This window comes from Streptomyces rishiriensis (assembly GCF_003112535.1).
GTDB lineage: Bacteria > Actinomycetota > Actinomycetes > Streptomycetales > Streptomycetaceae > Streptomyces > Streptomyces rishiriensis.
This window is the reverse complement of sequence record NZ_BEWA01000024.1, coordinates 1-57671: the sequence shown is the minus strand read 5'-3', so window position 1 is coordinate 57671 and position 57671 is coordinate 1. Positions and strand designations below refer to the sequence as shown.

General features: G+C 72.1%; 48 protein-coding genes, 1 tRNA gene and 2 pseudogenes (1 of these 51 running past the window's edge). 22 read left to right on the top strand and 29 right to left on the bottom strand.

What is annotated here, in order from left to right; all coding sequences use genetic code 11:
- Together Sri02f_RS34380 and Sri02f_RS34375 are read left to right on the top strand one after the other, a co-directional pair.
- Positions 1 to 55: the final stretch of an organic hydroperoxide resistance protein gene (locus Sri02f_RS34380; protein WP_109005312.1), read on the top strand. It extends 350 nt beyond the left edge of the window; the window shows 55 of its 405 coding nt (coding positions 351-405); its start codon lies beyond the left edge, outside the window; the stop codon is at positions 53 to 55.
- 76 nt (positions 56 to 131) lie between these two features.
- A complete protein-coding gene (locus Sri02f_RS34375; protein ID WP_109005251.1) occupies positions 132 to 1346 on the top strand; it encodes a serine hydrolase domain-containing protein in 1215 nt (404 codons plus the stop codon).
- Positions 1347 to 1417: 71 nt separating this feature from the next.
- On the opposite strand, the gene Sri02f_RS34370 is transcribed toward Sri02f_RS34375, so the two are convergent.
- From Sri02f_RS34370 to Sri02f_RS34355, 4 genes are all read right to left on the bottom strand, one after another.
- Positions 1418 to 1699, bottom strand: a complete 282-nt coding sequence (locus Sri02f_RS34370; RefSeq protein ID WP_109005311.1) for a DUF1876 domain-containing protein — start codon at positions 1697 to 1699, stop codon at positions 1418 to 1420.
- Between the two features lie 283 nt (positions 1700 to 1982).
- Positions 1983 to 2672: a lamin tail domain-containing protein gene (locus tag Sri02f_RS43200; RefSeq protein ID WP_167467679.1), complete on the bottom strand. Its 690-nt coding sequence runs from the start codon at positions 2670 to 2672 to the stop codon at positions 1983 to 1985.
- 346 nt (positions 2673 to 3018) lie between these two features.
- Entirely contained in the window at positions 3019 to 5268 is a 2250-nt protein-coding gene (locus Sri02f_RS34360; RefSeq protein WP_109005250.1) for an MMPL family transporter, read from the bottom strand.
- Between the two features lie 124 nt (positions 5269 to 5392).
- Complete coding sequence (locus Sri02f_RS34355) at positions 5393 to 5995, bottom strand: TetR/AcrR family transcriptional regulator (RefSeq protein WP_109005249.1); 603 nt, start codon at positions 5993 to 5995, stop codon at positions 5393 to 5395.
- A 190-nt stretch (positions 5996 to 6185) separates the two neighbouring features.
- Here Sri02f_RS34355 and Sri02f_RS34350 point away from each other — a divergent pair, with 190 nt between their 5' ends.
- Entirely contained in the window at positions 6186 to 9485 is a 3300-nt protein-coding gene (locus Sri02f_RS34350) for a S41 family peptidase (protein ID WP_109005248.1), read from the top strand.
- Between the two features lie 121 nt (positions 9486 to 9606).
- On the opposite strand, the gene Sri02f_RS34345 is transcribed toward Sri02f_RS34350, so the two are convergent.
- The 4 genes from Sri02f_RS34345 to Sri02f_RS34330 all read right to left on the bottom strand — a co-directional run bounded on the left by Sri02f_RS34345 (position 9607) and on the right by Sri02f_RS34330 (position 13313).
- Positions 9607 to 9888 carry a hypothetical protein gene (locus tag Sri02f_RS34345; RefSeq protein WP_109005247.1) on the bottom strand — a complete coding sequence of 94 codons (282 nt, stop codon included), beginning with the start codon at positions 9886 to 9888 and terminating at the stop codon, positions 9607 to 9609.
- A 91-nt stretch (positions 9889 to 9979) separates the two neighbouring features.
- Positions 9980 to 10864, bottom strand: coding sequence for an SDR family oxidoreductase (locus Sri02f_RS34340; protein ID WP_109005246.1), 885 nt, complete (start codon positions 10862 to 10864; stop codon positions 9980 to 9982).
- Positions 10861 to 11766, bottom strand: coding sequence for an alpha/beta fold hydrolase (locus tag Sri02f_RS34335; RefSeq protein ID WP_109005245.1), 906 nt, complete (start codon positions 11764 to 11766; stop codon positions 10861 to 10863). Before Sri02f_RS34335 ends, Sri02f_RS34340 begins: the two co-directional genes overlap by 4 nt.
- Positions 11763 to 13313, bottom strand: a complete 1551-nt coding sequence (locus Sri02f_RS34330; RefSeq protein WP_245970930.1) for a flavin-containing monooxygenase — start codon at positions 13311 to 13313, stop codon at positions 11763 to 11765. Before Sri02f_RS34330 ends, Sri02f_RS34335 begins: the two co-directional genes overlap by 4 nt.
- Positions 13314 to 13459: 146 nt before the next feature.
- Between Sri02f_RS34330 and Sri02f_RS34325 the strand changes: the two genes are divergently transcribed.
- A complete protein-coding gene (locus Sri02f_RS34325) occupies positions 13460 to 14104 on the top strand; it encodes a MerR family transcriptional regulator (RefSeq protein ID WP_109005244.1) in 645 nt (214 codons plus the stop codon).
- Positions 14105 to 14187: 83 nt separating this feature from the next.
- On the opposite strand, the gene Sri02f_RS34320 is transcribed toward Sri02f_RS34325, so the two are convergent.
- Positions 14188 to 14994 carry an exodeoxyribonuclease III gene (locus Sri02f_RS34320; RefSeq protein ID WP_109005243.1) on the bottom strand — a complete coding sequence of 269 codons (807 nt, stop codon included), beginning with the start codon at positions 14992 to 14994 and terminating at the stop codon, positions 14188 to 14190.
- A 131-nt stretch (positions 14995 to 15125) separates the two neighbouring features.
- On the opposite strand from Sri02f_RS34320, the gene Sri02f_RS34315 reads away from it, so the two are divergent.
- A complete protein-coding gene (locus Sri02f_RS34315; RefSeq protein WP_109005309.1) occupies positions 15126 to 15608 on the top strand; it encodes a GNAT family N-acetyltransferase in 483 nt (160 codons plus the stop codon).
- A 28-nt stretch (positions 15609 to 15636) separates the two neighbouring features.
- Here the strand turns inward: Sri02f_RS34315 and Sri02f_RS34310 are convergent, their stop codons facing one another.
- Positions 15637 to 15990, bottom strand: coding sequence for a hypothetical protein (locus Sri02f_RS34310; RefSeq protein ID WP_159106823.1), 354 nt, complete (start codon positions 15988 to 15990; stop codon positions 15637 to 15639).
- A 117-nt stretch (positions 15991 to 16107) separates the two neighbouring features.
- Between Sri02f_RS34310 and Sri02f_RS34305 the strand changes: the two genes are divergently transcribed.
- The gene (locus tag Sri02f_RS34305; RefSeq protein ID WP_109005241.1) at positions 16108 to 16677 is read left to right on the top strand and encodes a DinB family protein; all 570 of its coding nucleotides are present in this window, start codon (positions 16108 to 16110) and stop codon (positions 16675 to 16677) included.
- Between the two features lie 88 nt (positions 16678 to 16765).
- Here Sri02f_RS34305 and Sri02f_RS34300 read toward each other — a convergent pair.
- The 7 genes from Sri02f_RS34300 to galU form a co-directional block, all read right to left on the bottom strand.
- Positions 16766 to 16839, bottom strand: a tRNA-Ala gene (locus Sri02f_RS34300).
- 82 nt (positions 16840 to 16921) lie between these two features.
- Complete coding sequence (sepX, locus tag Sri02f_RS34295) at positions 16922 to 18439, bottom strand: divisome protein SepX/GlpR (RefSeq protein ID WP_109005240.1); 1518 nt, start codon at positions 18437 to 18439, stop codon at positions 16922 to 16924.
- A 198-nt stretch (positions 18440 to 18637) separates the two neighbouring features.
- Positions 18638 to 19342, bottom strand: a complete 705-nt coding sequence (locus Sri02f_RS34290; RefSeq protein WP_174855768.1) for a GNAT family N-acetyltransferase — start codon at positions 19340 to 19342, stop codon at positions 18638 to 18640.
- Positions 19339 to 19848 carry a MogA/MoaB family molybdenum cofactor biosynthesis protein gene (locus Sri02f_RS34285; protein ID WP_109005238.1) on the bottom strand — a complete coding sequence of 170 codons (510 nt, stop codon included), beginning with the start codon at positions 19846 to 19848 and terminating at the stop codon, positions 19339 to 19341. Before Sri02f_RS34285 ends, Sri02f_RS34290 begins: the two co-directional genes overlap by 4 nt.
- A complete protein-coding gene (moaC, locus tag Sri02f_RS34280) occupies positions 19845 to 20357 on the bottom strand; it encodes a cyclic pyranopterin monophosphate synthase MoaC (protein WP_109005237.1) in 513 nt (170 codons plus the stop codon). The genes Sri02f_RS34285 and moaC overlap by 4 nt, the downstream gene beginning before the upstream one ends.
- Before the next feature lie 84 nt (positions 20358 to 20441).
- Positions 20442 to 21767, bottom strand: coding sequence for a molybdotransferase-like divisome protein Glp (gene glp, locus Sri02f_RS34275; protein ID WP_109005236.1), 1326 nt, complete (start codon positions 21765 to 21767; stop codon positions 20442 to 20444).
- A gap of 5 nt (positions 21768 to 21772) precedes the next feature.
- A complete protein-coding gene (galU, locus tag Sri02f_RS34270) occupies positions 21773 to 22675 on the bottom strand; it encodes a UTP--glucose-1-phosphate uridylyltransferase GalU (RefSeq protein WP_109005235.1) in 903 nt (300 codons plus the stop codon).
- 115 nt (positions 22676 to 22790) lie between these two features.
- On the opposite strand from galU, the gene Sri02f_RS34265 reads away from it, so the two are divergent.
- Positions 22791 to 23417 (top strand): 5-formyltetrahydrofolate cyclo-ligase, encoded by a 627-nt coding sequence (locus Sri02f_RS34265; protein WP_109005234.1) that lies wholly within the window; start codon positions 22791 to 22793, stop codon positions 23415 to 23417.
- Between the two features lie 50 nt (positions 23418 to 23467).
- Here Sri02f_RS34265 and Sri02f_RS34260 read toward each other — a convergent pair whose 3' ends face one another.
- Complete coding sequence (locus Sri02f_RS34260; RefSeq protein WP_109005233.1) at positions 23468 to 26254, bottom strand: penicillin acylase family protein; 2787 nt, start codon at positions 26252 to 26254, stop codon at positions 23468 to 23470.
- 280 nt (positions 26255 to 26534) lie between these two features.
- On the opposite strand from Sri02f_RS34260, the gene Sri02f_RS34255 reads away from it, so the two are divergent.
- From Sri02f_RS34255 to mscL, 6 genes are all read left to right on the top strand, one after another.
- Positions 26535 to 28034 (top strand): potassium/proton antiporter, encoded by a 1500-nt coding sequence (locus tag Sri02f_RS34255; RefSeq protein ID WP_109005232.1) that lies wholly within the window; start codon positions 26535 to 26537, stop codon positions 28032 to 28034.
- A 269-nt stretch (positions 28035 to 28303) separates the two neighbouring features.
- The gene (locus Sri02f_RS34245; protein ID WP_109005231.1) at positions 28304 to 29596 is read left to right on the top strand and encodes an MFS transporter; all 1293 of its coding nucleotides are present in this window, start codon (positions 28304 to 28306) and stop codon (positions 29594 to 29596) included.
- A gap of 67 nt (positions 29597 to 29663) precedes the next feature.
- Complete coding sequence (locus Sri02f_RS34240) at positions 29664 to 29993, top strand: FmdB family zinc ribbon protein (protein WP_109005230.1); 330 nt, start codon at positions 29664 to 29666, stop codon at positions 29991 to 29993.
- Between the two features lie 159 nt (positions 29994 to 30152).
- Positions 30153 to 30998: an S-methyl-5'-thioadenosine phosphorylase gene (locus tag Sri02f_RS34235; RefSeq protein ID WP_109005229.1), complete on the top strand. Its 846-nt coding sequence runs from the start codon at positions 30153 to 30155 to the stop codon at positions 30996 to 30998.
- Positions 30999 to 31219: 221 nt separating this feature from the next.
- The gene (locus Sri02f_RS34230; RefSeq protein WP_245970929.1) at positions 31220 to 31864 is read left to right on the top strand and encodes an RcpC/CpaB family pilus assembly protein; all 645 of its coding nucleotides are present in this window, start codon (positions 31220 to 31222) and stop codon (positions 31862 to 31864) included.
- Positions 31865 to 31972: 108 nt separating this feature from the next.
- Positions 31973 to 32437 carry a large conductance mechanosensitive channel protein MscL gene (gene mscL, locus Sri02f_RS34225; protein ID WP_109005227.1) on the top strand — a complete coding sequence of 155 codons (465 nt, stop codon included), beginning with the start codon at positions 31973 to 31975 and terminating at the stop codon, positions 32435 to 32437.
- Between the two features lie 52 nt (positions 32438 to 32489).
- Here mscL and Sri02f_RS34220 read toward each other — a convergent pair whose 3' ends face one another.
- A complete protein-coding gene (locus tag Sri02f_RS34220) occupies positions 32490 to 32672 on the bottom strand; it encodes a hypothetical protein (RefSeq protein ID WP_109005226.1) in 183 nt (60 codons plus the stop codon).
- A 236-nt stretch (positions 32673 to 32908) separates the two neighbouring features.
- Here Sri02f_RS34220 and Sri02f_RS34215 point away from each other — a divergent pair, with 236 nt between their 5' ends.
- The 4 genes from Sri02f_RS34215 (at position 32909) to Sri02f_RS34200 (ending at position 38009) form a co-directional block, all read left to right on the top strand.
- Complete coding sequence (locus Sri02f_RS34215) at positions 32909 to 34351, top strand: low temperature requirement protein A (RefSeq protein WP_109005225.1); 1443 nt, start codon at positions 32909 to 32911, stop codon at positions 34349 to 34351.
- A 53-nt stretch (positions 34352 to 34404) separates the two neighbouring features.
- The gene (locus tag Sri02f_RS34210; protein ID WP_109005224.1) at positions 34405 to 35433 is read left to right on the top strand and encodes a P1 family peptidase; all 1029 of its coding nucleotides are present in this window, start codon (positions 34405 to 34407) and stop codon (positions 35431 to 35433) included.
- A 328-nt stretch (positions 35434 to 35761) separates the two neighbouring features.
- A complete protein-coding gene (locus Sri02f_RS34205; RefSeq protein ID WP_109005223.1) occupies positions 35762 to 36991 on the top strand; it encodes a L,D-transpeptidase in 1230 nt (409 codons plus the stop codon).
- 271 nt (positions 36992 to 37262) lie between these two features.
- On the top strand, positions 37263 to 38009 hold the full coding sequence (locus Sri02f_RS34200; RefSeq protein ID WP_109005222.1) for a DUF6227 family protein: 747 nt from the start codon (positions 37263 to 37265) through the stop codon (positions 38007 to 38009).
- Positions 38010 to 38123: 114 nt separating this feature from the next.
- Here Sri02f_RS34200 and Sri02f_RS34195 read toward each other — a convergent pair whose 3' ends face one another.
- From Sri02f_RS34195 to Sri02f_RS34175, 5 genes are all read right to left on the bottom strand, one after another.
- Positions 38124 to 38417, bottom strand: coding sequence for a hypothetical protein (locus tag Sri02f_RS34195; protein WP_109005221.1), 294 nt, complete (start codon positions 38415 to 38417; stop codon positions 38124 to 38126).
- Between the two features lie 467 nt (positions 38418 to 38884).
- Positions 38885 to 41050: a PTS fructose transporter subunit IIABC gene (locus Sri02f_RS34190; RefSeq protein WP_109005220.1), complete on the bottom strand. Its 2166-nt coding sequence runs from the start codon at positions 41048 to 41050 to the stop codon at positions 38885 to 38887.
- Positions 41051 to 41372: 322 nt separating this feature from the next.
- Complete coding sequence (pfkB, locus tag Sri02f_RS34185) at positions 41373 to 42320, bottom strand: 1-phosphofructokinase (RefSeq protein ID WP_109005308.1); 948 nt, start codon at positions 42318 to 42320, stop codon at positions 41373 to 41375.
- A gap of 26 nt (positions 42321 to 42346) precedes the next feature.
- Complete coding sequence (locus Sri02f_RS34180) at positions 42347 to 43108, bottom strand: DeoR/GlpR family DNA-binding transcription regulator (RefSeq protein ID WP_109005219.1); 762 nt, start codon at positions 43106 to 43108, stop codon at positions 42347 to 42349.
- A gap of 343 nt (positions 43109 to 43451) precedes the next feature.
- Positions 43452 to 44999, bottom strand: a complete 1548-nt coding sequence (locus Sri02f_RS34175; protein ID WP_174855765.1) for an MFS transporter — start codon at positions 44997 to 44999, stop codon at positions 43452 to 43454.
- A gap of 62 nt (positions 45000 to 45061) precedes the next feature.
- Between Sri02f_RS34175 and Sri02f_RS34170 the strand changes: the two genes are divergently transcribed.
- Positions 45062 to 46141 (top strand): helix-turn-helix transcriptional regulator, encoded by a 1080-nt coding sequence (locus Sri02f_RS34170; RefSeq protein ID WP_109005218.1) that lies wholly within the window; start codon positions 45062 to 45064, stop codon positions 46139 to 46141.
- A 169-nt stretch (positions 46142 to 46310) separates the two neighbouring features.
- On the opposite strand, the pseudogene Sri02f_RS34165 reads toward Sri02f_RS34170, so the two are convergent.
- Both Sri02f_RS34165 and Sri02f_RS34160 read right to left on the bottom strand, forming a co-directional pair.
- A pseudogene (locus Sri02f_RS34165) lies at positions 46311 to 47042 on the bottom strand (TetR/AcrR family transcriptional regulator).
- Positions 47043 to 47906: 864 nt separating this feature from the next.
- Positions 47907 to 48905: a sigma-70 family RNA polymerase sigma factor gene (locus Sri02f_RS34160; RefSeq protein ID WP_109005217.1), complete on the bottom strand. Its 999-nt coding sequence runs from the start codon at positions 48903 to 48905 to the stop codon at positions 47907 to 47909.
- A 187-nt stretch (positions 48906 to 49092) separates the two neighbouring features.
- Here Sri02f_RS34160 and Sri02f_RS34155 point away from each other — a divergent pair.
- Positions 49093 to 49631, top strand: a pseudogene (locus Sri02f_RS34155) (GNAT family N-acetyltransferase).
- 62 nt (positions 49632 to 49693) lie between these two features.
- On the opposite strand, the gene Sri02f_RS34150 reads toward Sri02f_RS34155, so the two are convergent.
- Complete coding sequence (locus Sri02f_RS34150; RefSeq protein WP_109005216.1) at positions 49694 to 50485, bottom strand: dioxygenase family protein; 792 nt, start codon at positions 50483 to 50485, stop codon at positions 49694 to 49696.
- Between the two features lie 219 nt (positions 50486 to 50704).
- Between Sri02f_RS34150 and Sri02f_RS34145 the strand changes: the two genes are divergently transcribed.
- Positions 50705 to 51214 (top strand): MarR family winged helix-turn-helix transcriptional regulator, encoded by a 510-nt coding sequence (locus tag Sri02f_RS34145; RefSeq protein WP_109005215.1) that lies wholly within the window; start codon positions 50705 to 50707, stop codon positions 51212 to 51214.
- Between the two features lie 109 nt (positions 51215 to 51323).
- Here Sri02f_RS34145 and Sri02f_RS34140 read toward each other — a convergent pair whose 3' ends face one another.
- Together Sri02f_RS34140 and Sri02f_RS34135 are read right to left on the bottom strand one after the other, a co-directional pair.
- Positions 51324 to 52865, bottom strand: coding sequence for an MFS transporter (locus Sri02f_RS34140; protein ID WP_109005214.1), 1542 nt, complete (start codon positions 52863 to 52865; stop codon positions 51324 to 51326).
- 296 nt (positions 52866 to 53161) lie between these two features.
- Positions 53162 to 53812 carry a TetR/AcrR family transcriptional regulator gene (locus Sri02f_RS34135; RefSeq protein WP_109005213.1) on the bottom strand — a complete coding sequence of 217 codons (651 nt, stop codon included), beginning with the start codon at positions 53810 to 53812 and terminating at the stop codon, positions 53162 to 53164.
- 601 nt (positions 53813 to 54413) lie between these two features.
- On the opposite strand from Sri02f_RS34135, the gene Sri02f_RS34125 reads away from it, so the two are divergent.
- Together Sri02f_RS34125 and Sri02f_RS34120 are read left to right on the top strand one after the other, a co-directional pair.
- On the top strand, positions 54414 to 55727 hold the full coding sequence (locus Sri02f_RS34125) for a M6 family metalloprotease domain-containing protein (protein ID WP_109005211.1): 1314 nt from the start codon (positions 54414 to 54416) through the stop codon (positions 55725 to 55727).
- 252 nt (positions 55728 to 55979) lie between these two features.
- Positions 55980 to 57578, top strand: coding sequence for an IclR family transcriptional regulator domain-containing protein (locus Sri02f_RS34120; protein ID WP_109005210.1), 1599 nt, complete (start codon positions 55980 to 55982; stop codon positions 57576 to 57578).
- Positions 57579 to 57671 lie beyond the last annotated feature (93 nt).

Below are 57671 nucleotides of genomic sequence, written 5' to 3'. Positions count from 1 at the left end.
CCCGTACTCGAACGCCACGCGCGGCAACATCGACGTAACGATCATTCTCGGCTAGCGGGACGAAGGAATCGCAGGCTCTCCCGCGGCGTTCCCCGAGGAGTCGAAGGCGATCTCCGAAAGGACGTGCGGGCGTGGACGTGAACGGTGCGGTGGCCGAGGGCTTCGAGCCGGTCCGGGAGGCGTTCGCCCGCAACTTCGACACGCTCGGCGAGCGGGGCGCGGCGGTCGCCGTCTACCGGGACGGGCGCAAGGTCGTCGACCTGTGGGGCGGCACGAAGGACGTCGATGGCACGGACCCCTGGGAGGGCGGCACCGCCCAGATCGTGCGGTCGGCGACCAAGGGCGTGGTCGCCGCCGGCCTCCTGCTGCTGCACCAGCGCGGCGAACTGGATCTGGACGCGCCGGTCGGGGCGTACTGGCCGGAGTACAAGGCGGCCGGCAAGGAGCGCACCCTCGTACGGCATCTGCTCGCGCACCGTGCGGGCGTGCCGGTGCTGGACCGGCCGCTGACCCCCGCCGAGGCCGCCGACCCCGATCTGGGCGCGGCGGCGGTCGCGGCGCAGACGCCCGTCTGGGAGCCGGGCACGGACCACGGCTATCACGCGCAGACGTACAGCTGGCTGACCGGCGAGCTGGTGCGCCGGATCACCGGGCGGCCCGTCGGGGAGTGGATCGCCGACGAGATCGCCGGGCCGGCCGGGGCCGACCTGTGGCTCGGACTTCCGGCGGCGCAGCGCGCGCGGGTGGGGCGGGTGGGGCAGGTGGAAGCGCCGGCGCGGGCAGGCGCGCTGAAGACCCGGCCCAAGCCCGCCGTCGCCGCCGCCTACGCCGACCCGCACTCCCTCACCCGCCGCGCCTTCGCCGCCATCACCCCGCTGCCCGACGAGAACGACCCCGCCTACCGGGCCGCGGCCCTGCCCGCCTCCAACGGCATCGCCACCGCCGACGGCCTGGCCCGCTTCTACGCCTCGCTGATCGGCGAGGTCGAGGGCGGGACACGGCTGCTGCGGCCGGAGACGGTGGCGCTCGCGCGCGGCGAGCAGTCGTCCGGCCCGGACCGGGTGCTCGTGGTGAACACCCGCTTCGGCCTCGGCCCCATGCTGCACGGCACGGCGTCCCCCCTGCTGTCCCCCGCCTCCTTCGGCCACCCGGGCCGCGGCGGCGCCCTCGGCCTGGCCGACCCCGAGTCGGGGATCGCCTTCGGCTACGTCACCAACGGCTTCCGGACGAGCGTGACGGCGGACCCGCGCGCCCAGGCCCTGCTCCGGGCCCTGCGGACGGCAACGACAACGACAACGGCGACGGCAACGGCAACGGCGACGGCAACGGCAACGGCAACGCACTGACGCACAGCCCCCGCCCCGACCGGCCGAAGCCCCCGCGCCCGCGCCCGCGCGCCCCCACACCCGCACGTCGACTACACGTTGATCGAGTGGGACGTCCGCCCCGAGGCGTCGTCGATCTCCAGATGCGCCTTGGTCAGCAGCTGCATGGCGATCTCGTTGAGCGCGCGGGCGCCCGCGATCTCCTCCCCGACCCGGGGCTGATTGGCGTCCACGTTGTGCCGGGAGGCATGCCCGTGCGCCCTGACCTCGGTCCCGTCCGGCAGACGCACCATCGCGACCGCCCGCGTATGCCGGTCGTCCTCCTCGAACTCCAGCTCGATATGCCAGCCGACCGTGGTGTGCATGACGGTCATGACGATCACCTCCGAAGCTCCTGCTTCCAGGGTGCTCCTCAGGACCGACCCCCGCACCCACGCGCCCTCCCCCACCCGACAGCCACGGCGCGGAGGGCTTCGGTGAACCGAGGGTGCGGGACGGGCGGGGCCATGCGGGCACGCTGGCGGTCGGCGCAGGGGCAGGCGAGCGGATCGGGGCGGGCTGCCGCCCGTGGTGGACGCGAGGGGACGGCGAAGCGCCCGGCCCCTGGGAAGGGGCCGGGCGCTTCGCCGTCAGGCCGGGAAGGCCGGGGTGCGGACGTCAGGCACGACGGTTGCCGTCACGGCCGTGGCCGTCGTGGCCGCGGTCGTCCCGCCCGTGGTCGTCACGGCCGCGGTCGTCCCGCCCGTGGTCGTCACGGCCGCGGTCGTCGCGCCCGTGGCCGTCGCGCCCGTGGCCGTCGTGGTCGCGGTCGCCACGCCAGTGGTCGTCCCGCCCGCGGCCGTCGTGGTCGCGGTCGCCACGCCAGTGGTCGTCACGGCCGTGGCCGTGGCGGTCGTGGCCCCAGGACTCGTCGTCCACGAAACGACCGTGGTCGTTGCGCAGGGTGGCGGTGTCGGAGTAGTTGTCCCACACCTCGCGGTGGCGGTCCTGGAACAGGTCGGTGCGGGTGTCACGGCCCTCACCGGTGTGGATGCGGACGGTGGTGCGGGGGGCCAGCCGGTAGTGGCGGAAGGTGTAGGTCTCGCCGCGCTCGTCCGAGAGGGTCCACCCGTCCAGGTTGACCTCGTGGCGGGTGGTGTTGGTCAGCTCGACCCACTCCCTGTTCAGCGAGCGGGCGGAGCGGTCGTTTCGGCCCGGTGCGTCGTACTGCACGGCGCTGATCTCCACCTTCGCCCGGTCCTGGTGCGGGTGGTCGGCGGCGGAGGCCGGCAGCGCCACCGTCCCGACGACGGCCGCGGCGATCGCGGCGGCGGCGAGACAGCGGGCGGAAACAGAGTTAACGGACACAAGGTCTCCTTGCGTGGTGCGAGTCACGGCCGGATCGGCCGCATGGCCAACACTCGACCACCGGACCCGGCCCCCGCGCCTGATTGGCACCTCACGTTACGAACCGTCCATATTCCGGTGACAGTAGGCTTCCATGTCCATATATGTACTGAAGGCTCCGAACCACTGGCGTTACTGCCCTGCGGGCCTCTTCCGCCGCTGAGCGTCACCCGAAAGTGAGTCACGAACGAGGTGCGGAAAAAAGAAGCCGGTGAGGGCGCCCCGTCCCCACGGAGCCCTCACCGGCGGTCTTTCTCAGGTTGCCTCGCGCGTCAGGCGTCCCTCGCGCATCAGGCGCCCTCGCGCATCAGACGCGCACGAGCTCCCGGTCGTCGTCCGGGTCGGCGTCCTTGGCGCTGACGGCGTCGTCCCGCGTCCTCAGGCCCTCGCCCTCGACGTCCACGTTGGGCAGCGCGCGATCCAGCCACTTCGGCAGCCACCAGGCCTTCTTGCCCAGCAGGGCCAGAACGGCCGGCACGATGGCCATGCGCACGATGAACGCGTCGAAGAAGACGGCGCTCGCGAGGCCGAAGCCGATCGTCTTGATGATCGCCTCACCGGCGGTGATGAAGCCGCCGAAGACGGCCATCATGATGATCGCGGCGGCGGCCACCACCTTGGCGCTGTAGCGGAAACCGGTCACCACGGCCTGGCTCGGGCTCTCGCCGTGGACGTACGCCTCGCGCATCCGGGTCACGAGGAAGACCTCGTAGTCCATCGCGAGGCCGAAGACCACGCCCACCATGAAGATCGGCGTCATCGACATGATCGGCCCGGTCTCCTCGACGCCGATCAGGCCGCCGAGCCAGCCCCACTGGAACACCGCGACGACGGCGCCGAGCGCGGCGAGCACGCTGAGCAGGAAGCCGAGGGCCGCCTTCAGCGGGACCAGGATCGAGCGGAAGACCACGATCAGCAGCAGGAAGGCCAGGCCGACGACCAGCCCCAGGTACGGGATGAGCGCGTCGTTGAGCTTCTGCGAGAAGTCGATGTTCATCGCGGTGGTGCCCGTGACGAGCACCTGCGCGCCCGTGTCGGACCGGACCTCGGCGCCCTGGTCGCGAAGGGCGTGGACCAGGTCCTCGGTCTGTGTCGAGGAGGGCTTGGAGTCCGGGATCACGGTGATCGTCGCGGTGTCGCCGGCCTTGTTGAAGGCGGCCGGGGTCACCGTGACGACGTCCTTGAGGTGCTTGATGCCGTCGGTCACCGAGGCGGCCGCCGCCTGCGGGTCGTCACTGTCGCGCGCGTCGACCACGATCAGCAGAGGCCCGTTGAAGCCGGGGCCGAAGCCCTCCGACAGCAGGTCGTAGGCCCGGCGCTGGGTGGTGGACGTCGGCTGCGAGCCGTCGTCGGGCAGGCCCAGCTCCAGCTGGGTGGCGGGGACGGCGATCGCGCCCAGCCCGAGCACGCCGAGCAGCAGCACGGCGGCCGGCCGGCGTATGACGAAGCTCGCCCAGCGCACGCCCGGACCGGGCTTGGCCTGCCCGGACGCCGCGGACACCGCGGACGCCCCGGCCTCGGACCCGCGCGGCCTGCGCTTCTCGCCCGTGGCCCGGACCTTCCGGCCGGCGAAGCCGAGCAGCGCGGGGACCATGGTCAGCGCGATGAGGACGGCGACCACGACCGTGCCGGCCGCAGCGAGGCCCATCTTGGTCAGCATCGGCACGTTGACGACCGCGAGGCCCGCCAGGGCGATCACGACCGTGAGGCCCGCGAAGACCACCGCCGAGCCGGCGGTGCCGGTGGCGCGTCCGACCGCCTCCTCGCGGTCGCGGCCCTCGGCCAGTTCGCTGCGGTAGCGGGAGACGATGAACAGGGCGTAGTCGATGCCGACCGCGAGCCCGATCATCAGGGCGAGGGTGGAGGTGGTGTCGCCCAGGTCGAGCGCCTTGGCGACGGTGGTGATGGTGGAGACGCCGATGCCGACGCCGATGATCGCCGTCAGCAGCGGCAGTCCGGCCGCGACGAGCGAGCCCAGGGTGACGACGAGGACGACCGCGGCGAGGGCGAGACCGACGACCTCGCCGGCCGCGCCCGGCTCGGCCCCGGCCTGCAGCGCGTCACCGCCGACGTCGACGGTGAGCCCGGCGGCCCGTGCGTCGTCCGCGGCCTTCTTCAGGGTGTCCCTGGTCGCGTCCTTCAGCTCCATGCCGCGCGCGTCGTAGCGGACCGAGGCGTAGGCGACCGTCCCGTCCTTGCTCACTGCGTGCGTCGTGAACGGGTCGGCGACGGAGACGACCTCGGAGCCGCCGCTCAGGGACTTGACGGCCCTGTCGACGATCGCCCGGTTGGCGGCGTCGGTCATCTTCTGGCCCTCGGGGGCCTTGAAGACCATGCGCCCGGTCGCGCCGTCGGCGCTGGCTCCCGGGAAACGCTGTTCCAGCAGGTCGAAGGCCTTCTGGGCCTCGACGCCGGGAATGGAGAAGGAGGTCGCGCCCGGTGCGGGCGCGGTCGCGGCGCCGACTCCGGCGAGGGTCAGCAGCGCGACCCACATCAGGGCGACGAAGGCGCGTCGCCTGAAGGCGAACCGGCCGAGTTTGTAGAGGAACGTGGCCACGGAGGCGTACTCCCGGTCAGGTCGTGTGTGTGCAGGGCAGGGTTGACCACCCCGGCGGGAGGGCAGGGGTGATCGGCCCGACGACGTGAGCGGTGACGTCAGGGTGGGCGGACCGCGGGGACGGTCAGGTGGTGGGCGCGCCGAGGGCGGGGAGGACCACGGCGTCGATGTACGACAGGAGGAACGCCTGTGTCGGCGGCTGCTCGTCGAGCATGGTGCGGGCGGCGAACGCGCCGATCATCATGTGCGGCACGAAGTGCATCGCCGGGTTGTCCGCGCGGACCTCGCCCCGGTCGACCGCGCGTTGCAGCACGCGGCGGAACTCCGCCATCTCCGGCTCGACGAGATGTTCCTTGAAGGCCTTCAGCAGGTCCGGGTTGCCGTGGACCGCCATGGCCAGCCCTCGCATCAGCGCGGAGTTCTGCTCCATTTCGCAGTCGTCCGAACGCAGGGTGAGGGCGTGCAGGTCGCTCCGGAGGGACCCGGTGTCGACGTCGTCGGCGGAGCCGCCCGGCTTGCCGTGGCGGACCGCCTTGGCGACCAGTTCGGCCTTGCCGCCCCACTGGCGGTAGAGCGTGGCCTTGCTGGACCGGGTGCGAGCGGCGACGGCGTCCATGGTGAGGGCGTCGTAGCCGACTTCGCGGAGCAGTTCGAGCACGGCTTCGTACAACTCCGCCTCGCGTTCGGGGGTGATGCGGCTGCGACGCGCCGTTGCGATCTCAGTCATCCCGCTCCCCTTCCCACTCCGAACAGACTCCGAACAACCGAACAGTCGCGGTTCCGTCTGCGTACACCCCGAATGTAGCGCACTTCACTGCGAAACGAAACCGTTTCGTACGTGTCCTGTCTCACGCGCGTCCGGTTCCGCACACATGTCACAAGTTGCTCGGGTCCATCCCCCGGAAAAGCATGGGGAGGTGAGCTATCTGCGCCTGCCCCATCTCCATGGTGACCTGTTGTGCTTCGTGGCCGAGGACGACCTCTGGCTGGCCCCGCTGGCCGGCCCGGGCCGCGCCTGGCGACTCACCGTCGACCGCACGAAAGCAGGACACCCCCGCTTCTCCCCCGACGGCCGCCTGATCGCGTACACGAGCTGGCGCAGCGTCGTCCCGGAGATCCATCTCGCACCGGTGGAGGGCGGACCGGGACGGCGGCTGACCTACTGGGGCAGCTCCGACACCCGGGTCTGCGGCTGGACGCCCCCGGACGCCGACGGCCACGCCGACCTCCTCGCCGTGGCCTCCCACGGCGAACCCTTCTCCTACTTCACCTGGGCCTACAAGGTCTCCCCCGACGGCTCACCCGGCCGCAAACTCCCCTGGGGCCCGGTCTCCGACCTCCAGGTCGCCGACCTCGACGGCGAACGCCGGACCCTCCTGCTCACCGGCACCCCACCGCACGAGCCGGCCGCCTGGAAGCGCTACCGCGGCGGCGCCACCGGCCGGCTGTGGCTGCACGGGCGACGGCTCCTGGAAGGCATCGAGGGCCATCTCGCCAGCCCGCTCTTCGTCGGCGGCCGGATCGCGTTCCTCTCCGACCACGAGGGCGTCGGCAACCTCTACTCCTGCGCCCACGACGGCTCCGACCTGCGCCGGCACACCGACCACGACGCCTTCTACGCCCGGCACGCCTCCAGCGACGGCACCCGGGTGGTGTACCAGTGCGGCGGGGACCTGTGGATCGTCGACGATCTCGCCGCCGGCTCCGAACCGCGCCGGATCGACGTGCGCATCGGCGGGCCCCGCACGGGACGCCGGCCCTACCAGATCCCGGCCGCCCAGCACGTGGACGGCATCTCCGTCGACGAGACCGGCCGGGCCAGCGCCGTCGTCGTGCGCGGCAGCCTGTACTGGCTGACCCACCGCGACGGACCCGCCCGGACGATCACCGACACCCCCGGGGTACGGGTGCGGCTGCCGGAGATGCTCGGCCAGGGCGGGCAGGTCGCCTATGTGACGGACGCGGACGGCGAGGACGCCGTCGAGGTCGCCCACCTGCCCCGCGCCACGGGCCGGCGCGAGCCCAGGCGGCTGGCCTCCGGCCGCCTCGGCCGGGTGCTGGAGACGGCGGCCGACCCGCAGGGCGAACGGCTCGCCGTCGCCTCGCACGACGGCCGGCTGCTGCTCGTCGACCTCACCGAGGACGCGGGGGGCACAGAGGACGCGGGGGACGCGGGGGGCGCGGGCGGCGCGGGCGGCGACGAGGTCACCGAGCTGATCGCGTCGGCCAACGGGCCCGTCCGCGACCTGGCCTTCTCCCCGGACGGCGGCTGGCTGACCTGGTCGCACCCCGGGATCGGACGCTCCCTGCGTCAGATCAAGATGGCCCGGATGAAGGACCGGTCGGTCATCGACGTGACCGACGGCCGCTTCGAGGACGAGAACCCGGTGTTCACCCGCGACGGCCGCTACCTCGCCTTCCTCTCCTGGCGCGGCTTCGACCCGGTCTACGACGTGCACACCGGCGATCTGTCCTTCCCGCTGGGCTGCCGCCCCTATCTCGTGCCCCTGTCCTCCGCGACGCCCTCGCCCTTCGCGCTGACCCCGGAGGGCCGGCCGGCCGCCGGCGGCCTGGACCCCGTGGAGGACGACGGCAACGGCGCCGACGGGACCGTCACCGTGGAGACCGAGGGGCTGGCCAGCCGGGTCACGCCGTTCCCCGTCACCGCCTCCAAGTACTCGGCCCTGTGCCCGGTGGCGGGCGGCGGACTGGTGTGGCTGCGCTGGCCGATCTCGGGCGCCCTCGGCGAGACGTTCGCCAACCCGGACGACACCAGCGGACGGCCGACGCTGGAGCACTTCAACATCAGCAAGGCGAAGAAGTCCGAACTCGTCGGCGACCTCGACTGGTTCGCGCTGAGCGGGGACGGCACCCGGCTGGTCGTGGTCGACGAGGGCGACCTGCGGGCGGTGCCGTCCACCGAATCCGGCGACCCGGACTCCACGGTCTGGATCGACCTGCGGCGCATCCTGCACGAGGTGGACCCGGGCGCCGAGTGGCGGCAGTCGTACGACGAGGCGGGCCGGCTGATCCGCGCCTACTTCTGGGACCCCGGCATGTGCGGGATCGACTGGGACGCGATCCTCGACCAGTACCGGCCGCTCGTCGAACGGGTCGCCTCACCGGACGAGTTCGCCGACCTGCTGCGCGAGGTGCTCGGCGAGCTGGGCACCTCCCACGCGTACGTCACCGCCGCCCGCCGCAACGAGGGACCGCCCCACTACCAGCGCCTGCAGGGCCTCCTCGGCGCCAACCTCGTCCGCAGAGAAGGCGGCTGGACGATCCGGCGGATCCTGCCCGGCGACTCCTCCGACTCCAAGGCGCGTTCCCCGCTCGCCGGCACCGGGATCCGGGAGGGCGCGGTCCTCACCCACGTGGACGGCCGGGAGGTCGACGCGCTGACCGGCCCCTACCCCTTGCTGGCCGGCGCGGGCGGCACCACGGTGGAGCTCACCGTCGCCCCCGCGGAGGGCGAGACCGGCCGGCCGCGCCGGGTGGCCGTCGTCCCGCTCGTCGACGAACGCCCCCTGCGCTACCAGGACTGGGTGGCCAAACGGCGTGCGGTGGTACGGGAGTTGAGCGACGGCCGGTGCGGCTACCTGCACATCCCGGACATGGGCGGCTCCGGTTGGGCCCAGTTCAACCGCGACCTGCGCGGCGAGGTGGCCCGGCCCGCGCTGATCGTGGACGTGCGCGGCAACGCCGGCGGCCACATCAGCGAACTGGTGGTGGAGAAGCTGACCCGGAAGATCCTCGGCTGGGACCTCACCCGCAACGCCCAGCCGGTGTCGTACGCCTCGAACGCCCCGCGCGGACCGGTGGTGGCGCTGGCGGACGAGGCGACCTCCTCGGACGGCGACATGATCACGGCCGCCTTCAAACTGCTCGGGCTGGGCCCGGTGGTCGGCCAGCGCACCTGGGGCGGCGTCGTCGGCATGACCGGCCGGCACCAGCTCGGCGACGGCACCGTCATCACCGTCCCGATGAACGCGGCCTGGTTCGACGCGTACGGCTGGTCGGTGGAGAACAAGGGCGTCACCCCCGACCTGGAGATCCTGCGCACCCCCCTCGACTGGGCCGAGGGCCGCCACGCCCAACTCGACGACGCCGTACGACTGGCCCTCGACCTGCTCGCCACGAACCCCCCGGCGACCCCGCCCGACTACGCCGACGTCCCCGACCGGTCCCGCCCGAAACTGCCCCCGCGCACGACCTGAGACGCACGACCAGGGACGCACGGCCCGAGACGCGCGCGACCTGAGTCACCGGACGCGACGAAGGGCGCCCCGGGCCCGGGGCGCCCCCTGCTCATCGTTCACCGACCGCCGAAGCGGGGTGTCAGAAGCTCTCTTCGTCGAAGCCGACGCGCTCGCGCTCGCGGTCCCGCTCCTGCGGGTTGCGGCGCTCCGACGCCTCGTGCTCGGGACGCATGCGCTCCGACGTCCCGTGCTCGGGGCGCATGCGCTCCGACGTCTCACGCTCCGGGCGCATGCGCTCAGCGTCCTCGCCCGGACGCTGCTTGCCGCGCTGCTGGACCTGCTCCTTGGCCTGCTGGGCCTTCTGCTTGCCCTGCTGCTGCCACTTCTCGGACTGGTCCTGGAACTTGTCCTTCATACCCATGTGGGTTCACTCCTGTGGGAGATGAGGGGGTTGGAGCCCCGTGGTGGGGCCTCGACCAGATTCACACGGGCGGTCACGGCACGCATGTCGATCAACTACGCTGCGTAGCCCTGGCCTGTTCGTCGGCAGTGCCGCCCGCTCCCACCAGCCCCGTCCGCATCCCCTGCAACCGGGGCGCGAACCGCTTCATCTCGCGCCGGCCGACCGTCCCGATGATCCCGGGCAGATACCCGCGCACCGCCTGCATCCCCCGCAGCCACCCCTGCCCGTACACGTGCGGGGAACGCCGCTCGATGCCGGCCACGATCCGGTCGACCGCCGGTCCCAGCGGATACGTCTTGTTCGACGGCCACGGCAGCCGCTGCCTCAACTCCCGCATCACCTCGTCCTGATCGGCCCCGCGCACCATGTCGGTGTCCGTCCACGACAGATACCCGACGCCCACCCGGACGCCCTGATGGCCGACCTCCGCGCGCAGACTGTGCGCGAACGCCTCCACGCCCGACTTGGACGCGCAGTACGCGGTCATCATCGGCGCCGGGGTGACAGCGGCGAGCGAGGCGATCTGCAGCAGATAGCCTCGGCTCTCCCGCAGCAGCGGCAGGAACGCGCGGGCCGTGACGGCCGATCCGATCAGGTTGACCTCGATGACCCGGCGCCAGGAGTCCGGGTCGGAGTCGGCGAACGGACCGCCGTTGGCCACACCGGCGTTGGCCACCACGACGTCCACCTTGCCGAAGCGCTCCTTCACCTCCGCCGCGACCCGGCTCATCGCCTCGTGGTCGGTGACGTCGGCGTACCAGTGGCCGCTGTCGCCGTGCAGCCGCTCGGACACCTGCTTCAGCGCGTCCGGCTCCAGGCCGACCAGCGCGACCTTCGCTCCGCGCGCGGAGAGCTTGCGGGCGAGCAGCTCCCCGACGCCCCGCGCCGCCCCGGTGACCACGACGACCTGTCCCTCGAGCTCGACCCTGCTCATGCGCCCTCCTTCAACTGCGTGTACGTGGTGACGAGTTCCCGGATCCGTCCGGTGACCAGGTCGGGCGCCTCGACCGGCGTCATATGGCCGACGCCGGGCAGTTCGGTGACGCCCAGGGAGTGCGGCAGCGCCGCCGCGATCCGGTGCGCGTGCACCGGCGGCGTCATCCGGTCGGCGGCGCCCACCAGCACCGCCGTCGGCACGCTCAACCGCCCCACGCCCTGGTCGAGATCGAGCAGGTGCAGCACGTCGGACCAGGCGTGCCGCACCCGGCGCGGGCAGGCGTGCACGATCCGGGCGCACGCCTCCACCATGTGCGGGGCCGCGCCGGCGCCCATCGTGGCGTACTTCAGGATCCGCATCGCGACCGGCGTGACCGGCCCGAGAGGCGCCCTGGACCCGAGGACGTGCCGGGTCAGCCAGGTCCGCAGCCGTCCCGGCCGCAGCGGGACGACGGTGGACTCGGCGACCAGCCGTGAGGCGCCGGTGCTGCACAGCAGGACGGCGGCCGCGTGCTCCCTGAAGGCGGCCCGGCCGGCCGCCGCCAGCACCGTCATCCCGCCCATGGAGTGACCGGCGATCACCGCCTGCTCCCCGGGTGCGAGCGTCGCCCGCAGGACGGCTTCCAGATCGTCGGCGAGCGCGTCCGTGCTGCACGCCGGGCTCGCCGGGGTGCGACCGTGCCCGCGCTGGTCGTACGCGATCACCCGGTGGTCGACGGCGAGCTCGCGGATCTGGGCGGCCCAGAACGCCGTCGAGCAGGTCCAGCCGTGGGCGAGGACGACGGCGGGCGCGGCCTCGGCCCCCGAGGCCGGACCGTGGATCTCCACGTGCAGACGCGCGCCGTCGGCGGAGACGGCGGTCAGCTCACGCACGGAGGCGACGCCACCGAAGGAGGTCACGCCGTCACCTCCTTCTCCTCGCCGGCCTGCGACCCGGCGGCCTGCTCCTCGGCTACCTGCTCCTCGGCGGCGTCGCGACGGGCGGGCGCGCGCACCACCTCGTACTCCGCGAGGTCCACCCGGCGCGTCGCCCGCCGGAACTCGGCGGTGGTCCCCGGCCAGACGGTGGTGTTGCGGCCGCTCGCGTCCAGGTACCAGCTCGTACAGCCGCCGGTGCTCCACACCGTGCGCCGCATCCGGTCCTGCACCCGGCGGTTCCAGGCGTGCACGGCGCTCGGACGGGCGTCCAGGGCCGCTCGGCCTCCGAGGACGCCGAGCTGGCGCAGATAGTCGGCCATGTAGTTCAGTTGCGACTCGATCATCAGGATCATGGAGGAGTTCCCGAGACCGGTGTTCGGGCCGATGATCGTCATCCAGTTGGGGAACCCGGCCGCGGACGCGCCCCGCAGGGCCTCCATGCCGCCCTTCCAGCTCTCCGCGAGCGTCCGCCCGTCCGCGCCCACCACCCGGTCGGCGATCGGCATGTCGGTGACATGGAACCCGGTGCCGAACACGATCACGTCGGCCTCCGCCTCGCTGCCGTCGGCGGCGACCAGCGTGGACCCGCGCACCTCGCTCAGGCCGCTCGCGACGACGTCCACGTTGGGTCGCGTGAGGGCCGGATAGTAGGTGCTGGACAGCAGGATCCGCTTGCAGCCGATGCGGTAGTCGGGGGTGAGCTTGGCGCGCAGGGCCGGGTCCTTGACGGCGCGGGCCATGTTGCGCCTGGCGAGCTGCTCGACGAAGCCGAGTTCGTTCGGGTGCTTGGTGAACGCCTGCACCTGAAGCTCGCGGATCCCCCACAGCAGGCCGCGCCGCAGCCGGGCGGTGACGGGCAGGGCCCGGTGCAGGGCGCGCTCCGCGCCGCTGACGGCCCGGTCGACGCGGGGCATCACCCACGGCGGGGTGCGCTGGAAGAGGGTCAGCCGGGAGACCTCCGGCTGGATGGCCGGCACGATCTGGACGGCCGAGGCGCCGGTGCCGACCACGGCGACCCGCCGGCCGGCGAGGTCGTGACCGTGGTCCCAGCGGGCCGAGTGGAAGACCTTGCCGGGGAAGGAGTCCAGGCCGGGGATCGCCGGGATCTTCGGGTCGGACAGCGGCCCGGTGGCCGACACGACGACGTCCGCGACGTAGCGTCCGGCGCTGGTCTCGACGTCCCAGCGCAGCTCCTGCGCGTCCCAGGTCATCCGCAGCACCTCGGAGTCGAGCCGCAGGTGCGGCCGCAGCCCGAACACGTCCGTGACGTGCTCCAGGTAGGCGCGGATGTGCTCCTGGCCGGAGAAGGTGCGCGGCCAGTCCGGGTTGGGCGCGAAGGAGAAGGAGTAGAGATGGGACGGCACGTCACAGGCGCACCCCGGGTAGCTGTTGTCCCGCCAGGCCCCGCCCACGCTGCTCGCGCGTTCCAGGATCACGAAGTCCGTGATCCCCTCCCGGCGCAGCCGCACGGCGGCCCCCAGTCCGCCGAAGCCGGACCCGATCACCGCCACCCGTACGTGTTCGGTCATCCCGACACCTCCCAGCCGTGCGACTTTCGCGACCCTCGCGACTCTGCCAGTGAACACTGGCGCAATCGGAGGGTAGAGCAGGTCCGTACCGATGGGTAGGGGCCGGGAGAAGGAAAGTTACCGGCGGTACAACATAAGCTTCGCCCGTGACGGAGAAGCGCGAGTACCGGACGGAGGAGCTGGCGGCCGAGGCCGGGATCACCGTGCGCACCCTGCGCTTCTACCGCGAGCGCAAACTGCTCGCGCCGCCCCGGCGCGAGGGCCGCATCGCCTGGTACGACGACCACCACCTGGCCCGGCTGCGGACGATCTCCGCCCTCCTCGAACGCGGCCACACCCTCACCGGCATCGCCGAACTGGCCGACGCGCTGGACCAGGGCAGCGACGTGGCCGCGCTGATCGGCGTCGGCGGCCCCACCGAGGAGGAGCCCGTCCGCCTCACCCCCGAGGAACTCGCCGCCCGCTTCGAGGGCCAGGTCACCCCCGAGAACCTCGCCGCCGCCCTCGACCTCGGCTACCTGGGCACCGACGGCGACGAGATCGTCCACATCAGCCGACGCCTCCTGGACGTGTCCTCCGCCCTCGTCGCCGAGGGGATCCCGCTCGCCGAGGTCCTGGCGGCGGGCGTACGCGTCCGCGAACACGCCGACGCCCTCGCCGAACTCTTCACCGACCTGATCCTGCGCCACACCACCGAGAAGGACCTGCCCCGCCTGCGCCCCCTCGCCCGAAGCGTGGTGGAGGCAGAACTCTCCCTGGCACTGGACCGACGGCTGCGCGAAGAGCCCTGACCCAGGGCCGGAGGCCGTGAAGGCCCCGAAGTCCCCAGGAGTCCCCACGGCCTGGAGGCCTGGATCCCTGGAGGCCTGGAGGCCTACTGGAGGTCGTAGACGACGGTCACCGGGGCGTGGTCGGACCAGCGCTCGGCGTGCGTGGCCGCCCGCTCCACGAGCCCCTTCACGGCCCTGCCCGCGAGACCGGGCGTCGAGACGTGATAGTCGATCCTCCAACCGGAGTCGTTGTCGAAGGCCCGCCCCCGGTACGACCACCACGTGTAAGGGCCCTCCAGGTCCGGGTGCAGCTCCCGTACGACGTCCACGTAGCCGCCGTCCGCCGGGGCGAGGACCCTGCTCAGCCACTCCCGCTCCTCGGGCAGGAAGCCCGAGCTCTTCTGGTTGGCGCGCCAGTTCTTCAGGTCGGCCTGCCGGTGGGCGATGTTCCAGTCGCCGCAGACCAGGACCTCGCGGCCGTCGGCGGCGGCGCGTTCGCGCAGCTCCTTGAGGTGGGCGAGGAACTGGTCCATGAAGCGGACCTTCTCGTCCTGCCGTTCGGTGCCGACCTCGCCGGAGGGCAGGTAGAGGGAGGCGACCGTCACACCGGGCAGGTCGGCCTCGACGTAGCGGCCGCTGCCGTCGAACTCGGCGGAGCCGAAGCCGGTCCGGACGGCGTCCGGCTCACGGCGGGTGTAGAGGGAGACGCCGGCGCGGCCCTTGGCGGCGGCCGGGGCGTGGGTGACGTGCCAGCCCTCGGGGGCCCGGACCGTCTCCGGCAGCTGCTCCGGCTCGGCCCGCACCTCCTGCAGGCACAGCACATCGGCGGAGGTGTCCGCGAGCCACTCCACGAAGCCCTTCTTCGCGGCGGCACGCAGTCCATTGACGTTCACGGAGGTCACGGTCAGCACCCCGGCACGATACCGGCCCGAGCGCGCCGGCCCGGACGCCGGTCGCGGGGATGCCCTAAGGGGACTCCGGTCGGGGACGCCGGTCGCTGCCGTCAAGGAGTCGAGCTGTGGATGCCCGTACTGTGTGGGGCGTGAAAATACGTTCAGTCCCCTTCGACCATCCCGACGCGGTGAAGCTCAACGACGAGGTCCAGGCCGAGTACCACGAGCGCTACGGCGACGGCGGCGACGCCACCGTCCTCGCGCCCTGCGACTTCCAGCCGCCCCGTGGCGTCTATCTCATCGCCTACGACGAGACCGATCGCCCGGTGGCCACCGGTGGCTGGCGCAGCCAGGACGAGAACGGCGAGGGCAACCAGGACGGCGACGCCGAGCTGAAGCGGATGTTCGTGGTCCGGGACATGCGCGGACGGGGCCTGGCGCGGCGGATGCTCACCGCGCTGGAGGACGACGCGCGCGACGCCGGCCGCATCCGGATGGTCCTGGAGACCGGCACCGAGCAGCCGGAGGCCATCGCCCTGTACACCTCCAGCGGCTACGAACCGTGCACGAAGTTCGGCTATTACCGTGAGTACGAGTCGAGCCGCTGCTTCGCCAAGCCCCTCGGCTCCTGAGATCCCCCAGGGGGCGGCAGGTCCGGTCTCATGAGGATGCCGCCCAGGTGCCGGCCGCGTCGCCGGAAGCGCGCGTGAGCGCGCCGGAGCGGTGCGCGGCGGCGCCGGTGATCGTCAGGGGCAGGACGTACGGTCGGCCCGACCGGCCCCGCCCGTAGCCCGGTTGGGCGTGGAGGCGGACCCGGCGGCGGTGCGCGCGGCGGTCGCGCGGGACGTACGTCGTCCGCCCGCTGCCGCCGATCACGGCGGTCGCACTGCTCTCGGCGCCGCCGGCACGGCGGCCGGCGCCCCGACTGCCGGATGTGGTGGGCCTGTTGGCGCGGGCGCACGCGGGCGCGAGGATCCGCCGCAGCGCCGCCGTGGCTGGCCACAACCGAGGCACGGCGGCAGAGCGCCGCCGAGTCCGTGGCGACGCCGCGGGACGGGACGACGCTGCTCGGCCGACGCCCGCAGCGCGGCGGGGAAAACCCGGTGGCGGCCCGGACCGTCACGGACGAGTATGCGACGCATGGATGACCGTCCCGCGCGATGGAGCACCGCAACCGCCTTCCCCGACATGTGGGTCGACCCGGACGACGACCCCCGCGACACGCAAGGGCCGGGCCCGGAGGGCGAGTCGGCGACGCTGCGGCACTTCCTGGCGAGTTACCGCCTGACGCTGCGGATGAAGTGCGAGGGCCTGGACGCGGAGCAGTTGGCCCGCCGGTCGGTGCCGCCGTCGACGATGTCGCTGCTCGGCCTGGTCCGGCACCTCGCCGAGGTGGAACGGGACTGGCGCAACTGGATCACCGACGGCGCCCCGCTGCCGAGGCTGTACGGCCCGAAGGACGCGGACTTCCACGGGGCGGTCGCGGAGCAGGCCGTGGTGGACGCCGCGTTCTCGGATCTGGAACGGGAGCAGTCCGCGACCGACGCCGCGCTGGCGGAGCACCCCGACCCCGGCGAGCGGGTGGGCAGGGACGGGATCGCGGTCCGGGAGCTGATGGTGCACCGGATCGAGGAGTACGCCCGCCACTGCGGCCACGCCGACCTGCTGCGCGAGCGGGTCGACGGGCGGGTCGGCCAGTGAGCAAGACCCGGCGCGGGCGCGGTACTTCACTGCTGCAGGGCATGGCAAAGCCCCGGTCGGGAATCCCGACCGGGGCTTTGAGCTGCGGTGGACCTGTGGGGATTTGAACCCCAGACCCCCTCGATGCGAACGAGGTGCGCTACCAGACTGCGCCACAGGCCCTTGCAACGAGTGAAACTCTAGCACCCCCATCGGCCTGCTTGGAAATCCGTTCCCCGAGGCCGGGCGGGGGGTGCCGGGATCCCTATTCGTTGGCGGCGCGGGGCCGCTCGCCGTCCTCGTACTGGTCGAACAGCGGGGTGCGGCCGCGCTCGCGCGAACGCCGGGCCGAGGCCGCGCGCCGGGCGTCGCTGCGCTCGCCGCCCTCCTCGGGCCGGTCCTCGGCGAGGTCCGCCGCTTCCGGCTCCCCGGCCGGGGCGTCCCCGGCGTCGACCGTCTCCTGGTCCGGCGCGACGGAGCTCGACCGGGCCGAACTCCAGGCGTCGGGCGCCGTGAGATCCACGTCGGACGTGGCACGCGGGGCGACCGGTGCGGTCACGTACGTGGGCAGCGGGACCGGGACCGGGTCCCAGCTCTCGCCGTGCCCGGGACGGCGCTGCCGCTCACGCTGCTGGTCGACCCACTCGGCGTGGTCGGTCTGCTCGACGAGCGCCCGGCGGTCCGCGGCCAGGGCCAGCAGGCCCGGGTCGGTCTCCGGCTCGGCTCCCTCGTGCGGCTCCTCTGCGCCGGCGTCGGAGCCGGTGTCGGGGGACGAGGCGCTCGCCGGAGCCGGGGCCCGCCGGCGCGGCTGGCGCTCGCGCAGGCGCTGCGCGGCGACCTCGGCACGCCTGCGGTCCATCTGGTAGGCGAAGCGGCGGTGCTCCTGGGCGCGCAGATAGGCGATGTACCCGCTGAGCAGGACGGCGGGCACGGCGGGCGCCCAGAGGAATGCGAGGCCGCCGACGGCCGCGACGATCGCGCCGAGAGTGAAGGCCAGGAAGAGCATCACCGTGGTGCGCCGACGGCGTGCGAGCGCCTTCGAGCGCTGGGCGCGCGCGGCGGCCGCCTGGGCGGCGGACGCCTGCGCGGCGGACGTGTACCGCCCCGACGGCCGTGCCGAGGACGTGTGCCGCGCGACCGGCACGCGCCGACCCGCCCCGCGCGCGGACGCGGAGGCCGCGGAACTCGCGTGAGCGTGCGACGCCGGAGAGGCGTAAGAGGCAGAAGAGGCCGGGAGCTCCTGGGACGTCTGAGAGGCCTGAGACGCCTGGGCCGCCGACGGAGCCGGAGGGGCTCCGGAGGCCGCGGAATGCGCAGACGGCGCGGACTGCGCGGAGGCGTGGTCGCGGGTCGGCCTGACGCCCAGTTCACGGGGTTCCCGCCCCGAGTCGGCCGCCGCCTCGCGCGCCCCCTCCGGACGTCCCGTCCCGCGTTCCTGGCCGCGCTCGTTCCCGCGCTCGTTCCCGTGCTCGTTCCCGTACTCGTGCACCGGCGCCTTCACCTGCGGGCGGGTCGGAGGCATGGCGAAGGCCCGGACGTCGACCGTGTCGGTGACGGCGTCCGGAGCGTCGGCGCCGGGCTCCTCCTCGGTGGAGCGCGCCCGCAGGTCCTTGGCGTACCGGCGCTCCATCCCCGCGCGTCCGGACAGCAGCCGGATCGCGGTGCTGAAGCGTTCGGTCGGACGAGCCTCGTTCAGCTCGTCCTGCCTACGGAGCCACATGGGCACCAAGTAGGCGGCCCAGGCCCCGACGATGACTGCGTAGATGAGGCCGCTGCTGCTCACGTCTCACACCGTAGAGGGGTTTACGTGAGGCCATCCGCCAATTGAGCCGGTGTGTCGCACGATCCGGCTGATATTTCGAACTTTTTTTGTGATCGATGTGATCAGCAGGCCGCCAGGGAGGCGAATTCCCCCGCCCACGACAGTCACCGCTCGATCACTGTCGCGCTCTGTCGAACGTTTATTCCATCGAACACTTATTCAATTTCCGGGATCCCGGTGATTCCCCGCCGCATTCCCCCGCGTGCTCTGGGGCGTGCTCTCGGACGTGTTCCGGTGCCCGCGGGGCGCGGTCCGGGAGCGTGAGCGCCGCCAGCGGCTCAGCAGGCCCTCCGGGACCTCCTCCGCCGTGAGGGCGAACACCAGATGGTCGCGCCAGGCGCCGTCGATGTGGAGATAACGCGGACGCAGTCCTTCCTCGCGGAATCCGAGTTTCTCCACGACCCGGCGGCTGGGGCCGTTCTCGGGCCGAATGCAGACCTCGATGCGGTGGAGTCCGACGGTGCGGAAACAGTGGTCCACGACCATGGCCACGGCCGTCGGCATGACCCCGCGGCCCGCGACCGACTCGTCCACCCAGTAGCCGACGTGCCCCGAGCACATGGAGCCCCAGGTGATCCCGGCGACCGTCAACTGCCCGACGAGCTGCCCCTGGTACTCGATGACGAACGGCAGCATCCGCCCCGCGTTCGCCTCGGTCCGCAGGTGCCGGACCATCTGGCGGTACGTCGGCCGGTGCGCGATCGGCCCGCTGGGCGCGGGCGGCGGGATGGTCGCCTCCCAGGGGCGCAGCCAGTCCCGGTTGCGCCGGTTGACCTCGCGCCAGGCCCGCTGGTCGCGGAGCTTTATCGGCCGCAGGACGACGTCGCCGTCCCGCAGCTCGACGGGCCAGGATGGGCTGTTCAGCTCGCACCCCCGTGGCTGGGTCCCGGGTGGTCGCCGCCGCGGATCTGGTCGACGGCGTGGATCAGCAGCGGTTCCAGGACGGCCAGACCGTCCTTCACACCGCCGGTGGAGCCGGGCAGATTGACGATCAGGGTGCCGCCCGCCACTCCGGCCAGCCCGCGCGAGAGGGCCGAGGTGGGCACCTTGTCCCGGCCGTAGGCCCGGATGGCCTCGGCGATGCCCGGCGTCTCGCGGTCGAGCACGGCGCGGGTCGCCTCGGGCGTGCGGTCGGTGGGCGAGATCCCGGTGCCGCCGGTGGTGACGACGACGTCGTACCCGGCCTCGACGGCGGCCCGCAGCGCGGCCTCCACCGGGTCCCCGTCGGGGACGACCCGCGGGCCGTCGACGGCGAAGCCGAAGCCGCGCAGGCCGTCGGCGATCAGGGGGCCTCCCCGGTCCTCGTAGACCCCGGCGGCGGCGCGGTTGGAGGCGGTCACCACGAGGGCCCGGTACGGCGCCGCGCTCATGCCCGGCTCCAGTCGCCCGACTTGCCGCCCGTCTTCTCCTCCACGCGCACGTCCGTGATCACCGCTTTCTTGTCGACGGCCTTGACCATGTCGACCACGGTGAGCGCGGCGACGGAGACCGCGGTGAGGGCCTCCATCTCGACGCCCGTGCGGTCCGTCGTCTTCACCGTGGCGGTGATCTCCACGGCGTCGTCCGCGACCGACAGTTCCAGTTTCACACCGGAGACGGCCAGGGGGTGGCACAGCGGGATGAGGTCCGGGGTGCGCTTGGCCCCCATGATGCCCGCGATCCGCGCGGTGGCCAGCGCGTCGCCCTTGGGCACCCCCTCGCCGCGCAGCAGCTCGATCACGCGGGGCGAGACGAGGACCCGTCCGCTGGCCCGCGCGGTGCGGGCGGTGACGTCCTTGCCGGACACGTCGACCATGCGCGCCGCGCCCGCGTCGTCGATGTGCGTCAGTCGGTCCTGATGAGGGGGTCCGGGGGTCTCCCCCCGGGAAGGCACAGTCATGCTGGTGGCGCTCCCGGTCCGGGCTCGGCGCGGTGCGGCGCACGGGCCTGTTGTGCGCGACACGGTACCCCCAACCCGGGGCGCTCAGCCGAGCAGGACGACCTCGACCTCGGCGCCGGGCTCGACGGACTCCACGTCCTCGGGGACGACGATGAGCGCGTCGGCGTGCGCGAGGGCCGCGACCAGGTGGGAGCCGGAGCCGCCGACCGGGCGGACGGCGCCCTCGGTGTGCACGGCGCGCAGGAACTGTCTGCGCCCCTTCGGCGAGGTCAGCGCCTTGTCGGCGGTCAGCTTCGCGCGCGTGACGGGCCGGTGGACGTCCGCGAGGCCCATGAGGGTGCGGATGGCGGGGCGGACGAACAGCTCGAAGGACACGTACGACGACACGGGGTTGCCGGGCAGGGCGAGCAGGGGGGTGTGGTCGGGACCGACGGAGCCGAAGCCCTGGGGCTTGCCGGGCTGCATGGCGAGCTTGCGGAACTCGACGCCGCCACCCTCCTCGTCCTCGTCGCCGACGTGCTCCAGCGCCTCCTTGACGACGTCGTACGCCCCGACGCTCACCCCGCCGGTGGTGACGACGAGGTCGGCGCGCACGAGCTGGTCCTCGATGGTGGAGCGCAGGGTCTCGGCGTCGTCGGCGACCGCGCCGACCCGGTAGGCGATGGCGCCTGCGTCCCTTGCGGCGGCGGTGAGGGCGAAGCTGTTGGAGTCGTAGATCTGGCCGCTGCCCAGCTCCTCGCCGGGCTGGACGAGCTCGCTGCCGGTGGACATCACGACCACGCGCGGGCGCGGGCGCACCCGCACGGAGGCCCGGCCGATCGCGGCCAGCAGGGCGATCTGGGGCGGCCCGAGGACGGTGCCGGCGTCGAGGGCGCGGTCCCCCGCCTTCACGTCGCTGCCCTTGGCGCGCACGTGCGCGCGGGCCTCGGCGGGCCGGTACACGCGCACGTGCCCCGAGGCCTGCTCGGGGGCGAGGCTGCGGGCGCGCATCCCGCTGACCGGGCCCTCGCCGAGCCCTCCGTCGGTCCACTCCACGGGGACGACGGCCTCCGCGCCGGCCGGCAGCGGGGCGCCGGTCATGATGCGGGCGGCCTGGCCCGGCCCGACGTGGAGCCGGTAGTCCGCCTGTCCCGCGGCGACGTCGCCGACGACGTCCAGAGCGGCCGGGAACTCCTCGCTCGCGCCCGCGACGTCCGCGACCCGTACCGCGTAGCCGTCCATGGAGCTGTTGTCGAAGGGCGGCAGCGAGACCGGCACCGTGACGTCCTCGACGAGGACGCAGCCCTGGGCGTCGGGCAGTTGCAGCTCGATGGGCTCCAGCGGGCGGACGGTGGCGAGGATGTCCTCCAGGTGCTCGTCCACCGACCAGAGGCGGTCCTCGGCGGCGGGACGGGGCGCGGCGGTGCTCAAAGTGGCTACATCTCCTCGGTGACGTAACTGCGAAGCCAGGACCGGAAGTCCGGACCCAGATCTTCACGTTCGCACGCGAGTCTGACAATGGCACGCAGATAGTCGCCCCGGTCGCCGGTGTCATAGCGGCGGCCCTTGAAGACGACGCCGTGGACGGGACCGCCGAGCTTCTCGTCCTGCGCGAGCTGCTGGAGGGCGTCGGTGAGCTGGATCTCGCCGCCGCGGCCGGGCTCGGTCTCGCGCAGGACGCCGAACACGCTGGGGTCGAGCACGTAGCGGCCGATGATCGCGTAGTTCGACGGGGCGTCCGCCGGGTCCGGCTTCTCCACGAGGCCGGTCACCTTGACGACGTCGCTGTCCACGGTGCTGTCCACGGCCGCGCAGCCGTAGAGGTGGATCTGCTCGGGGGCGACCTCCATGAGCGCGACGACGCTGCCGCCGTGCTGCTCCTGGACCTCGATCATGCGCTGGAGCAGCGGGTCGCGGGGGTCGATCAGGTCGTCGCCGAGGAGGACGGCGAAGGGCTCCTGCCCGACGTGCGGGGCGGCGCACAGGACGGCGTGGCCGAGGCCCCTGGGGTCGCCCTGGCGCACGTAGTGCATGGTGGCGAGGTCGCTGGACTGCTGGACCTTGGCGAGGCGGGCGGCGTCGCCCTTCTTCTGCAGTGCCGACTCGAGTTCGTAGTTGCGGTCGAAGTGGTCCTCCAGGGGCCGCTTGTTGCGGCCGGTGACCATGAGGACGTCGTCGAGGCCGGCGGAGACGGCCTCCTCGACCACGTACTGGATAGCGGGCTTGTCCACGACCGGCAGCATCTCCTTGGGAGTGGCCTTGGTCGCCGGCAGGAACCGGGTGCCGAGGCCGGCCGCGGGAATGACAGCCTTGCTGATCCTGGGGTGCGACTGAGTCATGCCGCTCACCTTATCCGCTGGCTTTGAGCCGAATCTGTGGATCTGGCCAATTCATGATCATATGAACTTACTAAAGCTGTGTGAGAGCAATGTACGACCGGTGCGGGAGCGACATATGAGTCACCTCGAAGGCGGCCCTGAGCCTGACAAACGGATGTTGCGGCGAGGGTTCCTCGGCGCGAGAAACAGGTTGACGACGGATGACCTGCGCTCGGCCGCCGCCGCACTGGCCGAGCGAGCCCTGGAGCTGCCCGAGCTGGCCCGGGCGCGCACGGTGGCGGCGTACGTCTCCGTGGGCGCCGAGCCCGGCACCCCGGTGCTGCTGGACGCCCTGCGCGCGCGGGGCGTGCGCGTGCTGCTCCCCGCCCTGCTGCCCGACAACGACCTGGACTGGGGCGCGTACGCCGGAGAGGGCTCTCTCGCGCGGGTCCAACACGGCGGGAAGACGGCCCTCTTGGAACCGGCCGGCGAACGCCTCGGCCCCGACGCCGTGGCCGACGCCGACGTGGTGCTGCTGCCCGGCCTCGCGGTCGACGAGCGCGGTGTGCGGCTCGGCCGCGGCGGCGGATCGTACGACCGTGTGCTGGCCCGGCTGGCGGCGCACGGGGCCCGCCCCTTCCTGGTGGTGCTCCTGTACGACGCCGAGGTCGTCGAGCACGTGCCGGACGAGGCGCACGACCGGCCCGTGCAGGCCGTGGTGACGCCGTCGGCGGTGCGCCGCTTCGCCGGAACCCGCCCCTGACGTGAAGGGGCCCTCCACGCGCGTGGAGGGCCCCTTCACCGGTCGCCCGCTCAGGGCTTGAGGACCAGGGTGTCGCTGGTGCTGCCGTCGACCGCCTTCTTCGAGAAGGACCAGTCCAGCAGCTCACCGTCGGCCCACTTGCCCGTCTGGTCGGTGTAGTGGGCGCTGAACGCGTGCCCCGAGGCGCCGCTGAGGTTGATCCACTTCGACTTGTCCAGGTCGTCGAGGTTGACCACCATCCGCATCGACGGCACCCACACCACCCCGTAGCCGCCGGCCGCGTTCCAGCCGCTCGCGTTGACCGACGCCTCGCCGCCGCTGAGCTTCCACGGGCCGCGGTTGAGGATGTACTGCAGGAAGCCGGGGCCACTGGTGCCCAGGGTCTGGTTCTTCAGGAACAGACGGTGCAGCCGTCCCCAGCTCCAGGTGTCGATGTCCTTGCCGAGCTTGGCGGTCAGCTCCCAGCGGGCGTCGATCATGGCCCGCTCGAACAGCTTGTCCCGGTCGTGGACGGCGCCGGGGCGGGTGCCCGACTCGGGCGTCGTCCACCACTCGCTGTTCTTCTTGTCGAGGAGGCTGCGCACGACCTCGAACCAGCGGTCGCCGCCGTCCGGCTGCGCCTGGTCGGCATCGCGCTGGCCGCACTCGCGGACCTTGCGGGTGTCGTCGACCGGGCCGGTGGTGTTGACCGGGTCGACCCACAGGCACTGCCCCTCGACGCGCAGCTCCTTGGGCAGCTTGTTGCCGAAGGCCAGCTTGAGGATGTTGCGCCAGACCGCGTTGAAGTAGGCGGCCGCGGCCGAGTCGGCGTCCTGGGTGAAGTCCCAGTTCTCCAGCAGCTTCTGCGCGTCGCGGACGTCCTGGTCCTTGAGGTTGATCTTCTTCAGCAGCGGCACGAGCTGCGTCGCGATCTCGCTGGTGTCGTCCAGCTGCATCTGGCGCATGTCGTCGGTGGAGATCTTGCCGCCGCCCTTGATCTTGCTCTTGATCAGGTCGGTGATCCGCTGGCTGCGCGCGCCGTAGCCCCAGTCCGTGGTCAGGGTGTACGGGTACGCCTTCTCGTCGATCACGGCCTGGTTGGCGGTGACGATGTACCCGCGCGGGGGGTCGAACTCGTGGGGCAGTTCCTTGAAGTCGATGTAGCCGGTCCACCGGTACTTGGACTTCCAGCCGGGCGTCGGGACCGAGCCGTCCAGGCCCTTCGCGCGCGTGGGGATCTTGCCGGGCAGCTGGTAGCCGATGTGATCGGCGTCGGCGTAGACCAGGTTCTGCGAGGGCACGTCGAACTTCGCGGCCGCCTTGCGGAAGCCGTCCCAGTCCTTCGCCTTGTCCATGAGGAAGACGGCGTCCATGGAGGTGCCGGGCTGCAGCGCGGTCCACTTCAGGGCGACGCCGTATCCGTCGCCCCGGTCGGGCGCCCCGGTGTCGACGGTGGCCTTCTTGCCGACCTTGACGAGTTCGTCGTCGCGGTCGGACAGCAGCGGCATCCCGTCCTCGGTCTGCCGGACGACGATCTTCTTGGCGGCGCCGCCGGCGACCTTGATGGTCTCCTCTCTCGTGGTGAACGGCACGACCTTGCCGTCGTACTGGTAGCCGTCGTCGCCGGAGAGCTTCTCCAGGTAGAGGTCGGTGACGTCGACGCCGGAGTTCGTCATGCCCCAGGCGATGTCCGCGTTGTGGCCGATGACCACGCCGGGCATGCCCGCGAAGGTGTAGCCGGAGACGTCGTACCCGCACTTGCTGGAGACGCTGCGGCAGTGCAGGCCCATCTGGTACCAGACGGACGGCAGCGAGGCCGACAGGTGCGGGTCGTTGGCCAGCAGCGGCTTGTCGGTGATCGTGTGCTTGCCGGCGACGACCCAGGAGTTGGAGCCGATGCCGTTGCCGTTCACTCCGACGGCCGTGGGCAGGTCGTCCAGGACGTCGTAGAGGCCCGCGAGCTGGCTCTGCACGGCCGAGCCGGAGCCTCCCGAGGCGCCGCCGCTCCCGCCCGTGCCGCTACCACTGCCGCTGCCAATGCCACTGCCGGACGAGTCGCCGGAGCCGCCGCTCTCCTCGAACGTCTTGGTCGCCTCGTCGTACCGCCCGTCCTGGACGATCGGCTGGTTGCGGCCGTACGGGTACTCCGGGTACAGGTCGGCGATCTGCTGCGGGCCCAGCCTGCTGGTCATCAGGGCGCGGTCGATCTCGTCCTGCATGTTGCCGCGCAGGTCCCAGGCCATCGCCTTCAGCCACGACACCGAGTCGACCGGGGTCCACTCGGTGGGCTTGTAGTCGTTGGTGAAGCCCAGGGCCGCGTACTCCAGGGAGATGTCCGCGCCGTCCTTGCCCTTGAGGTAGGCGTTGACACCCTTGGCGTAGGCCTGGAGGTACTTCTTGGTGTCGGCGGACAGCTTGTCGTCGTACTCCTTCTTGGCGACGCGGTCCCAGCCCAGGGTGCGCAGGAACTCGTCGTTGTCGACCTGGCCCTTGCCGAACATCTCCGACAGCCGTCCGGACGTCATGTGCCGGCGCACGTCCATCTCGTAGAACCGGTCCTGCGCCTGGACGAAGCCCTGCGCCATGAAGAGGTCCTCGTCGGAGTCCGCGTAGATCTGCGGGATGCCGTAGCCGTCCCGTTTCACGTCGACGGGCCCGGTCAGGCCCTCCAGGGTGATCGAACCCTTGGTCTGCGGGAAGGACGCGCGCACGGTGCTGACGGACCAGTAGGCCCCGTAGGCGATGCCACCGATGATGGCCAGCACCAGCACAAGCACGATCAAACGGGCTTTGCGCCCCTTCTTCCTGCCGGACTTGACGGGCTTGTCACCCGATGTGGCGGTGGTGTTGGGGGGCATCGCTGTCCTTGCTGTCCTAACGCGAGCGGCAGGGCGGGCTGTCCTTTTGAATGAGCGCTGGAGCAACCATAGGCGCAGGGCTTCGCGCCACTTGACGCGGAGTCGGGTACACGCGCGGAAGGGTGTTCGATCTCGCGGCCGCCGAGTGTCAAGAAATCGTCAAGAGTTAGGTAAGGTAACGAAGTAGTCGGGTGCGGGGCGCACGCCGCTCGTGTCCGATGTATCCGATGCACATGTGCGCCCGCGCGCAAGGCGCGCGCGCCGGTGAAGGGAACCGCCGCTGACTGTCCAGCACCTCAACCAGCTCCTGCTCGTCTGCTCGCTCGTCCTGCTCGTCGCCGTCGCAGCGGTCCGGATCTCCTCGCGCAGCGGGCTCCCCAGCCTGCTCGTCTACCTGGGCATCGGCATCGCCATGGGCCAGGACGGCATCGGCGACATCCACTTCGACAACGCCGAACTGACGCAGGTCATCGGCTACGCCGCCCTGGTCGTGATCCTCGCCGAGGGCGGCCTCGGCACGAAGTGGAAGGAGATCGAACCGGCCCTGCCGTCCGCCACGGCGCTGGCACTGGCCGGAGTCGCGGTCAGCGTCGGCGTCACCGCCACGGCCGCGCACTTCGTGACGGGGCTGGAGTGGCGCCAGGCGCTGATCATCGGGGCGGTGGTGTCCTCGACGGACGCGGCGGCGGTGTTCTCCGTCCTGCGCAAGATCCCCCTGCCCTCCCGCGTGACGGGCACGCTGGAGGCCGAGTCCGGCTTCAACGACGCCCCGGTGGTCATCCTGGTCGTCGCCTTCTCCACGGCCGGCCCCGTGGAGCACTGGTACGTGCTGCTGGGCGAGATAGCGCTGGAGCTGGCCATCGGCGCGGCCATCGGCCTGGCGGTCGGCTGGCTGGGTTCCTGGGGCCTCAGGCACGTCGCCCTGCCCGCCTCCGGCCTCTACCCGATCGCCGTCATGGCGATCGCCGTCACCGCCTACGCGGCGGGCTCCCTGGCGCACGGCAGCGGCTTCCTCGGCGTCTACCTCGCCTCCATGGTCATGGGCAACGCCAAGCTGCCGCACTGGCCCGCCACGCGCGGGTTCGCCGACGGCCTCGGCTGGATCGCCCAGATCGGCATGTTCGTCCTGCTCGGCCTGCTGGTCAGTCCGCACGAGCTGGGCGACGACGTGCTGCCCGCGCTCGTCATCGGCCTGGTGCTCACCATGGTGGCCCGCCCGGTCAGCGTCTTCCTGTGCCTGACGCCCTTCCGGGTGCCCTGGCAGGAGCAGACCCTGATGTCCTGGGCCGGTCTGCGCGGCGCGGTGCCCATCATCCTGGCGACGATCCCCATGGTGAACGGCGTCGACGGCAGCCGCCGGATCTTCAACATCGTCTTCGTCCTGGTCGTCGTCTACACCCTGGTCCAGGGGCCGACGCTGCCCTGGCTGGCGCGCACGCTGCACCTCGGCGGGGACCCCGAGGCCGCCGACCTCGGCGTCGAGTCCGCGCCCCTGGAGCGACTGCGCGGGCACCTGCTGTCCGTCGCGATCCCGCAGGAGTCGAAGATGCACGGCGTCGAGGTCAACGAGCTGCGGCTGCCGGCCGGAGCCGCCGTCACCCTCGTCGTGCGGGACGGGACCTCGTTCGTCCCCATGCCCTCGACCGTCCTGCGGCGCGGCGACGAACTCCTCGTCGTGGCCACCGACCCGGTCCGCGACGCCGCGGAGAAGCGCCTGCGGGCCGTCGGGCACGGCGGCAAGCTCGCCGGGTGGCTGGGCACAGGCGGCGGGGCGCGTTGAGTGCGTGTTTCGCACCGTTCACACCCCCTTCATTCACAGGCGGCCACGACCCTGGTGCTCCTTTTCACAGGCCTCGTCTGCCTTGATCCCTGTAGGATGAAGGCGCACTTTGATCGAACCAACTCTGCCTGACGCAGAGCTGGCGCGACCGTATGGCGGCCGGGACACCTCCAGCAGCGAACTCCGGCATCTACCGCAGCACGCGCAAGAGGACAGCTCTCGGCGCCCCCCGCACGGGCGCGCTACCAGGCGGCAGAAAGGCACGGGCCGTGGCATCCACGGTCACCACCGAGCCGTCGAAGGACTCGTCGGCCTCCTCCCGCCCGGGATACGGGCACCTGCTGCGCACCCGCGGCGCCTGGACGTTCCTGCTGCCCGGCTTCGCCGCCCGCCAGCCGTTCGCGATGCTCACCATCTCCATCGTGCTGCTCGTGCAGCACACCACCGGCTCGTACGGGGCCGCAGGCGCCGCCGCGGCCGTCACCGGCGTCTCCATGGCGGTGTGCGCGCCCTACAGCGGGCGGCTCGCCGACCGCTACGGGCAGCGCGCGGTGCTGATCCCCGGCGTGCTCGTGCACACCCTGTCGGGGATCACCCTCACGGCCCTCGCCCTCGCGCACGCGCCCCTGTGGGCGCTGTTCGCGGCCGCCGTGCCCACGGGCGCCTCGGTGCCGCAGGTCGGCCCCATGGTGCGGGCTCGGTGGGGCGTGACGCTGAAGGGCTCGCCCCTGATGACCACCGCGGCGGCCTTCGAGTCCGTCACGGACGAGCTCACCTTCGTCCTCGGCCCGCTGCTCGCGACCGCCCTGTGCACCGCCGTCAACCCGGCCGCCGGTCTGATCACCGAGGCCTCGCTGACCCTGCTCGGCGGTCTGCTGTTCGCCGCGCAGAAGAGCACCCAGCCCCAGGTCGCCGCCGCCGGGCACACGCGCGTGGAGCACGCCTCGGCTCTGCGCGTCCCCGGCGTGCGCGTGCTGATCGCGGTGTTCCTCGGCATCGGCTCCGTCTTCGGCGGCATGCAGGTCTCCCTGGCCGCGTTCTCCGAGTCGATCGGCGAGCCCGGCCTGAACGGCGTCCTGTACGGCACCTTCGCCGCGGGCAACATGCTCTCCGGTCTGGTCTGCGGCGCGATCGCCTGGAAGGCCGCCCCGCAGCGGCGGCTGGTCGTCGCCTACGCGGCCCTCGCGCTCGTCGCCTCCGGCCTGTGGGCCGCGCACTCGGTGCTCGTCCTGGCGGGCCTGGGCCTGCTGGTCGGCATGTGCATCGCGCCCGCGCTGATCACCGGCTACACACTGGTCGAGGGTCTGGTCCCGGCCGGGGCCCGTACCGAGGCGTTCACCTGGCTGACGGGCGCGGTGGCGCTCGGCCAGGCGGCCGCCGTGACCGTCGCCGGCCAGCTGGAGGACAACGTCCGGGACGGCGCCGGTTTCCTGGTGCCGATGGGCGGCACCGTGCTGGCCCTCGCGGTCCTGCTGGCACTGCGTTCCCGGCTGGCGACGCGCCCCCGCGCGCGTACCGTCGCGCGTGGCGTCGGTCACCGCGAGCCGGTGACAGTGGACTGAACCCCGGGAATGCGTCAAGATAGACCGTCGTTAGCACTCACTGAGTGAGAGTGCCAGGAGGAAGACAGTGCCGACCTACCAGTACCAGTGCACCGAGTGCGGCGAGGGCCTCGAGGCGGTGCAGAAGTTCACCGACGACGCTCTGACCGAGTGCCCGAACTGCGGTGGCCGCCTCAAGAAGGTGTTCTCCGCGGTCGGCATCGTCTTCAAGGGCTCCGGCTTCTACCGCAACGACAGCCGCGGCTCCTCGTCGAGCACCTCGCCGGCGTCGTCGAAGCCGTCGACCACCGACGCGAAGCCGAGCTCGACCGCGTCGTCGTCTTCTTCGTCGGACTCCTCGTCGGCCTCGAAGTCGTCGAGCAGCGGCACCTCGGCCGGCAGCAGCTCCGCCGCGTAAGGACGCCTGCTCACAGGACCCTGTCGTCGTCCGACGGCGGGGTCTTCGGCGTTCCCGGCGGCGCCGGGTCCCGGCATCCCCGGCATCAAGGCGCTCGGCGTTCCCCGGCGGCCGGACGCGGCGTTCCTCGACGCGCGGGGCTGGCCTAGGGTGCCGGACATGGCGAACAAGGCAGCGAACGCAGAGATCGGCGTGATCGGCGGCTCCGGTCTCTACTCGTTCCTCGACGACGTGACCGAGATCCAGGTCGACACCCCCTACGGACCGCCCAGCGACTCCCTCTTCATCGGCGAGACCGCCGGCCGGCGGGTCGCCTTCCTTCCCCGGCACGGACGCGGACACCATCTGCCGCCCCACCGGATCAACTACCGCGCCAACCTGTGGGCGTTGCGCTCCGTCGGCGTGCGTCAGGTCCTCGGCCCGTGCGCGGTGGGCGGTCTGCGCCCCGAGTACGGGCCCGGCACGCTGCTCGTGCCCGACCAGCTGGTCGACCGCACGAAGGCGCGGACCGGAACGTACTTCGACGGCCTGCCCCTCCCCGACGGCACGGTGCCCCACGTGGTGCACGTGTCGCTGGCCGACCCCTACTGCCCCGCCGGACGCGCGGTGGCGCTGAAGGCGGCACGCGGCCGGCAGTGGGAGCCGGTGGACGGCGGGACGCTCGTCGTGGTCGAGGGACCGAGGTTCTCGACCCGCGCCGAGTCGCTGTGGCACCAGGCGCAGGGCTGGTCCACGGTGGGCATGACGGGCCATCCGGAGGCCGCGCTCGCCCGGGAACTTCAGCTCTGCTACACGTCGTTGAACCTGGTCACCGATCTGGACGCGGGCGCCGAGAGCGGTGAGGGCGTGTCGCACGAGGAGGTGATGCAGGTGTTCGCGGCCAACGTGGACCGGCTCCGCGATGTGCTGTTCGACACACTCGCCGCACTCCCTGCGACTTCCGAGCGGGACTGCCTGTGCACGACGGCGCTCGGCGGACTGAACCCCGGCTTCGAGCTGCCGTAGAAGTCCGGGGCGGCGGCGGGGCGAAAGGGACCGCGGAACTCGTCGCCGCTCGTCGCCCCTCATCGCCACTCATCGTCGCGATCCGTGGAACTCCTCGTTCGGGTGGCGGAGTTATCCACAATCGGTGGATGGTCCACCGGCTCCGGCGGACGGCGTCGCGAGGGCTCATCGTGGCTGTGCAAGCCCGTCCGAGCCCGTCCGTCCTCGCAGGTGGTGGTCCCGTGTCCGCTCTTCCTCCCTCCCCTCCGCTCGCCTTCCCGTCCGCGCCGTGCCCGCCCGGTCCGGACACGCCCGCGACGTGCGAGGTGCCTGCGTTTGAACCGGTACGCGTGGGCCACGGCCGGTATCGGCTCAGCCGCCTGGTCCGGAGCCGAAGGCGCGCCCTCGCGATCGGACTCGCCGTCACCGCCGCCGCGCTCGTGGCCGCCGGCCACCGGGACGGCGGTCCGGCGCGCGGACACCCGGACGGCGACGCGCACGGGAGCTCACCCTCCCGCGCACGATCATCCGCGCACGCCCCCGCGCCCGCCCTCCGTACCGCCGAGAAGGTGACGGCTCCGGTGCGCATCGCCGACGCGGCCACCGTCCGGCTGCTGCGCCCCGGTGACCGCGTCGACGTCATCGCGGTCGGGCAGGCGGCGGGCGGGATGGGCGGCGGCACGGGCGGTGAGGCTCGCGTCGTCGCGCGCGGGGCGCTCGTCACGAAGGTGCCCGAGCCCCTGGACGTCTCGGCCTCCGCCCCGGCCCCGGCCTCCGGCGCCGACGGCGAGAGCGGCGCCCTGGTCGTCCTGTCGGTGCCCCGGTCGACCGCGGCACGGCTTGCGGGCGCGAGCGCGACGGCCCGGCTGGCGGTGACCTTGTGGTGAGGTCGAGTCGCTCGTTCGTGCGACCGCGTTGGACACGCCCACCCAGCCTTGCCGTAGGTTGCGGAGCTGTTTGTTCCACAACCTGTACATGCGAGGAGTGTCCCCGAGGTGAGCGAAAAGAAGGCAAGCGTCCTGCAGGGCTTCAAGGCCTTCCTGATGCGTGGGAACGTCGTCGATCTGGCGGTCGCGGTGGTGATCGGCGCGGCCTTCACGAACATCGTCAACTCGGTGGTGAAGGGGATCATCAACCCGGTCATCGGCACGATCGGCACTCAGAACCTGGACAGCTACAGCTCCTGCATCAAGGGCTGCCACGGTACGGGCGCCAACGCGAAGGGCGTGCAGATCCTGTGGGGCTCCGTCCTCGGTGCGACCCTCACCTTCGTGATCACGGCGGCCGTCGTGTACTTCCTGATGGTGCTGCCGATGTCGAAGTACCTGGCTGTGGTGGAGGCGCGCAGGAAGGCGAAGGAGGGCACGCAGGAGGTCATGGACGTGACCGAGCTGGAGGTGCTCAAGGAGATCCGCGACGAACTGGTCGCCCAGCGGGGCTCGGGCGACTACCGGCGGTAGAGCCGCGGTTCCGTCGGGCCCGCCGGAGTCGGATCCGAGTCCGCACCCGGGTTCAGATGTGGTGGGGCGGCTTCTCGTCGAGGAAGCGCTTCAGGTCGGCGGCGCTGTCGCCGCCGGCCGCCGGCCGCTCGCCCCAACCGCGGTCGGTGTCGTCCGACGACTGGCGGTCCAGCGGGTCGTCGAAGATCAGCGCGGCCTTCGGGTCACGGGGCTCGGGGGCGGCTGGGGTGCTCATGCGTCCAGGGTACGGCCCGGGCCGCCCGCCTGGCCGGGGCCGGCCTCCGGGTCCGCGCCCGTGGGAGGACCGCGCCGCCCGGCGTAGGCGCCGCGTCCGGCTCCACGAGCCGACCCGGAGTCCTCACCGGTGCCCTCACGAACCCGGCGAACCGGGGCGCGAACTCCGCCGGCCGCCGCGCGGGCCTGCGGATTCCGCACAGGATTTTGCGGCGGATATCTGCTGTGCTGGGACCCATGACGTCCAGTACGCCCCCGCCGGCTCCTCCCTCCGGCGATCCCTCCCCGCCGCCCGTCCCCGCTCGCAGACACCCGCTGCGCAAGCTGACCGCCCGCGGGCGGGGCGAGGCTCACCGGGTCGCCTCGCCGCTCGAGCTCTTCTTCGATCTGTGCTTCGTCGTGGCCATCGCCCAGGCGGGCGTCCAACTGGTGCACGCGGTGGCGGAGTCCCACGCGGGCGAGGGAATCCTGAACTACGCGATGGTCTTCTTCGCCATCTGGTGGGCCTGGATGAACTTCACCTGGTTCGCCTCGGCGTACGACAACGACGACGCCCTCTACCGGGTCGTCACGCTGGTCCAGATCGCGGGAGTCCTGGTGCTCGCCGCCGGGGTGTCCCGGGCCTTCGAGGAGCACGAGTTCCTGGCCCTCTGGCTGGGCTACGTCATCATGCGGGTGGCCATGTCCTCGCAGTGGCTGCGCGTGGCCTTCTCGACCGAGGGCCGGGAGCGCAGGACGGCGCTGCGCTACGCAGGCGGCATGCTGCTCTGCCAGGTGGGCTGGCTGGGGCTGGTGATCCTGCCCGAGGGCGGCCGGGCCTGGCTGTTCCTCGTGATGGCGCCGCTGGAGATGTGCGTGCCGCTGTACGCCGAGCGGGACCACCCGACCTCCTGGCACCCGCACCACATCGCGGAGCGCTACGGGCTGTTCACGATCATCGTGCTCGGCGAGACGATCGCGGCGGCCACGGTCGCGGTGAAGACCGGCATCGACGAGAACGACGCGCTGGGCGAGCTGCTGCCGATCGCGGTCGGCGGCCTGTTGATCGTCTTCGCCGCCTGGTGGATCTACTTCGTGGTCCCCATCCACGGTCACCTGCGCTCCAGCAGGCAGGCCTTCCTGTGGGGCTACGGGCACTACGCCGTCTTCGCCTCGGCCGCGGCGATCGGAGCGGGCCTGGAGGTGGCGGTCGAGCAGGCCGTCGGGGAGGCCCACCTCTCGACGCTCGCCGCGTCGGCCGCCGTCACCCTGCCGACGGCGCTGTATCTGCTGACCGTCTGGGTGCTGCACTCACGCCACTTCAAGGTGGGCCTGGCGCAGCAGTCGGTGCTGCCCGTCACCGCGCTGCTGGTGATCTGCTGCACCTTCCTGGGCGACCGGGCGGTCCTCGCGGCCGGTCTGGTGTCGGCGCTGGCGGTGGCCACCGGTTCGACCCTGACGGCCCGCATGCTCGCGCGGGACTCACAGCACGATTCACGGGACGACTCACGGGACGACTCACGGGACGACTCACGTGCCGATTCGCGGGGCTCACGGGACTCGGGAAACCACGCGGACCCGGGAAACCGCTCGGGCTCACGGAAGCCGCCGAATCCGCCGAATCCGCCGAATCCGATGAATCCGCAGAAATCGACGGACTCCGGAGAAGGCTCGGCGCAGGGTTCGCCTTCCGCCGTGTGACGCGACCGGACTCCGCCCACGTTTGCGGTGCGAGCCGGGTGAGACTGGCTGCCATGACAGTTGACGCTCTGACGGACGTAGCCGGAGTGCGGGTGGGCCACGCGACGCGGACCGGCGACGGGTGGCTCACCGGCGCCACGGTCGTCCTCGCGCCCGAGGGGGGCGCCGTGGCCGCGGTGGACGTGCGCGGCGGCGGTCCCGGCACCAAGGAGACCGACGCCCTCGATCCGCGCAACCTGGTGCAGAAGGTCGAGGCGATCGTGCTGACGGGCGGCAGCGCGTACGGACTCGACGCCGCGTCCGGGGTGATGGCCTGGCTGGAGGAACGAGGACGCGGGGTCCGCGTCGGCCCGGCCCCGGCGCACGTCGTGCCGGTGGTGCCGGCCGCCTGCGTCTTCGATCTGGGCCGCGGCGGCGACTTCCGGGCCCGTCCGGACGCGGCCACCGGTCTGGCGGCCGTTGCGGCGGCCGCGGCGAGCGAGCCCGGGGCGCGGGTGCCGCAGGGGTGCGTCGGTGCCGGGACGGGCGCGGTGGTCGGGCCGCTGAAGGGCGGTGTGGGCACCGCGTCCGTCGTCCTCGGCTCGGGGATCACCGTGGCCGCGCTGGTGGTGGCGAACGCCGTGGGATCGGTGCTGGACCCGGAGACGGGGGCATTGTACGGGGAGTTGTTCCAGGGGCGCGTGACGTATCCGGATCCCCAGGTGCACGAGTCCGCGCGTCGGCGGCTCGCCGAGAGCGCGGCGAGGAACGCGCCCCCGCCGCTGAACACCACTCTCGCGGTGGTCGCCACCGACGCGGGCCTGTCCAAGGCCCAGGCGCAGAAGCTGGCGGGCACGGCGCATGACGGGATCGCACGCGCCGTGCGTCCGGTGCACATGCTGAACGACGGAGACACCGTCTTCTCGCTGGCGACGGGCGCGCGGGAACTCGCCCACGGCAACCCGCTCGCCCTGAACGACGTCCTGGCGGCGGGCGCGGACATGGTGACCCGCGCGATCGTCCGAGCCGTGCGCGCCGCCGACCCCGTGAACGGCGCGGGCGGCGCCTGGCCGTCGTACGAGGAGCTGTACGGCACCGGCTGACTATGGGGACGGACGTCAGCGGGAAACGGGCCTGACGGAGGCCGACGTCCGCGGGGAAGGGGCCCGTCCGAGACGGACGTCGGCGGGGAGCGGATCCCCGGCACGGACGGCGTCGGCGGGGAGGGCGTCGGGTGCGTCGCCGATCCGGCGGTAGGCGCAGGTGGGCGGGTGATCGGGTGGCTCGGGGCCGGGCCGGGCGGGTCATTGTCCCGGTTCTGTCACGTGGTCGTGCCAACGGCGCCCGCGGGGGAACCCCGGCGGTCGCCGTGGCCCTCCTCCTCCACGTACTGGAGCGGATCACTCACCTCACACGAAACCGGAGCAGCCCGTGACGACGGCGGACAAGACAGTGCGGCGCGCGGTAGGAGCATGTGCCGTCCTGGTGGTCGGCGCCCTGACCCTGACCGCCTGCGGGGGCAGTGCCAACGCCGAGGGCGGCGACGCCAAGGGCGGCAAGAGCGACGGGAGCGGCGTGAAGACGTCCACCGCCAAGATCGTCATCTCGGCGAAGGACGGCTCGACGGGCGCGTCGATCAACCAGACCGGTGTGAAGGTGAGCGACGGCAGGCTCGCCGAGGTGAAGATGACGGTGTCCGGGTCGGGGCAGGCCGTCGAGGGCGCCCTGTCGGCCGACGGCAGCAGCTGGAAGCCGAAGGAGCAGCTGGAGCGCGGCACCAAGTACCAGATATCGGCGACCGCGAAGGACGCGGACGGCAAGACCGCGGCCGCCAACGCGATCTTCACGACGGTCTCCTCGTCGAACAGCTTCATCGGCACGTACACGCCGGACAACGGCACGACGGTCGGCGTCGGCATGCCGGTGTCGTTCACCTTCGACAAGACCATCGCCGACAAGAAGGCCGTGCAGTCGCACATCACCGTCACCTCCAGCAGCGGCCAGCAGGTGGTCGGCCACTGGTTCGGCGCGCAGCGGCTCGACTTCCGGCCCCAGGAGTACTGGAAGGCCGGCTCCAAGGTCACGATGAAGATCGACCTGGACGGGGTCGAGGGCGCGAACGGCGTCTACGGGGTGCAGAGGAAGACGGTCGACTTCACCATCGGGCGCTCGCAGGTCTCCACGGTCGACGCGAACACGCAGACCATGACGGTGGTGCGGGACGGGCAGACCCTGAAGACCACCCCGATCTCCACGGGCGACCCCGAGCACACCACCTACAACGGCCAGATGGTGATCTCCGAGAAGTTCACACAGACGCGCATGAACAGCCGGACGGTCAACCTGGGCGCCGAGTACGACATCCCGGACGTGCCGCACGCGATGCGCCTGACCACGTCCGGCACCTTCCTCCACGGCAACTACTGGTACAACAAGGGCAACCCGCCCTTCGGCCGCACCGGCACCAGCCACGGCTGCGTGGGACTCGCCGACGTCCAGGGCGCGCAGGGCGACACGCCTGCCAAGTGGTTCTACGACAACTCGCTGATCGGCGACGTGGTGATCGTCAAGAACTCCCCCGACAAGACGGTGGCCCCGGACAACGGACTCAACGGCTGGAACATGTCGTGGGCGGAGTGGACCGCCGGAGGCGGCGCGTGACCGCCGCCGCGAGCACCCCGTTCACCACGGGCAACGGGAGCCGCGCACGCAACGGGAGCGCCCCGCGCATCGGGCGCACCAGGAGCGCCGTGAGCGCGGGAAGTGCCGTCTGACCGGCGGTTTCTGAGCGCATGTCGGGCCGTGCGGGAACCATCCGCGCGGCCCCGGCGTTTTCTCCGACGTACGTTTTCTCGGTTCGTGGACACGATGTCCGACCGAGGGGCTACGGTATGCACCCACAAGGTGACATGCAGCAACGCCGGGAGAAACCTTGAGCGTTCCGTACGAGACGACAGCGTACGAACCAGCCGAGTCGCCCGAGTCTCCGGAGGAGCACCTCGCGCGACTGCTCGGTCGCGCCCTGAACTCGTTCGAGCTGCCCGACGAGGCCCTGCGGCGGCTCGACTGCGCGCTGGCCCACGACAGCTCCCTGCACTCCGCGCACCACAGCGCGGGCCTGCACCGGGAGACCTACCGACACACCTGGCTGCTGGCCGACGGCTGCGCGCTCACGCTGTGGGAGCTGGTGCACAACACCGCGCCGGGCAGCGAGCCCCAGCACGAGGTGTACGTGGACGAGGAGGAGCTGCGCGCCGCTACGGCCCGGCTGCCGCTGCCGTCCGAGGCGCCGGACTTCGAACTGCCCGTGCTGGTGCAGCTCTCGCCGGTCCCGGCGCCCCGCCATGTGTACGTGCCGGACGACTCGGCGGACCACGCGCGCCGGCTGCTGCGCCGCGCGGAGAACCCCGACCGGCCGGACGCGGACACGACGGCGCTGCTGAGGTCCGCGTTCGCGCACCAGATCACGCAGGCCTTCGGACGTCCCTGCCGTGCGGGCCGGATCGGCCTGGGCTACTCGCTCTACGAGCACGCGTTCCTGCTGCGCGACGGCCGGGAGGTGTCCCTGTGGGAGGTCGAGCACACGGCGACGCCCGACGGGCGGCACATGTGCGAGGTGTACGCGTCCGAGGCCGCGGCCCGGGACGCGATGGAGCGCCGGGCGGCACAGGTCTCCTGAGCCGCGTGCGCCGCCCGATCGGCGGCCGGGGTCGGCGGCCTGGACCGGCACCGGGGTAGGCGGCCTGGACCGGCACCGGGTGGGCGGCCTCGGCGCCGGGGTCAGCCGCCGGGATCAGCGGCCGTCGCCGAGTCGGCGCACCAGGCCCGCGAAAGCGTCCTCCTCCGCCGTGGTCAGCTCGACGGTCTCCCGGCGGGGACCGGCCGCCTGCTGCTGGCGCGGGAGCGCGGGAAGCGCGGGGAGCGTCGGCATCGCGGGGCGGACGGGAAACGCGTGGAGCGCCGCGTGAGCCTCGGCGCGGGCGCGCATACGGCGCAGGACCCGGGTCAGGACGAGCAGCCAGGCGACGGACGCCACGGCGAGAACGGTCAGAGCCGTCAGCTGGGCGGGCGTGAGATGCACGGGCATACCGCCCAGTACACACCACAGTCCGGGACTTTGACCCCGGACCGTGATGTATCTCGCAGGCCACGCAGATCGGCCGATATGCCCAACGAGCCGCGCTGCACAGCCGACCCGGCCGGCCCCGGCGGCACAGCCGGGCAGCCGGCTCAGGCGGGTGGGGGGGGGCCGGAGGCCGGTACAGGCGGGCAAGCGGCATCGGCGGGCGGGCAGTCGGCACGGCCAGGAAGACGGCACTGACGGGCAAGCAGACGGGCAGGCAGGCGAGCACGCGGGCAAGCCGCCCGGCCGCTCAGCCGCCCAGGCGCGAGGCGACCGGGCGGCCAGGCGACCGGGCGGCGAGGTGGGTGGGCGGCGAGGCGACCGGGCGGCGAGGCGACCGGGCGGCGAGGCGACCGGGCGGCGAGGTGGGTGGTGGACGAGCGGGTGGTGGACGAGGGGGGTGGTGGCGAGGCGAACGGTCGGCGGGGTGGCTAGGCGGCGACCGGCTGCTTCGTCTCCTGCGCGCTCGTGGTCCCGGTCGCGCCTTCCGCCGACCCGGGCCGCACGGTGCCGGGGGCGGGCTTGCGCATGCCCTTGAGGACGACGACCAGGGCCGTCGTCACGCACACGCCCGCCGCGACGGCGACCAGGTACAGGAACGGGTTTCCGATCAGCGGGACCACGAAGATGCCGCCGTGCGGGGCGCGCAGCGTGGCGCCGAAGGTCATCGACAGCGCGCCGGTGACCGCGCCGCCCGCCATCGAGGCGGGGATCACGCGCAGCGGGTCGGCCGCGGCGAACGGGATCGCACCCTCGGAGATGAAGGACGCGCCCAGCACCCAGGCGGCCTTGCCGTTCTCACGCTCGGTCGGCGTGAAGAGCTTGCCGCGGACCGTGGTGGCCAGCGCCATCGCGAGCGGCGGGACCATGCCGGCCGCCATGACCGCGGCCATGATCTTCATGGCGGAGTCGCCCGGGTTGGAGACCGCGATGCCGGCCGTGGCGAAGGTGTACGCGACCTTGTTGACGGGGCCGCCGAGGTCGAAGCACATCATCAGGCCGAGCAGGGCGCCGAGCAGGACGGCGTTGGACCCGGAGAGGCCGTTCAGCCAGTCGGTCATGCCCTTCTGGGCGGAGGCGATGGGCTTGCCGACCACCACGAACATCAGGAAGCCGACGATCGCCGAGGAGATCAGCGGGATCACCACCACCGGCATGATGCCGCGCACCGGCGCAGGGATCCGCACCTTCTGGATGGCCATCACCACGCCACCGGCGAGCAGACCGGCGACCAGACCGCCGAGGAAGCCCGCGTTGATGGTGGACGCGATCATGCCGCCCACGAAGCCGGGGACCAGGCCCGGCCGGTCCGCCATGCCGTAGGCGATGTACCCCGCGAGGACCGGGACGAGGAAGCCGAACGCCACGGCGCCGATCTGGAACAGCAGGGCGGCCCAGCTGTCCGTCTGGGTCCACACGAAGTGGTCCATGACCGAGGGCGCGGACTTGATCTCGTATCCGCCGATCGCGAAGCCGAGGGCGATCAGCAGACCGCCCGCCGCGACGAACGGGACCATGTAACTCACGCCGGACATCAGCCACTTGCGCAGCTTGGTGCCGTAGCCCTCGCCGGACTCGCCGGCGCGCTCGACCGGCGTGCCCGCGCCCGAGGGGGAGCCCGAGGTCACCTCGCCGCGCTCCGCCTTCCCGCGCACCTCGCCGATCAGCTCGGCGGGCCGGTTGATGCCCGCCTTCACGCCGACGTCCACGGTGGGCTTGCCGGCGAAGCGGTCCTTGTCGCGGACGGGGACGTCGTGGGCGAAGATCACGCCGTCCGCGGCGGCGACGACGGCCGGGTCGAGCCGGGTGAAGCCGGCCGACCCCTGCGTCTCGACGACCAGTTCGACGCCCGCCTCGCGGCCCGCCTTCTCCAGGGACTCGGCCGCCATGTAGGTGTGCGCGATGCCGGTCGGACAGGAGGTGACGGCCACGATCCGGAAGGGGCGCGCGGTCTCGGGAGCGGAGGCGGGGGCCGTGTCGGCGTCGGCGGAGGCCGCCGCCGACGCCGACACGGAGTCTTCGGAGTCTGAGCCCGCGGAACCGGAGCCTGCGGAACCGGCTCCGGCAGGACCGGGGCTTGCGGAATCGCCCTCGGCCCCGGTGGACGGGGTCTCGGAAGCGGGGCTCTCGGGGGCGGGGCTCTCCGGGGCGGGGGGCTCGTCGCCGCGGATCAGTGCGGCCGCCGTGGCCGGGTCGCCGGCCGACCGGAGCGCGTCGGTGAAGTCGGCGTTCATCAACTGACGGGCCAGCGACGACAGGATCGTCAGATGGGCGTCGTCCGCTCCGGCGGGGGCGGCGATGAGGAAGACCAGGTCGGCCGGGCCGTCCGCCGCGCCGAAGTCGATGCCGGCGGCGCTGCGCCCGAAGGCGAGCGTCGGCTCGGTGACATGGGCGCTCCGGCAGTGCGGGATGCCGATGCCGCCGTCGAGTCCGGTGGGCATCTGCGCCTCGCGGGCGGCCACGTCGGCGAGGAAGCCCTCCAGGTCGGTCACCCGGCCCAGGGCCGCCATGCGCTCGGCGAGGGATCGCGCCGCCGCTTCCTTCGTTGAGGCGGACAGGTCGAGATCGACCAGGTCCGCGGTGATCATGTCGCTCATCGCGGGCTCCTTCGCACGCGTATCGCCCGGGGTGTGGGGTGGTGGGCGGGGGTGGGGGTGGGGACGGGGGGTCGGGTGGGGACGGGGAGTCGGAGGGAGGCAGGAGGCCCGGTGGGTGGGGAGGGTGGGGAGGGTGGGGCGGAGGCGGGGCCGGGGAAGCCCCGCCTCCCTGGGGTCACAGGCGGGTTCGGGTCCCGTTTCCCCTGGTCGGCAGGGCGGCTCAGGGTGCCCTGCTGCCCGTAGGGGGCGACGGTCGCCGAAGCGCCTCGCCGCTGTCGGGCCGCCGGTCCGCCGAGCGGCGCGGGCCGTGCGGAGGTCGCCCTCATGACACCGGCTCCTGGAGTGCGCGGTCCACCGGCACGTCGGCCGTCACCGTCACCGCCGCCGGGTCCAGGTCGTCCGGGGTGGGCATCACGCTGCCGGGCAGCTGGACGGCGGCCGCGCCGTGCGCCACGGCCGAGGCGAGCGCCGCCGGGCCGCTGCCGCCGGCGATGAGGAACCCGGCGAGGGAGGAGTCGCCCGCGCCCACGTTGCTGCGCACGGCGTCGACCCGCGCGCTCCCGAACCAGGTGCCCGTGTCCTCGACCAGCAGCTGACCGTCGGCGCCCAGACTCGCGAGCACCGCGCGGGCGCCCATTCCCCGCAGTTCCTCGGCCGCCTTCACCGCGTCGCCCACGGTGGCGAGGGGGCGTCCGACGGCCTCCGCGAGCTCTTCGGCGTTCGGCTTCACCACGTCGGGCCGCTCGCGCAGGGCTTCGAGGAGCGCCCGCCCGGACGTGTCCAGGGCGATCCGCGCGCCCCCCGCGTGCGCCCGGGCGACCACCTCGGCGTACCAGGACGGCGCGAGCCCGCGGGGCAGGCTGCCGCAGCAGGCGATCCAGTCGGCGCCGCGCGACTGCTCGCGCACCGTCTCCAGCAGGAGTTCCTGCTCCTCGGCGGACAGCTCGGGACCAGGCGCGTTGATCTTCGTCAGGACACCGTCGGACTCCGCGAGCGCGATGTTCGAGCGGGTGGCTCCGGCGACCGGGACCGGCGCTACCTCGATGCCCTGCGCGGCCAGCAGATCGGCGACGAGTGCGCCCGGCGCACCGCCCAGGGGCAGGACGGCGACCGTGCGCCGCCCGGCGGCGGCCGCGGCGCGCGAGACGTTCACGCCCTTGCCTCCCGGGTCCATCCGTTCGCCGGTGGCGCGGATGACCTCGCCGCGGTCCAGGGAGGGGACCTCGTAGGTGCGGTCCAGGGAGGGGTTGGGGGTGACGGTGAGGATCACGCCCCCGGTGCTCGGGCCGGTGCCGCTCATGCTCGTACCACTTCCGTGCCGCCGCGCTCGATCGCGGCCGCGTCGTCGGGGCTCAATGCGCTGTCGGTGATCAGCAGATCCACGTCGCTCAGGTCGGCGAAACGGGCGAAGTGCTCCTGGCCGTACTTGGCGGAGTCGGCGAGCAGGACGACCCGGCGGGCCGCGGCGACGGCCGCCCGCTTGACCGCTGCCTCGGCGAGGTCGGGAGTGGTCAGCCCGTGCTCGGCGGAGAAGCCGTTGGCGGCGAGGAACAGGACGTCGGCCCGGATCTCGCCGTACGCGCGCAGCGCCCAGGCGTCCACGGCGGCGCGCGTACGGTGACGCACGCGCCCTCCAATGAGATGGAGCTGCATGCCCGGGTGATCCGCGAGGCGGGCCGCGATGGGCAGGCTGTGGGTGACGACGGTGAGCTCGGCCTCCAGCGGGAGGGCGGCGGCCAGTCGCGCGACCGTCGTGCCGGCGTCCAGGATCATCGTGCCCTCGGAGGGCAGTTCCGTCAGGGCCGCCTTGGCGATGCGGTCCTTCTCGTCGGCCGAGGTGCCCTCGCGTTCGGCGAGGTCCGGTTCGAAGTCGAGGCGACCGGCCGGAATGGCCCCGCCATGCACGCGGCGCACCAGGCCGGCCCGGTCGAGGGCCTTCAGATCGCGGCGGATCGTCTCCGCCGTGACCTGGAACTCCTCGGCCAGCGACAGGACGTCCACCCGTCCGCCGTCACGGGCGAGCCGCAGGATCTCCTGCTGCCGCTCCGGTGCGTACATGTCCGTTCCCTTCCGGCCGATGTCAGGTTTATGCCCGAACTTGTGGTTTCGCCACGGAGGCTACGCCCGGATTTCCGGAAAGTAAACAGGTTCGGGCTCGATTCGGGCATGAACGGACTTCGGTGCGGGTCCGCGCGCCGGTGGAAGACATGCACCGCGGAGAAGCGCAAAGGGCCCGCCACCGTTGCGGTGACGGACCCTCGACGGGACTCGGAGCTCCGGGACTCCCGCCCGCAAGCTCCGGACCTCAAGAGGCCAAGAGGCCAAGAGGTCAGTAGGTCAGGAGGTCAGTAGGTCAGTAGGTCAGGAGGTCAGGAGGTCAGGACCTGAGGAGCTCAGGAGCTCAGACGGCGAACTCGCGTTCGCGTTCCTCGGCGGGGGCGTCCTCCGGGGCCTCCGCGCCACCCTCCACGTGCTGCGCGGACCGCTTCGGCAGGGCGAACATCACCAGGAAGATCGCGAACATCACCAGGGCCACCCAGCCCAGGGCGTACTGGAAGGCGTTCACGAAGGCCGGGCCCACCTCGGACGCGGTCAGCCGGTCGCCGATCCGACCGAAGAAGACGACCGCGACGAGTCCCAGACCGAGCGCGTTGCCCATCTGCTGAACGGTGTTGATGAGCCCGGACGCCGACCCGGCGTGCTCGCGCGGCACCTCCGACAGCACCGCGTCGGTCAGCGGGGCGAAGATCAGCCCCATGCCGGCGCCCATGACGACCAGCGGCAGCGCCATCTGCCAGGGAGCGATGCCCAGCCCGTAGCGCTCGGACTCCCAGATGTAGAGGAGCACGCCGACGGCCATGGTCAGGGCGCCCGCCTGAAGCACCTTGCGCCCGAAGCGCGGGACCAGCTTCTGCACGGACATCCCCGCGGCCGTCGAGACGGCGACCGAGAAGGGCACACCGGTCAGACCTGCCTTCATCGGGCTCCAGCCCAGGCCCGTCTGCATGTACAGCGTCCAGACCAGGAAGAACACGCCGAGAGCGATCCCGAAGACGGTCTGCACGGCGACCCCCGCCGCGAAGCTGCGCACCCGGAAGAGGGAGAGCTCGACCAGCGGCGAGCCGTCCCGCGCGCCCTTGCGCCGCTCGTACGCGACCAGCGCTCCGAAGACGCCGAGCGCGCCGACCATCGACGCATACCCCCACACCGGCCAGCCCAGCTCGCGACCGCGGGTGAGCGGGTAGAGCAGCATGAGCAGACCGAGGGTGACCAGGACGACGCCGACGACGTCCAGCTTCAGTGCCTTCGGCGCCTTCGACTCGGTGATGAAACGGCTGCCGAGGATCAGTCCCGCGATACCGACGGGCAGGTTGATCAGGAAGATCGGCCGCCACTCCAGCCCGAACAGGTTCCACTCCGTCAGCAGCGCGCCGAGCAGCGGGCCCGAGACGGCGCCCAGCCCCACGATCGCGCCGAACAGCCCGAACACCTTGCCCCGTTCGTGCGCCGGGAAGGTGGCGTGCACGATCGACAGCACCTGCGGGACCATCATCGCCGCCATGCCGCCCTGCAGAATCCGCGAGGCGACCAGCATCTCGGGGTTGGCGGCGAAGCCGCACAGCGCGGAGGCGAGGGTGAAGCCGCCGATCCCGAGCAGGAACAGCCGCTTGCGCCCGTGGATGTCGCCGAGCCGGCCGCCGGTGATGAGTCCGGCGGCGAAGGCGAGCGCGTAACCAGCGGTGATCCACTGGATCTGACTCCAGGAGGCGCCCGCGTCCTGCCGTATGGAGGGGATCGCGATGTTGACGATCGTGACGTCGACGAGGTCCATGAAGGCCGCGGTCATCACGATGGCGAGCGCGAACCAGCGACGCCGGTCGCCCGGGGGCGGCTCAGGGGACGTCTCGAAGGCGGGCGGTGTCTCGGTTGAGGTCTCCGTGGAGGTCATGGTGTGACAGTAGGACCGCAGTAGGTCAGATCGTGTCCTACTCGTACGGCATCCTCGGATGCATGACGACGGACACTCCGGCTCGGCTGCTGCAGCTCCTCTCCCTCCTCCAGACGCCCCGCGAATGGCCCGGCGGCGAGCTCGCCGACCGCCTCGGGGTGTCCCGCCGCACGGTCCGGCGCGACATCGACCGACTGCGTGAACTGGGATATCCCGTACAGGCGACCATGGGCTCGGACGGCGGGTACCGGCTGGTCGCGGGCAAGGCGATGCCGCCCCTCGTGCTCGACGACGAGGAAGCCGTCGCCATCGCCGTCGGACTGCGGGCCGGGGCCGGACACGCGCTGGAGGGCGTCGACGAGGCGTCGGTGCGGGCGCTGGCCAAGCTGGAGCAGGTACTGCCGGCCAGGCTGCGCCACCGCGTCTCCACCCTCCAGGCTGCCACCAGCCCGCTGACCAGCGGGGACGGCGCGAGCATCGCACCCGAGACGCTGACCGTCATGGCGTCCACGGTGGCCGGCCAGGAGCGGCTTCGGTTCGCCTACCGCGCCAAGGACGGCACGGAGTCGCGCCGTCTGACCGAGCCCTACCGGCTCGTGTCGACGGGCCGGCGGTGGTACCTCGTCGCGTACGACCTCGACCGCCAGGACTGGCGGACGTTCCGGGTCGACCGGGTCCGGGACCCGTTCGCGACCGGCGCGCGCTTCGCTCCGCGCGAGCTGCCGACGGGGAGCGCGGCGGAGTACCTCCGGCGGTCCATCCACGGTCGCGCGGACGCCCGCACCTACGAGTACGACGTCACGTTCGAGGCGCCGGCCGAACTCGTCGCGGCCCGCCTGCCGTCCTGGCTGGGAACACCGACCCCGGACCATGCGCACGACGGCGACCAGAACGGAAGCGGCACCGGCAACAGCAACAGCAACAGCAACAGCGAGACGCGCGAGAGGGGTTGCCGACTGCGTGGGTCGACCAGCGATCCGGTGGAGTGGGTGGCGGTCCGACTCGCGATGCTCGGCTACGAGTTCTCGGTCCGGGAGCCCCGCGAACTGATCGACTGCGCCAGGGAGTTGGGCGGCCGGCTGGAACGGGCGGCGGCCACGAAGGGTGGAAGCGGAGGAGAGGGCGACCGATCGAGGGGGTGAGGCCGAGGAAGGCCCGCACGGCCTGCGGACCCGCCCGAGCCGAAGGGCCGATCAGGCCGAAGGGCCGATCAGGCCGAAGGGCCGATCAGGCCGTGCAACGGCCTGCCCCGCTCGGCGGATCTCACCTGCCTGGCTGACCTGCCTGCCTGGCCAGTCCTGTGTGCCCCGCCTACTCCGTCTGTCCCGCCTGCCCCGACGTCCAGGAAAAGTCCCGCAGGGCTCGCAGGTTGCCCAGGGCCGACTCGGCCGGGCCCTGCGGACCGGTGGGCGAGGTGTCCGTCACCGCCCAGCTCTCGACGGCGACCCGGACGGCGGCACCCGCCACCGCCGCTGCGAAGCGCTCGTACGGCGAGGTGGCGACAGCTGGGTCTGGCGAGGCGGCGGCAGCCGGATCCACGGTGGTCGAGCCAGGGGTGACCAGGTCAGCGGTGGCCGAGCCGAGAGCGGCCGGGTCCTGGGCGTCCGGCCGATGCGTGGGGCTGCTCGTCGCCGTGGTTGCGGCCCGCGCCCGTTCCGCCAGCACCTCCGTGAGGGTGGCCTCCGAGGTGTGACACACCTCGGCCCAGACCTTCCCCAGGGCCGGACTCGCCATGGCCAGCCGGATCAGGGTGCGCACCCACTCCCAGGACGCCGCCGACACCCCCTGGCCGGGCACGAGCGTGTGACGCACCGCGTGTTCGAGGGCCTCCGGCACGGTCAGCCCGGCCGGGGCATCGCGCACCGCCTCCGCCCAGCGCTGGGCGCCCGCCGCATAGAGAGGGGCGACGGCTTATTCCTTGGTGGCGAAGTACCGGTAGAAGGTGCGCGGGGCGATTCCCGCCGCCTGTGCGATGTCCTCGGCCCGGGTGGCCTTCAGGCCCCTGCTGACGAAAAGGCCGGCCGCCGCCCGGGCGATCTCCATCCGGGTCGCCGCTTTGCGCCGCTCGGTCAGCGAAGTCGCGGCGGAGCGAGAGGTCGAGCTGATCACTCCGGCAGGCTATGCCCATGTGGCACAATCTGCCATTCGGGCGGGCCACCCCGTGGTTCAGGTACGGGGTGCCCCGCCTTCTCGACGTGCCCGCGCACCCGCCGTCACGCCCGACGGCCGTGTGCGCCCGCAATTGCCACCGAATCCGCACCATTGTCCACTCTGGACGCGGCCACCTCCCCCACGCCGTCCCCCACGCCGTCGTCCTCTGCCCCACGCCCTCGCCCGGTGTATCGGGGACGAAAAGGAACCGGGCTCCGGCGCCTGGGGGGAGAGGCGCCGAAGCCCGGCTCTCGGAGAGTCCCGGCGCCGGGGGGATGTGCGGCGGGACTTGGCTCATGGGACTTCGCTCATGGGCTCGGCTCGTGAGGCCCGGCTCATGCAGGGTGGAGATCTCGGGTTGGGCTGCAGGGTCCGGCCGATCCGAACTCCCGTGCCCAAAAGTCTTTTTCCCGCGCTTCACCGATTGAAGCGGCGTTCCCACGCCATGTTTGCGCGCTTTCTCAAACCGGCGCACGCGGGCGGAAAGCCAGCACCACGCAACGCCCCAGGCCCACCAGCGCCACGGGAGGCCGCACAGGACGGGGCTGCGGAAGGCCCCCGCAGGGCGCCCTCTCCCCCGGCCGAGCAGCACCTCCCCAGCCGCCTGGCCGGGGTCTCGCCCTACACGCACGGCCGGGGTCTTGCACCGCACGCCCGGCCGCGGCGCAGCCGGCCTCGCACCACGCTTCCGCACGGCGTCGCACCGCGCGTCCGCTCCGCCGGGCGTCACCCGCCCGGCTCGCGGAGCGCCATCGGTTACGCCGCCGCCTCGAAGCCCGTGTCGCGGGCCAGCTTCTTCAGTTCCAGCAGGGCGTGCTTCTCGATCTGACGGATGCGTTCCCTCGTCAGGCCGTGCTCCTTGCCGACCTCGGTCAGGGTGCGCTCGCGACCGTCGTCGATGCCGTACCGCATCTTGATGATGGAGGCCGTGCGCGGGTCCAGACGCTCGATCAGGCCGTCCAGCTCCTCGCTGCGCAGCAGCGTCATGACCGACTGCTCCGGCGAGACCGCGGAGGTGTCCTCCAGCAGGTCGCCGAACTGCGTCTCGCCCTCGTCGTCGACCGCCATGTTGAGCGAGACCGGGTCACGGGCCCAGTCCAGGACGTCCGTGACGCGCTCCGGTGTCGAGCCCAGCTCGGCGGCGATCTCGGCGGGCTCCGGGTCGCGGCCGTTCTCCCGGTTGAACTCGCGCTGCACGCGCCGGATCCGGCCGAGTTCCTCCACCAGGTGGACGGGCAGGCGGATCGTGCGCGACTGGTCCGCTATGGAGCGGGTGATGGCCTGGCGGATCCACCAGGTCGCGTACGTGGAGAACTTGAAGCCCTTGCGGTAGTCGAACTTCTCGACCGCGCGCACCAGGCCGGCGTTGCCCTCCTGGATCAGGTCGAGCAGGGGCAGACCGCTGCGGGGGTAGCGCCGGGCCACCGCGACGACCAGGCGCAGGTTGGAACGGATGAAGACGTCCTTGGCCCGCTCGCTCTCGGCGACCAGGGCCTCGAGCTCCTCGCGGGAGGCGTCCGCCTTGGACTCCTCATCACCGTCGAGGACCTGTTGCGCGAAGACACCCGCCTCGATGATCTGGGACAACTCGACCTCCTTGGCGGCGTCGAGCAGCGGTGTACGCGCGATCTCGTCGAGATACATGCCGACCAGGTCGCGGTCGGCGATCTCGCCGCCATGGGCGCGAACACTGCGGGCCGCGCTGCTCGTCTCGCCAGTGGCGGACTTGCGGCGGGCGACGGCACGGGTTGCCATGCGTGCTCCCTTGCGATGGTGGTTCAGCGGGTGGCCCTTCAGACGCCCGGCACTGACGGAACTCTGGACTCTTCTCGGGTGCCCTGCATCCGATGGAAACAACGACTGGAATCAGGACAGAATTCCCAACCCGCGCCCCGAATTTTCTGATCATGCAGTACCCTGTCCGACCACCTGGGGAGGCGTGATGCCGTCGGAACGTACAGAGGTGCAGGTCAGGCTGGGAGTCGAGGCCGATCTCGACGCGCTCACGAGCCTCTACAACCACTACGTACGTGAGACGGCCATCACATTTGACACGGTGGCCTTCACGGCGGAAGAGCGACGTCCTTGGCTGCTCTCCCACCCTGAAGACGGGCCCTACCGCCTGATGGTTGCCACGGAATCGGACTCACAGGACATCCCGGGGACCTCACAGGAAATCCTGGGTTACGCCACATCCAGCCCCTACCGGCCGAAGGCGGCCTACTCCACCTCGGTGGAGGTGACGGTCTACGTCGCCCCACACGCGGGCGGGCGCGGCATCGGCACGCTGCTCTACGAGGCGCTCTTCGCGGCACTGGCCGGCGAGGACCTGCACCGCGCCTACGCGGGCATCGCGCAGCCGAACGAAGCGTCCGCGCGACTGCACGAACGCTTCGGTTCCGGCCCGTGGGCACGTACCGCGAGGTGGGCCGCAAGTTCGGCCGCTACTGGGACGTGGCCTGGTACGAGAAGGAGCTGTAGCTCCCGTCGGGGGCTGTGGCTCCCGGCGCCGGGACGGTCAGCAGCTCCCGTCGGCCGGACCGTCAGCCGAACTGCACCGACCGCTTGGCCATCCCCAGCCAGAAGCCGTCGATGACGGACCTCTGGGCGTCCAGTTCGCCGGACACCTCCGCCGCTCCCATGGTCACGAAGAGCGGGGCGAAGTGCTCGGTACGCGGGTGGGCGTACCGCCCGGCCGGCGCCTTGCGGAGGAAGTCCAGCAGGCCGTCCCAGTCACGGGCCTCCAGGGCGCGCCGTCCCCAGTCGTCGAACTCGGACGACCAGGTGGGCACTCCCCCGCCCGTGTGCCGCAGGGCGGCCAGGTTGTGGGTGAAGAACCCTGAGCCGACGATGAGGACGCCCTCGTCGCGGAGCGGCGCGAGCTTGCGGCCGATCTCCATCAGCTTCACGGGGTCGAGGGTCGGCATGGAGACCTGCAGGACCGGGATGTCGGCGGCCGGGAACATCTCGACGAGCGGGACGTAGGCGCCGTGATCGAGGCCGCGGTCGGGGATGTCCTGTACGGGAGTGCCCGGGGCGCGCAGCAGCTTGCGCACGCTCGCGGCGAGCTCGGGTGCGCCGGGGGCGTCGTACTTCACCGTGTAGTAGTGCTCGGGGAAGCCCCAGAAGTCGTAGACCAGGGGGACCGGGTCGACGGCGCCGAGGGCGAGCGGGGCCTCCTCCCAGTGGGCGGAGACCATGAGGATCGCCTTGGGCCGGGGCAGCTCGGCCGACCAGGCCGCGAGTTCGCCGGGCCAGATCGGGTCGTCGGCGAGCGGCGGGGCGCCATGGCTGAGGTAGAGCGCGGGCATGCGCTCCTGGGTTGCGGCGGACATGACGGCTGCTCCTTCCGGGACCTCGGCCCCTGACTACGGGAACTGCGATCCACTCCTGGCGTTCCGGTTCCCTGCGCTCCGGGCCCGGCGTTGCGGGTTCCCGGCGCTCCGGGCGTTCCCGGCACACCCACACAGTTGATTGAAATCTAAAACGTCAACGTCAAGGAGCATATTCCCAGTTGGTTTAAATTTCAAGGAGCAGACGTCTACAGTGGAGGGATGAAGACGGCATCCGCATCCGCTGAAGAGCCCCGCTGGCTCAGCGCCGAGGAGCAGCTCATCTGGCGCTCCTACGTCCACGCCACCACCCTGCTGGAGGACCACATGGACCGCCAGCTCCAGCGGGACGCGGGCATGCCGCACGTCTACTACGGCCTCCTGGTCAAGCTCGCCGAGTGCCCCCAGCGGCGGCTGCGGATGACCGAGCTGGCCATGCACGCGAAGATCACCCGCTCCCGCCTCTCGCACGCCGTCGCCCGGCTGGAGAAGAACGGCTGGGTGCGCCGGGAGGACTGCCCCTCCGACAAGCGCGGCCAGTTCGCCGTGCTGACCGACCAGGGCCTGGAGATGCTCCAGCGCGCCGCGCCGGGCCACGTGGCCGTCGTCCGCAAGGCCGTGTTCGACCGCCTCAGCCCGGAACAGCTGAAGTCCCTCGGCGAGATCATGCAGATCGTCGCCGAGGGACTTCAGCCCGACGAAGCGGGTGCGGACCTGCCCTGGCTGCGCTGAGCGTGCCGCCGCCCGTGCCGTCAGTACGGTTCCGGGTTCTCCGAAAGGCCCTGCCGGGGGAGGCCACGCGGGTTGTGGGACCTCCCCCGGCGGGCCGGGGTCGTACGGGTCAGTGCACCATCACCGGGACCGCGTCCTCGGCGTTCTCCGCCCCCGAGCCCGCGACCGCGCCCATGTCCGGCTTGCCGGCGTTGACGAAGGTCAGGGCGATCGTGGCGGCCGCGACCAGGATGCCGACGGCGAACCAGATGGCGCTCGTGTAGCCGTGCACCATGCCCTCCAGCTGCACCAGCTGCTGCTGCGGCTTGGAAGCGGCGCCCGTCATGTGGTCCTTGATGTACGACGTCGTCGCGGACGCGGCGATCGTGTTCAGCAGAGCGGTGCCGATCGCGCCGCCCACCTGCTGCGAGGTGTTGACCATCGCGGAGGCGACACCGGCGTCCCGAGGCTCGACGCCCTGAGTGGCCAGCGACATCGCCGGCATGAACGCCGTGCCCATGCCCAGGCCGAGCAGCAGCATCGCCGGCAGCAGCACGGCCGCGTACGAGGAGCCGATCTCCAGGCGGGTCAGGATCAGCATGCCGAGCGCGGCGACCAGGAAGCCCGGGCCCATCAGCAGCCGGGGCGCCACCCGGGTCATCAGACGGGTGCCGATCTGGGTGGAGCCGGTGATCATGCCCGCGATCATCGGGAGGAAGGCGAAGCCGGTCTTGACCGGGGAGTAGCCCTTCACGATCTGCAGGTAGTACGTGAGGAACAGGAACAGGCCGAACATCGAGATGATCGCGAGGCCGAGGGAGAGGTAGATGCCGCCGCGGTTGCGCTCGGTGATCACGCGCAGGGGCAGCAGCGGGGCCTTGACCTTGGACTCGACGAGGACGAAGGCGGCCAGCAGGACGGCCGACGCGACGAACATGCCGACGGTCACGGAGTCGCTCCAGCCCTCGGACTCGGCGCGGGTGAAGCCGTAGACCAGGGAGACCAGGCCCAGGGTCGACAGGATGACGCCCGGGATGTCGAGAGCGGAACGGTTGCGGCCGCCCTCGGGCTCACGGATGACGAAGTAGGCGCCGGCCGCGGCGATGATCGCGAACGGGATGTTCACGAAGAACGTCCAGCGCCAGTCCAGGTACTCGGTGAGGAAGCCGCCGAGGATCAGGCCTACGGCGCCGCCGCCGCCGGCGATCGCGCCGTAGATGCCGAAGGCCTTGGCGCGCTCCTTGGCGTCCGTGAACATCACGGCGAGCAGGGAGAGGGCGGCGGGCGCGAGCAGTGCGCCGAACGCGCCCTGGAGCGCGCGGGCGCCGAACATCATCGCCTCGTTGGCGGCCGCGCCGCCGAGCGCGGAGGCCGCGGCGAAGCCGCCGAGGCCGACGACGAAGGCGCGCTTGCGTCCCCACAGGTCGGCTATCCGGCCGCCGAAGAGCAGCAGACCGCCGAAGGCGAGGGCGTAGGCGGTGACGATCCACTGCCGGTTGCCGTCGGAGATGCCCAGGTCCACCTGGGCGGAGGGCATCGCGATGTTCACGATGGTGGCGTCGAGGACGACCATCAGCTGGGCGAGGGCGATGAAGGCCAGCGCCTTCCAGCGGTTGGCGTCCGGGACGCCTGCCCTGCCGGGGGCCGCGGCCTTCTGGACTGTTTCAGACATGGAGATACCCGCTTCGGTACTTCGTGACGGAAAAACGGAGAAACTACAGAGAGCTACAGAGAGCTCTGGAGAACTACGGAAAGCTACAGAGAACTGCGAAAGACGACGGAAGGCGGCAGAAGGAGGCAGAAGGCGGCGAAAGGCTGCCCGAGGCGATGGAATCCGTGACGCGGAGGCATGACGGACGACGACAGGACGGCGGCGGGGCGGCGGCTCGTCGTCGCTGACGGCCGATGCACGCGACGTGTGTCTTGACTGCTGCGGTACTGCGAACTAATCGCTCAAGGACCAGCCGCTCAGGACTGGCGCAGGTCCTCCATGGTCACGGCGGCTCCCGGGAGCACGGAGGGGGCCGGGGCCCGAAGTCCGTCCAGGAACAGCTGCAGGTGGCGGTGGACGAAACGGTCGACGCTCAGGCAGGCGGTGCCGGCCGGGGGCCGGCTGAGCTGGGCCACCACGATCATCAGGTCCCCCACGCCGACGTCGGGCCTGAGCTGCCCGGACGCCTTCGCACGGTCCATGATCTCCTCGATGATCCGCTCGACGCGTTCGCGGGCGGCCTCGAGGTCGGGGTGGTGCTCGTCGAACGTGCTGGAGACCATCGGGCACAGCGCGCTGATCCGCTCGTCGGCGGTCGCGTGCACGAATCGCTCCAGCGCCCCGAACGCGTCGCCGGTCTCGGCGAGGGCGGCCTGTCCGGCATGGACCGTGCGGTCCAGCACCGAGCAGACGACCTCGCGGACCAGCGCGTCCCGGTCGGGGAAGTTGCGGTACACCGTGGCGTTGCCGACGCCGGCCCGGCGGGCGATCTCGTCGAGCGGCACCTCGGGGCCGAACTCGGTGAACATCTCGCGGGCGGCGGTGACGATCCGCTCCCGGTTGCGCAGGGCGTCGGCGCGGGGCCGGGTCGCCTTGCGCTCTGCGGGAATCGCGGTCGCGGTCTGCACGGCGTACTCCTGACTGAGGCTCTGAGCCCGACTCGCCGGGCATCCGACCAAGACTGATCCGGCCGACGACGAGTCCGACTCGGGACTGAGATGCGATCCGGGGAGCGAGTCCCCGTTTCACTCGGACACATGGCTAAACGGGGAAGGCGTCCCCGGTTATTTCCCGGATCCAGAACTTTCTTGCTGTGACCTGGGTCACATCAGTTCGGGCGGACGGTACACCGCCGAAACGGGGCGCACACCCAGCGGATCCGCAGCGCCTTCGCGGTGGATCCGCAGCGCCTTCGCGGCGGATCCCCAGCGCCTTCGCGGTGGATCCGCAGCGCCTTCGCGGCGGCCGCCTTCGCCCCGGCCGCCCGCTGCGACCTGCGAACCCGCCCACTCCGACCTGCGAAACCGCCCGTTGCGACCCGGGAGACCGGCCGCCCTCCCGCTCGCCGCTCACACGCCCGCCGAGGCCTGGCGACGCATCCCGGCACCCCGTACCGGCCGGTAATCCACGATCGGTCTCCTCCAGCGCGCGTCCCCGGGCCGTCCGGCAGAGGGTGATCGAAAGGGTGCAGCCGGTGACCGGTGGCTGCCTGGAGCGAAAGGCCCCTGCATGCAGCCGCAGCACGTGCGCGCCGCCCGGGACACCCTGAGCCGCCGGATACGCCCGCGTCGCGTCGCCGCCTTCGCCTCGGTCACCGTCCTCACTCTGGCGGTCAGCACCTCGGCGGGCACCGGCCATCGTCCGCCGGTCCCCGGGTCGGCGACGGCCGGTGCGGGACCCGTGGCACTGGCCCGCTCCTCCGCCCTCGCCCCCTGCATGATCAACCCCGGCCCGGCCGTCCAGATGTCCGAAGGCCTGCCCACGCCGGGCGGCTACTCCCGCTCCACCGGCACCGTCCGTGCCCTCACCCTGATGATCGACTTCTCGGACGCGCCCGGCCGGGGCAGCGCGCTCAGCCGCTACCACGAGTTCTTCCCGCAGACCGAGGAATGGTTCCGCACGGCCTCCTACGGCCGCCTCGACTACCGCGCCGAGACCCCGATCCGGCACTGGCTGCGCATGCCCAAGCCGTTTCACGCGTACGGCATAGAACGCGGCGCGCCCTTCGATCCCGGCTACCGCGAGCTCGTCCAGGACATGGTGACCGCCGCCGACCCGACGGTCGACTTCCGCGCGTACGACCTCCTGAACGTGCTGGTCACCCCCAACGCCGGCCCCTCCGCGCTGGACACGGTCCTGTCGGTGACGTTCGCCGGCAACGTGGAGGCGCCGGTCGCCGACGGGGTCCCGGTGGCGAACGCGTCCTTCGTCTACTCACGCCAGGACGACGGCTCGGGCTCCTATGACCACACCGGCTACCGGGTCCTCCCGCACGAGAACGGCCACGTCTTCGGCCTGCCCGACCTCTACACCCAGGAGGGCGGGGGCGCCGTCGGCCACTGGGACATCATGAGCGAGGACTGGGGGGCCAACAACGACCTGCTCGGCTGGCACAAGTGGAAACTGGGCTGGCTGGACGCCACCCAGATCTCCTGCGCGGCGACGCCGGGCACCAGGGAGTACACCCTGACCCCCCTCGCGCGCGCGGGCGGCCCGAAACTGGTCTTCGTCCCCGTCGGCGACCGCACCGGCTACGCCGTCGAACTGCGCACCCGCGGCGGCAACGACGAGAACGTCTGCCGGCCCGGCGTCCTCATCTACAAGGTCGACGGCGGCGTCGACACCGGCATGGGACCGGTGACCGTCTACGACTCCCGTACGGACAGCGGCGGTTGCACCCGCAGCCCCAACGTCCACGCGGAACTCTCCGACGCCCCCTTCACCCCGGGCGAGACGTTCAAGGACCCCAAGCGCGGCATCCGCATCACGGTCGACGCGGCGGACCCGCAGGGGAACTACCGGGTACGGGTGACGCGCAAGTAACGCAGACGGCACCCCCTCGGCCTCCCGCTCTCCCCTATCCCGCTCTCCCGTCCGCCGGGCCGCCCGGCCGCTGGGCCGCCGCCCGTGGACCCCGGCTGCCGACCGCCGCCCGGCCCACCCCGGCGGCGCCCCGTTACGGTGTCCACGAGATCCATGCGGTCACGAGGTCCACGAGGTCACGAGGTCCATGCGGTCACGAGGTCCACGAGGTCACGAGGTCCACGAGGTCACGACGGGGAGCACAAGCCGCCCATGCCACTGCCCGACTCCACCCCGACGCCCCCTGCCGAGGCCGTAGCCCCGTTGATGCGCGGCGTCGCCGTACTGCACCGCCTCACCGAGGCGAACGGCGTGCTGAGTCTGAGCGCACTCGAACGGGCCACCGGCCTGGCGCGCTCCACCGTGGACCGGATCGTCGCCACCCTCGCCCGCATGGGATACGTCCGCCTGGACGGCCGGAACGCCACGCTGACGCCCCGCGTGATGGAGCTGGGCAACGCCTACCTGGCCGCCCTGCGTCTGCCCGCCCTGCTGTCCGGCCGGGCGGACGCGCTGGCCGACGAACTCGACGAGTCCGTGTCCCTGGCGGTCGCCGACGGCGACGGCATCCGCTTCGTCCACCAGGCGACCCGGCGCCGCGCGATGTCCCTGAGCTTCCGCATCGGCGACCTGCTCCCGGCCGAACGCACCGCGCCCGGCCCGCTGTTCGCGACGGAGTGGACGCCCGAGGAGTGGGCGGCCTGGCGCACCCGCCGTCAACAGGACCCGCACAACCGGGACTTCCCCGCGGTCCCGCCCGTCGTCCGGCAACCGCCGGCCGGCACAGCGGCCTCCGACGACTTCGAGCGGAGGACGACGGGCGCCGCCTCCCCGGACTACGCCCTGGACGACCAGCTGATCGAACCGGGCCTGGTGGCCGTCTCCGTCCCCGTACGGGATCCCCGCACCGGCCGGATCGCGTGCGTGGCGAGCGTCGTCAGCCACACCAGCCGCCACACGGCGGCCGACCTGCGCGACACACTGCTGCCCAGGCTGCGGACGGCCGTCGCGACGATGGAGGAGGACCTGCGCCAGGCGCCGCCCCCCGAATCCGGCCCGTCACGCACCGGTCTGGCGGTCTGGACGGGAGCGTCGAAGCAGGAGCTGGGCCGCGAGTTCGTCGAGTCCCTGGCCCGCGGCCTGACCGTCCTGACGGCGTTCGGCGAGGGCAGAGCGGAACTGACCCTGACGGAGGTCGCGAAGGCGACCGGTCTGGCGCGGGCGACGGCCCGCCGCGCACTGATCACCTACGAGCACCTGGGCCTGGTGACTGCGGCCGGCGGCGCAGGCGAGGGACCCGCCCACCGCGCCTTCGCCCTCACCCCCCGCGTCCTCTCCCTCGGCTTCCCGCCCCTCTCCCGCACCTCCCTCCCCTGGATCGCGGTTCCGCACCTGCGGACGCTGACGGACGCCGTCCAGGAGACGACGGCACTGGCCGTCCTGACCGAGTCGGGCGACGAGATCCAGTACACGGCCCGGGTGCCCGCGAGCCACGTCATGAGCGTGGACGTACGACCAGGCACGCGGCTCCCGGCCGACAGAACAGCGGCAGGCCGCCTACTGCTGGAGGGAACCCCGGCCACCTACACCTTGACGGACGAGGAACTGGAGCAGGGCGTGCGGGCGATCGCGGTCCCGATCCGCGACCGGACGGGCCGGGTGATCGCCGCCCTGAACGCGGCCACCCATGTCGCCCGCCGCACGACCGAGGAGTGCGTCCGCGACATACTCCCCGCCCTGAGATCAACCGCCTCCCACATCGAGGCAGACCTCCACACAGCATCCCGCTTCACCCGCGTCCCCCTGACCTGACCCCACACCCCCACACCCCGGATCCGGTACGCTGACGCCAGTGACCCACGGGGCCACCACCCCGCCTTCGTAGCTCAGGGGATAGAGCACCGC

Bases quoted from the DNA above. Each gene is read 5' to 3' on its own strand.
- Sri02f_RS34370 (WP_109005311.1), bottom strand. From the start codon at position 1,699: ATGACCGTCATGCACACCACGGTCGGCTGGCATATCGAGCTGGAGTTC.
- Sri02f_RS34355 (WP_109005249.1), bottom strand. From the start codon at position 5,995: ATGACTGAGATCGCAACGGCGCGTCGCAGCCGCATCACCCCCGAACGC.
- Sri02f_RS34345 (WP_109005247.1), bottom strand. From the start codon at position 9,888: ATGGGTATGAAGGACAAGTTCCAGGACCAGTCCGAGAAGTGGCAGCAG.
- Sri02f_RS34340 (WP_109005246.1), bottom strand. From the start codon at position 10,864: ATGAGCAGGGTCGAGCTCGAGGGACAGGTCGTCGTGGTCACCGGGGCG.
- Sri02f_RS34330 (WP_245970930.1), bottom strand. From the start codon at position 13,313: ATGACCGAACACGTACGGGTGGCGGTGATCGGGTCCGGCTTCGGCGGA.
- Sri02f_RS34305 (WP_109005241.1), top strand. From the start codon at position 16,108: ATGCGACGCATGGATGACCGTCCCGCGCGATGGAGCACCGCAACCGCC.
- Sri02f_RS34285 (WP_109005238.1), bottom strand. From the start codon at position 19,848: ATGAGCGCGGCGCCGTACCGGGCCCTCGTGGTGACCGCCTCCAACCGC.
- moaC (WP_109005237.1), bottom strand. From the start codon at position 20,357: ATGACTGTGCCTTCCCGGGGGGAGACCCCCGGACCCCCTCATCAGGAC.
- galU (WP_109005235.1), bottom strand. From the start codon at position 22,675: ATGACTCAGTCGCACCCCAGGATCAGCAAGGCTGTCATTCCCGCGGCC.
- Sri02f_RS34265 (WP_109005234.1), top strand. From the start codon at position 22,791: ATGAGTCACCTCGAAGGCGGCCCTGAGCCTGACAAACGGATGTTGCGG.
- Sri02f_RS34260 (WP_109005233.1), bottom strand. From the start codon at position 26,254: ATGCCCCCCAACACCACCGCCACATCGGGTGACAAGCCCGTCAAGTCC.
- Sri02f_RS34235 (WP_109005229.1), top strand. From the start codon at position 30,153: ATGGCGAACAAGGCAGCGAACGCAGAGATCGGCGTGATCGGCGGCTCC.
- Sri02f_RS34220 (WP_109005226.1), bottom strand. From the start codon at position 32,672: ATGAGCACCCCAGCCGCCCCCGAGCCCCGTGACCCGAAGGCCGCGCTG.
- Sri02f_RS34215 (WP_109005225.1), top strand. From the start codon at position 32,909: ATGACGTCCAGTACGCCCCCGCCGGCTCCTCCCTCCGGCGATCCCTCC.
- Sri02f_RS34210 (WP_109005224.1), top strand. From the start codon at position 34,405: ATGACAGTTGACGCTCTGACGGACGTAGCCGGAGTGCGGGTGGGCCAC.
- Sri02f_RS34195 (WP_109005221.1), bottom strand. From the start codon at position 38,417: ATGCCCGTGCATCTCACGCCCGCCCAGCTGACGGCTCTGACCGTTCTC.
- Sri02f_RS34190 (WP_109005220.1), bottom strand. From the start codon at position 41,050: ATGAGCGACATGATCACCGCGGACCTGGTCGATCTCGACCTGTCCGCC.
- Sri02f_RS34180 (WP_109005219.1), bottom strand. From the start codon at position 43,108: ATGTACGCACCGGAGCGGCAGCAGGAGATCCTGCGGCTCGCCCGTGAC.
- Sri02f_RS34175 (WP_174855765.1), bottom strand. From the start codon at position 44,999: ATGACCTCCACGGAGACCTCAACCGAGACACCGCCCGCCTTCGAGACG.
- Sri02f_RS34170 (WP_109005218.1), top strand. From the start codon at position 45,062: ATGACGACGGACACTCCGGCTCGGCTGCTGCAGCTCCTCTCCCTCCTC.
- Sri02f_RS34160 (WP_109005217.1), bottom strand. From the start codon at position 48,905: ATGGCAACCCGTGCCGTCGCCCGCCGCAAGTCCGCCACTGGCGAGACG.
- Sri02f_RS34150 (WP_109005216.1), bottom strand. From the start codon at position 50,485: ATGTCCGCCGCAACCCAGGAGCGCATGCCCGCGCTCTACCTCAGCCAT.
- Sri02f_RS34145 (WP_109005215.1), top strand. From the start codon at position 50,705: ATGAAGACGGCATCCGCATCCGCTGAAGAGCCCCGCTGGCTCAGCGCC.
- Sri02f_RS34140 (WP_109005214.1), bottom strand. From the start codon at position 52,865: ATGTCTGAAACAGTCCAGAAGGCCGCGGCCCCCGGCAGGGCAGGCGTC.
- Sri02f_RS34125 (WP_109005211.1), top strand. From the start codon at position 54,414: ATGCAGCCGCAGCACGTGCGCGCCGCCCGGGACACCCTGAGCCGCCGG.
- Sri02f_RS34120 (WP_109005210.1), top strand. From the start codon at position 55,980: ATGCCACTGCCCGACTCCACCCCGACGCCCCCTGCCGAGGCCGTAGCC.